The organism is Achromobacter sp. HNDS-1 (genome assembly GCF_040084795.1).
In the GTDB taxonomy this organism is placed as follows: Bacteria; Pseudomonadota; Gammaproteobacteria; order Burkholderiales; family Burkholderiaceae_B; genus Achromobacter; species Achromobacter ruhlandii.
Genome location: NZ_CP157584.1, coordinates 6,257,184 through 6,313,159 on the forward strand (window position 1 = coordinate 6,257,184; position 55,976 = coordinate 6,313,159).

General features: G+C 68.2%; 51 protein-coding genes and 1 pseudogene (2 of these 52 cut by a window edge). 28 read left to right on the forward strand and 24 right to left on the reverse strand.

What is annotated here, in order from left to right; all coding sequences use genetic code 11:
* Both ABFG95_RS28845 and ABFG95_RS28850 read right to left on the reverse strand, forming a co-directional pair.
* On the reverse strand, nt 1-1,198 hold the 5' portion of the coding sequence (locus tag ABFG95_RS28845) for a PAS domain S-box protein (protein ID WP_336729621.1). 1,814 nt of this gene lie to the left of the window's left edge; 1,198 of the gene's 3,012 nt are visible here — the first part of the coding sequence; it begins with the start codon at nt 1,196-1,198; its stop codon lies beyond the left edge, outside the window.
* Nucleotides 1,199-1,330: 132 nt separating this feature from the next.
* Nucleotides 1,331-2,047, reverse strand: a complete 717-nt coding sequence (locus ABFG95_RS28850) for a DUF2325 domain-containing protein (protein WP_175147041.1) — start codon at nt 2,045-2,047, stop codon at nt 1,331-1,333.
* 293 nt (nt 2,048-2,340) lie between these two features.
* Here ABFG95_RS28850 and ABFG95_RS28855 point away from each other — a divergent pair, with 293 nt between their 5' ends.
* Nucleotides 2,341-2,643, forward strand: coding sequence for a flagellar transcriptional regulator FlhD (locus tag ABFG95_RS28855; protein WP_348995243.1), 303 nt, complete (start codon nt 2,341-2,343; stop codon nt 2,641-2,643).
* On the opposite strand, the pseudogene ABFG95_RS28860 reads toward ABFG95_RS28855, so the two are convergent.
* Together ABFG95_RS28860 and ABFG95_RS28865 are read right to left on the reverse strand one after the other, a co-directional pair.
* Nucleotides 2,640-2,777, reverse strand: a pseudogene (locus ABFG95_RS28860) (VOC family protein); the annotation flags it as partial. The gene ABFG95_RS28855 and the pseudogene ABFG95_RS28860 overlap by 4 nt on opposite strands.
* Before the next feature lie 70 nt (nt 2,778-2,847).
* On the reverse strand, nt 2,848-4,134 hold the full coding sequence (locus tag ABFG95_RS28865) for an MFS transporter (RefSeq protein WP_175147038.1): 1,287 nt from the start codon (nt 4,132-4,134) through the stop codon (nt 2,848-2,850).
* Nucleotides 4,135-4,239: 105 nt separating this feature from the next.
* Here ABFG95_RS28865 and ABFG95_RS28870 point away from each other — a divergent pair, with 105 nt between their 5' ends.
* Nucleotides 4,240-5,142 carry a LysR family transcriptional regulator gene (locus ABFG95_RS28870; protein ID WP_049073583.1) on the forward strand — a complete coding sequence of 301 codons (903 nt, stop codon included), beginning with the start codon at nt 4,240-4,242 and terminating at the stop codon, nt 5,140-5,142.
* 169 nt (nt 5,143-5,311) lie between these two features.
* Complete coding sequence (locus ABFG95_RS28875) at nt 5,312-6,958, forward strand: mucoidy inhibitor MuiA family protein (RefSeq protein ID WP_336729626.1); 1,647 nt, start codon at nt 5,312-5,314, stop codon at nt 6,956-6,958.
* Nucleotides 6,959-6,983: 25 nt separating this feature from the next.
* Here ABFG95_RS28875 and ABFG95_RS28880 read toward each other — a convergent pair whose 3' ends face one another.
* Nucleotides 6,984-8,207 carry an EAL domain-containing response regulator gene (locus ABFG95_RS28880; RefSeq protein WP_348995244.1) on the reverse strand — a complete coding sequence of 408 codons (1,224 nt, stop codon included), beginning with the start codon at nt 8,205-8,207 and terminating at the stop codon, nt 6,984-6,986.
* Nucleotides 8,208-8,408: 201 nt separating this feature from the next.
* On the opposite strand from ABFG95_RS28880, the gene ABFG95_RS28885 reads away from it, so the two are divergent.
* Nucleotides 8,409-9,536 carry a 3-deoxy-7-phosphoheptulonate synthase gene (locus ABFG95_RS28885; protein WP_049073580.1) on the forward strand — a complete coding sequence of 376 codons (1,128 nt, stop codon included), beginning with the start codon at nt 8,409-8,411 and terminating at the stop codon, nt 9,534-9,536.
* 64 nt (nt 9,537-9,600) lie between these two features.
* On the opposite strand, the gene ABFG95_RS28890 is transcribed toward ABFG95_RS28885, so the two are convergent.
* Nucleotides 9,601-10,836, reverse strand: a complete 1,236-nt coding sequence (locus ABFG95_RS28890; protein WP_278990715.1) for an FAD-dependent oxidoreductase — start codon at nt 10,834-10,836, stop codon at nt 9,601-9,603.
* Between the two features lie 127 nt (nt 10,837-10,963).
* On the opposite strand from ABFG95_RS28890, the gene ABFG95_RS28895 reads away from it, so the two are divergent.
* The 7 genes from ABFG95_RS28895 to asd all read left to right on the forward strand — a co-directional run bounded on the left by ABFG95_RS28895 (nt 10,964) and on the right by asd (nt 18,197).
* A complete protein-coding gene (locus ABFG95_RS28895) occupies nt 10,964-11,566 on the forward strand; it encodes a GNAT family protein (RefSeq protein WP_049073578.1) in 603 nt (200 codons plus the stop codon).
* Nucleotides 11,567-11,694: 128 nt separating this feature from the next.
* Nucleotides 11,695-12,195, forward strand: a complete 501-nt coding sequence (locus ABFG95_RS28900) for a hypothetical protein (RefSeq protein WP_049073577.1) — start codon at nt 11,695-11,697, stop codon at nt 12,193-12,195.
* Nucleotides 12,196-12,573: 378 nt separating this feature from the next.
* Complete coding sequence (locus ABFG95_RS28905) at nt 12,574-13,293, forward strand: response regulator transcription factor (RefSeq protein WP_049073576.1); 720 nt, start codon at nt 12,574-12,576, stop codon at nt 13,291-13,293.
* Between the two features lie 10 nt (nt 13,294-13,303).
* On the forward strand, nt 13,304-14,188 hold the full coding sequence (locus ABFG95_RS28910) for a CoA ester lyase (protein ID WP_278990718.1): 885 nt from the start codon (nt 13,304-13,306) through the stop codon (nt 14,186-14,188).
* 260 nt (nt 14,189-14,448) lie between these two features.
* A complete protein-coding gene (locus tag ABFG95_RS28915) occupies nt 14,449-16,083 on the forward strand; it encodes an ATP-binding cassette domain-containing protein (RefSeq protein ID WP_054419566.1) in 1,635 nt (544 codons plus the stop codon).
* Between the two features lie 108 nt (nt 16,084-16,191).
* Nucleotides 16,192-17,160: an AraC family transcriptional regulator gene (locus tag ABFG95_RS28920; RefSeq protein WP_278990721.1), complete on the forward strand. Its 969-nt coding sequence runs from the start codon at nt 16,192-16,194 to the stop codon at nt 17,158-17,160.
* Nucleotides 17,161-17,330: 170 nt separating this feature from the next.
* Entirely contained in the window at nt 17,331-18,197 is an 867-nt protein-coding gene (asd, locus tag ABFG95_RS28925; RefSeq protein ID WP_049073572.1) for an archaetidylserine decarboxylase, read from the forward strand.
* Here the strand turns inward: asd and ABFG95_RS28930 are convergent.
* The 4 genes from ABFG95_RS28930 to ABFG95_RS28945 are packed head-to-tail and all read right to left on the reverse strand — an operon-like array spanning nt 18,194 to nt 24,663.
* Nucleotides 18,194-18,769 carry a DUF3304 domain-containing protein gene (locus tag ABFG95_RS28930; RefSeq protein WP_157810515.1) on the reverse strand — a complete coding sequence of 192 codons (576 nt, stop codon included), beginning with the start codon at nt 18,767-18,769 and terminating at the stop codon, nt 18,194-18,196. The genes asd and ABFG95_RS28930 overlap by 4 nt on opposite strands.
* Nucleotides 18,770-18,777: 8 nt before the next feature.
* The gene (locus ABFG95_RS28935) at nt 18,778-20,937 is read right to left on the reverse strand and encodes a DUF2235 domain-containing protein (RefSeq protein ID WP_175183362.1); all 2,160 of its coding nucleotides are present in this window, start codon (nt 20,935-20,937) and stop codon (nt 18,778-18,780) included.
* Entirely contained in the window at nt 20,934-21,800 is an 867-nt protein-coding gene (locus ABFG95_RS28940; RefSeq protein ID WP_049073569.1) for a DUF4123 domain-containing protein, read from the reverse strand. Before ABFG95_RS28940 ends, ABFG95_RS28935 begins: the two co-directional genes overlap by 4 nt.
* Entirely contained in the window at nt 21,793-24,663 is a 2,871-nt protein-coding gene (locus ABFG95_RS28945) for a type VI secretion system Vgr family protein (RefSeq protein ID WP_348995245.1), read from the reverse strand. The genes ABFG95_RS28940 and ABFG95_RS28945 overlap by 8 nt, the downstream gene beginning before the upstream one ends.
* Before the next feature lie 442 nt (nt 24,664-25,105).
* Between ABFG95_RS28945 and ABFG95_RS28950 the strand changes: the two genes are divergently transcribed.
* Both ABFG95_RS28950 and ABFG95_RS28955 read left to right on the forward strand, forming a co-directional pair.
* On the forward strand, nt 25,106-26,314 hold the full coding sequence (locus tag ABFG95_RS28950; RefSeq protein WP_278990731.1) for an alpha-hydroxy acid oxidase: 1,209 nt from the start codon (nt 25,106-25,108) through the stop codon (nt 26,312-26,314).
* Between the two features lie 102 nt (nt 26,315-26,416).
* On the forward strand, nt 26,417-27,580 hold the full coding sequence (locus ABFG95_RS28955) for a metallophosphoesterase (RefSeq protein ID WP_175146877.1): 1,164 nt from the start codon (nt 26,417-26,419) through the stop codon (nt 27,578-27,580).
* A gap of 31 nt (nt 27,581-27,611) precedes the next feature.
* Here ABFG95_RS28955 and ABFG95_RS28960 read toward each other — a convergent pair whose 3' ends face one another.
* Nucleotides 27,612-28,067, reverse strand: coding sequence for an Lrp/AsnC family transcriptional regulator (locus ABFG95_RS28960; RefSeq protein WP_049073566.1), 456 nt, complete (start codon nt 28,065-28,067; stop codon nt 27,612-27,614).
* Between the two features lie 92 nt (nt 28,068-28,159).
* On the opposite strand from ABFG95_RS28960, the gene ABFG95_RS28965 reads away from it, so the two are divergent.
* On the forward strand, nt 28,160-29,371 hold the full coding sequence (locus tag ABFG95_RS28965) for an MFS transporter (protein WP_278990733.1): 1,212 nt from the start codon (nt 28,160-28,162) through the stop codon (nt 29,369-29,371).
* A 7-nt stretch (nt 29,372-29,378) separates the two neighbouring features.
* Here the strand turns inward: ABFG95_RS28965 and ABFG95_RS28970 are convergent, their stop codons facing one another.
* Both ABFG95_RS28970 and ABFG95_RS28975 read right to left on the reverse strand, forming a co-directional pair.
* Complete coding sequence (locus ABFG95_RS28970; protein ID WP_049073565.1) at nt 29,379-30,350, reverse strand: sensor domain-containing diguanylate cyclase; 972 nt, start codon at nt 30,348-30,350, stop codon at nt 29,379-29,381.
* Between the two features lie 141 nt (nt 30,351-30,491).
* Nucleotides 30,492-31,313, reverse strand: coding sequence for a MetQ/NlpA family ABC transporter substrate-binding protein (locus tag ABFG95_RS28975; protein WP_100509592.1), 822 nt, complete (start codon nt 31,311-31,313; stop codon nt 30,492-30,494).
* A gap of 153 nt (nt 31,314-31,466) precedes the next feature.
* Here ABFG95_RS28975 and rocF point away from each other — a divergent pair, with 153 nt between their 5' ends.
* Nucleotides 31,467-32,405 (forward strand): arginase, encoded by a 939-nt coding sequence (rocF, locus tag ABFG95_RS28980; RefSeq protein ID WP_348995246.1) that lies wholly within the window; start codon nt 31,467-31,469, stop codon nt 32,403-32,405.
* A 4-nt stretch (nt 32,406-32,409) separates the two neighbouring features.
* On the opposite strand, the gene ABFG95_RS28985 is transcribed toward rocF, so the two are convergent.
* Nucleotides 32,410-33,150: an IclR family transcriptional regulator gene (locus ABFG95_RS28985; RefSeq protein WP_049073563.1), complete on the reverse strand. Its 741-nt coding sequence runs from the start codon at nt 33,148-33,150 to the stop codon at nt 32,410-32,412.
* A gap of 185 nt (nt 33,151-33,335) precedes the next feature.
* On the opposite strand from ABFG95_RS28985, the gene ABFG95_RS28990 reads away from it, so the two are divergent.
* The 4 genes from ABFG95_RS28990 to ABFG95_RS29005 all read left to right on the forward strand — a co-directional run bounded on the left by ABFG95_RS28990 (nt 33,336) and on the right by ABFG95_RS29005 (nt 37,088).
* Nucleotides 33,336-34,556 carry an ABC transporter substrate-binding protein gene (locus ABFG95_RS28990; RefSeq protein WP_175146874.1) on the forward strand — a complete coding sequence of 407 codons (1,221 nt, stop codon included), beginning with the start codon at nt 33,336-33,338 and terminating at the stop codon, nt 34,554-34,556.
* Between the two features lie 23 nt (nt 34,557-34,579).
* Nucleotides 34,580-35,641, forward strand: a complete 1,062-nt coding sequence (locus ABFG95_RS28995) for an alcohol dehydrogenase (protein ID WP_049073561.1) — start codon at nt 34,580-34,582, stop codon at nt 35,639-35,641.
* Between the two features lie 83 nt (nt 35,642-35,724).
* The gene (locus tag ABFG95_RS29000) at nt 35,725-36,102 is read left to right on the forward strand and encodes a DUF423 domain-containing protein (protein WP_049073560.1); all 378 of its coding nucleotides are present in this window, start codon (nt 35,725-35,727) and stop codon (nt 36,100-36,102) included.
* 77 nt (nt 36,103-36,179) lie between these two features.
* Nucleotides 36,180-37,088: a DMT family transporter gene (locus ABFG95_RS29005; RefSeq protein ID WP_348995247.1), complete on the forward strand. Its 909-nt coding sequence runs from the start codon at nt 36,180-36,182 to the stop codon at nt 37,086-37,088.
* 73 nt (nt 37,089-37,161) lie between these two features.
* On the opposite strand, the gene ABFG95_RS29010 is transcribed toward ABFG95_RS29005, so the two are convergent.
* Entirely contained in the window at nt 37,162-37,800 is a 639-nt protein-coding gene (locus tag ABFG95_RS29010; RefSeq protein ID WP_348995248.1) for a glutathione S-transferase, read from the reverse strand.
* A 5-nt stretch (nt 37,801-37,805) separates the two neighbouring features.
* Nucleotides 37,806-38,978 carry a PQQ-dependent sugar dehydrogenase gene (locus ABFG95_RS29015; protein WP_278990740.1) on the reverse strand — a complete coding sequence of 391 codons (1,173 nt, stop codon included), beginning with the start codon at nt 38,976-38,978 and terminating at the stop codon, nt 37,806-37,808.
* A gap of 117 nt (nt 38,979-39,095) precedes the next feature.
* Between ABFG95_RS29015 and ABFG95_RS29020 the strand changes: the two genes are divergently transcribed.
* Entirely contained in the window at nt 39,096-39,710 is a 615-nt protein-coding gene (locus ABFG95_RS29020; protein WP_049073557.1) for a glutathione binding-like protein, read from the forward strand.
* A 90-nt stretch (nt 39,711-39,800) separates the two neighbouring features.
* On the opposite strand, the gene ABFG95_RS29025 is transcribed toward ABFG95_RS29020, so the two are convergent.
* Complete coding sequence (locus ABFG95_RS29025) at nt 39,801-40,754, reverse strand: LysR substrate-binding domain-containing protein (protein WP_278990741.1); 954 nt, start codon at nt 40,752-40,754, stop codon at nt 39,801-39,803.
* 120 nt (nt 40,755-40,874) lie between these two features.
* Here ABFG95_RS29025 and ABFG95_RS29030 point away from each other — a divergent pair, with 120 nt between their 5' ends.
* The 4 genes from ABFG95_RS29030 (at nt 40,875) to ABFG95_RS29045 (ending at nt 44,641) form a co-directional block, all read left to right on the forward strand.
* Nucleotides 40,875-41,855, forward strand: coding sequence for a tripartite tricarboxylate transporter substrate binding protein (locus ABFG95_RS29030; protein WP_049073555.1), 981 nt, complete (start codon nt 40,875-40,877; stop codon nt 41,853-41,855).
* Nucleotides 41,856-41,863: 8 nt separating this feature from the next.
* Nucleotides 41,864-43,360 (forward strand): D-aminoacylase, encoded by a 1,497-nt coding sequence (locus ABFG95_RS29035; protein WP_278990742.1) that lies wholly within the window; start codon nt 41,864-41,866, stop codon nt 43,358-43,360.
* Nucleotides 43,353-44,096: an amino acid racemase gene (locus tag ABFG95_RS29040; protein WP_063583092.1), complete on the forward strand. Its 744-nt coding sequence runs from the start codon at nt 43,353-43,355 to the stop codon at nt 44,094-44,096. Before ABFG95_RS29035 ends, ABFG95_RS29040 begins: the two co-directional genes overlap by 8 nt.
* A gap of 95 nt (nt 44,097-44,191) precedes the next feature.
* Nucleotides 44,192-44,641 carry a lysozyme inhibitor LprI family protein gene (locus ABFG95_RS29045; protein ID WP_278990743.1) on the forward strand — a complete coding sequence of 150 codons (450 nt, stop codon included), beginning with the start codon at nt 44,192-44,194 and terminating at the stop codon, nt 44,639-44,641.
* Nucleotides 44,642-45,206: 565 nt separating this feature from the next.
* On the opposite strand, the gene ABFG95_RS29050 is transcribed toward ABFG95_RS29045, so the two are convergent.
* The 7 genes from ABFG95_RS29050 to proC form a co-directional block, all read right to left on the reverse strand.
* Nucleotides 45,207-45,908 carry an ABC transporter ATP-binding protein gene (locus ABFG95_RS29050; RefSeq protein ID WP_049073552.1) on the reverse strand — a complete coding sequence of 234 codons (702 nt, stop codon included), beginning with the start codon at nt 45,906-45,908 and terminating at the stop codon, nt 45,207-45,209.
* Nucleotides 45,909-46,676, reverse strand: a complete 768-nt coding sequence (livG, locus tag ABFG95_RS29055; protein ID WP_068949967.1) for a high-affinity branched-chain amino acid ABC transporter ATP-binding protein LivG — start codon at nt 46,674-46,676, stop codon at nt 45,909-45,911.
* The gene (locus ABFG95_RS29060) at nt 46,673-47,908 is read right to left on the reverse strand and encodes a high-affinity branched-chain amino acid ABC transporter permease LivM (protein WP_049073550.1); all 1,236 of its coding nucleotides are present in this window, start codon (nt 47,906-47,908) and stop codon (nt 46,673-46,675) included. The genes livG and ABFG95_RS29060 overlap by 4 nt, the downstream gene beginning before the upstream one ends.
* Nucleotides 47,908-48,834 carry a high-affinity branched-chain amino acid ABC transporter permease LivH gene (gene livH / locus ABFG95_RS29065; RefSeq protein ID WP_068949968.1) on the reverse strand — a complete coding sequence of 309 codons (927 nt, stop codon included), beginning with the start codon at nt 48,832-48,834 and terminating at the stop codon, nt 47,908-47,910. The genes ABFG95_RS29060 and livH overlap by 1 nt, the downstream gene beginning before the upstream one ends.
* Nucleotides 48,835-49,025: 191 nt before the next feature.
* Nucleotides 49,026-50,141 (reverse strand): branched-chain amino acid ABC transporter substrate-binding protein, encoded by a 1,116-nt coding sequence (locus ABFG95_RS29070; RefSeq protein WP_049073548.1) that lies wholly within the window; start codon nt 50,139-50,141, stop codon nt 49,026-49,028.
* 395 nt (nt 50,142-50,536) lie between these two features.
* Nucleotides 50,537-51,061 carry a queuosine precursor transporter gene (locus ABFG95_RS29075; protein WP_049077771.1) on the reverse strand — a complete coding sequence of 175 codons (525 nt, stop codon included), beginning with the start codon at nt 51,059-51,061 and terminating at the stop codon, nt 50,537-50,539.
* A 26-nt stretch (nt 51,062-51,087) separates the two neighbouring features.
* Nucleotides 51,088-51,921, reverse strand: a complete 834-nt coding sequence (proC, locus tag ABFG95_RS29080) for a pyrroline-5-carboxylate reductase (RefSeq protein WP_054502597.1) — start codon at nt 51,919-51,921, stop codon at nt 51,088-51,090.
* 193 nt (nt 51,922-52,114) lie between these two features.
* Between proC and ugpB the strand changes: the two genes are divergently transcribed.
* The 4 genes from ugpB to ABFG95_RS29100 form a co-directional block, all read left to right on the forward strand.
* A complete protein-coding gene (ugpB, locus tag ABFG95_RS29085) occupies nt 52,115-53,428 on the forward strand; it encodes a sn-glycerol-3-phosphate ABC transporter substrate-binding protein UgpB (RefSeq protein ID WP_054502598.1) in 1,314 nt (437 codons plus the stop codon).
* A 233-nt stretch (nt 53,429-53,661) separates the two neighbouring features.
* Nucleotides 53,662-54,543 carry a sn-glycerol-3-phosphate ABC transporter permease UgpA gene (gene ugpA, locus ABFG95_RS29090; protein WP_006386446.1) on the forward strand — a complete coding sequence of 294 codons (882 nt, stop codon included), beginning with the start codon at nt 53,662-53,664 and terminating at the stop codon, nt 54,541-54,543.
* A gap of 18 nt (nt 54,544-54,561) precedes the next feature.
* Nucleotides 54,562-55,413, forward strand: coding sequence for a sn-glycerol-3-phosphate ABC transporter permease UgpE (gene ugpE / locus ABFG95_RS29095; protein ID WP_006386445.1), 852 nt, complete (start codon nt 54,562-54,564; stop codon nt 55,411-55,413).
* A 62-nt stretch (nt 55,414-55,475) separates the two neighbouring features.
* Nucleotides 55,476-55,976: the start of a sn-glycerol-3-phosphate import ATP-binding protein UgpC gene (locus ABFG95_RS29100; RefSeq protein ID WP_006386444.1), read on the forward strand. Its footprint extends 588 nt past the window's final position; the window shows 501 of its 1,089 coding nt (coding positions 1-501); its start codon is at nt 55,476-55,478; its stop codon lies beyond the right edge, outside the window.

Consider the following 55,976-nt stretch of genomic DNA (forward strand, 5'->3'; position numbering starts at 1 on the left):
CTTCCGACAGCGTCTCGCGGATGCGGCCCAGCAAGTCGGCATCCAGATCTTCGCCGCCGCCATTGCCCTGCGCCTGCCAACACGAGGAAACCTGCGGCCCGCTGTCCCCGCCTGGCCAATCCACCACCGCGACCAGGCCCAGCGCCAGATGCTGGCCCAGGCTTTCGCATGCCAGTTGTTCGATCGCCGCCTGCTGCTGCAATTCGCGCATGCGGTCGCCCAGCGCCAGCACGAAGTTCTTGCGGTGCTGGCCTTCCCACAATTCCGCCTCGGCGGTCTTGCGCGCCGTGACATCGAGGAACAGCGCCATCATCTGGTTTTCGCCTTCGCGCCGCGCGCGCGCCTCGTACCAGGCCGGCTGCGGCGATGGCACCGCGAATTCGAACTGCGCCGGCTCGCCGGTTTCGACCACCTGCGCGAACGTGTCAAGGATCTGGTCGGGCACCCCGGGAATCATCTCGCGCAGGGTGTGGCCCAGCGTATCGCCCTCCTTCATGCCACTTTGCCGCTCGAACGCGGGATTGACCTCGATGAACCGGAAATCGACGATGCGGCCCCGCGCGTCACGCAGGGCTTCGCTCAGGAAGAAGGCTTCCTGCATGCCGTCGAACATGGCGCGCCAGCGTTCGCCGCTGCGGCGCAGCGCCACTTCGGTCAGGTGACGTTCGATCGCCAGCGCGGCGCTGCGCGTGACCACCGCGATGGCGTCGATATCGTCGGCCGACGGCGTGCGCGGCGCGCCGTAGTAATTCGAGAACACCCCAAGCAGGCGCCCATCGGGGGCCTTGATCGGCGTTGACCAGCAGGCCCGCAGGCCGTGCGACAGCGCCAGGTCGCGCCACGACGCCCAGGCCGGATGACTGGCAATGTCTTCGACGTAGACGGGACTGCCGGAATCCGCCGCCCTGCCCCACGAGGCCATGTCCGGGCCGATCGGCGCACGGTCGACAGCGCTATTGAAATCGTGCGGCAGGCTGGGCGCCGCGCCATGGCGCAGGACCTTGCCGCTGTCATCGACCAGCGCGATCGAGGCGCGCAGTTCGACGCTGGACTGGGCTTCTATGGCGTGCAGCATATGGCCCAGCACCTCGGCCAGCGGCACGCCGGCGGCAATGCGTTGCAACATCACGCGCTCGTCTTCGAGCCGCGCAAGCGTATCGGTCCAGGGGTGGGGCACACGGTCTCGCTGGGTCAGCATGGAATCTCCTGCAGGCTTCCCAGACTGTATTGCGGGCGCGGCGCGACAGCCGCAACCCTCGGTAACTCGGCATTACACCTTGCCGCCGGTTCCGAGGCCGTCCCGGGCTGACAGGCGTCGCCTGCCCGGAACTCAGCGCGGCACGTCGACGCTTTCGCGCGCCAGCCCCAACGCCGTCAGCGCCTCGGGCTTGTCCACCAGCACGCACTGCTTGCCGGTGCGGGTGCAGTGGTCCTTGACGCGCCAATAGGCGCCGTGACTGACGCAGCCGGTCTGGCAGATCACCAGGTCGGCCGCCACCAGGCTGGCTTCGAGCGTGTCGCCGTCGCTGCTTTCGCCGCCGCAATGGCCGAGGTAGCGTCCGCCAGCCATTTCCACCACCTTGCGCGTCAGCATCAGGGCCATGGCGTCCTCGCCCACGCACAACACCGATTTCTCGCGCAGCGTGGCCGCGGCGACGACGGCGGGCGCAACGGCCGGTTCGGCCGCGGAATCGAGCGGACGGTCGCGCGCCTGGACGGCGGCGCGGTCCTGCCACGCCAGGCGCTCGCGCATCAGGCCCTGCACCCGCTCCATCAACTGCGCCACGCGCCGCGCCAGCGCCACGCGCCTGGGCAGGCCGGGGATCGCGCCTTCGAGCGCGGCGCGGTCTTCACGCGCCCAGGCCAGCGCCGTATCGCGTTGGATCACCGCGGCGCGCAACTTGAATACCTCGGTTTCCAGGCACTGGATGCGTTGCGCCTGCGCGCTCAGGAGCCGGCTGCAGCGCGCCTGGGCCTGGCCGTAGGCGGCCAGCAGGGCCGCGTGCTCTCGGTGCAGTGAATTGGGGGCCTGGAAAGCTAGGGACATCGTGGGCCTCTCGGGATGGCGGGCAACGCGGCGCCCGCACGCGCGGGCACCGTTCGGCATGCGAGGCATTATAAATGAGAATGCGTCTGGTTACTTATATATCGATATGCCCCGCCGAGGCTCCGGGAAATCCATTACTGACGGCCCCGGATCGCTTAAATATGATCGACAGACCATACCGGCACACAAGCCCGCCCGGGCTTGATCAGACGCCCATTCAGGACGCTCGCGCCTTGCCTGTTCCTGGCCCGGCAGCCGCCTGGCCTCGGATTCAATGAAGTGAGGGGCACCCGATGCCGCAACCCACCGAACTTCTGCGCGATATCCACGAAACCAATCTCATGTATCTGCTGCTGCTGCAGCGGATGGCTCGCACCGGCAACCTGCCGGCGCTGGCCGGCATGCAGATATCGGCCCAGGCCTGCCGCTGGCTGGCCGACCTGAAACCCGACGACCTGGCACGGCTGTCCCGATGCAGCGTGGTGCTGGCCAAGTTGACGCTGGACCCGCGCCTGCTGCTGGCGGCGCTCAGCCAGGGCATCGATGCGACCCTGGCGGCCGAGGCGACGGCGCCGGCCTTCCGGGCCCCGGCCTAGCTTCCGATGGCGGCGTGGCCGGCCCGCTCTCGGGGCGCATGGCAGACCACGCACAGCTTGTTGCCGTCGGGGTCGCGGAAATACGCGCCGTAGTAATCGGCGTGATAGTGCGGCCGCAGCCCCGGGGGGCCTTGATCGACATCGCCGACGCCAAGGCAGACATGCGAGAACATCAGCGGCCTGCGCAGTGAATCACAGACCCGATTATGACGCGCCCCGCCCCACCGCCGACGCCTGCGGCGGGCGCGCGGTGCGCCAGTACAGCGCCGCGCTGATCGCCAGCGCCAAGGCCAGCAGGCTGCCGGCCATCGCCGCCACGCCGGGCCAGCCGCCACCAGTCCAGAACTGGCCGCCCAGCGCCCCCAGCACACTGGAGCCAACGTAGTACACCAGCAGGTAGAGCGAGGCCGCCAGCGCCTTGTAGCCGCGCGACATCTGGCCGACCCAGCCGCTGGCCACCGCGTGCGCGGCGAAAAAGCCGAAGGTGAACACCACGATGCCGCCGATCAGCACGGGCAAGGCCTCCGACAGCGTCAGCAACAGCCCCGCCAGCGCCAGGCCGGTGGCCGCCGCCAGCATCGCGCCGCGTCCGTGCCGGTCCGCCAGGCGGCCGAAATAGGTCGAGGCGAAGATGCCCACCAGATACACCACGAAGATGAAGCCGATGAAGGTCTGGCTCAGCGAGAACGGCGGCGCCAGCAGGCGGAAGCCGACGTAGTTGTAGACCGTGACGAATGCGCCCATCAGCAGGCCGCCCATGGCGAACAGGCCGCACAGCGGGCCGTTGCGCAAGTGGGCGCCGATGCCCGCGCGCACGTCGCCCGCCACCCCGGCCCAGCCACGCGAGCGCCGCGGCGTGAAACGGCGCGACGCCGGCAGCAGCCACACGAACAGCAGCGCCGCGGCGATGCCCAGCAGGCCCAGCGTGCCGAGCGCCGCGCGCCAGCCGAAATGATCCGACACCAGGCCGGTGATCACCCGTCCCGACAGCCCGCCGAAGGCACTGCCGCTGATGTAGAGCCCCATCACGAAGCCGAGCGTATCGGGCTCCACCTCTTCGGCCAGATAGGCCATGGCCACGGCCGGCACCCCGCCCATGGCCACGCCCTGCAAGGCCCGCAGCACCAGCAGGCTGTGCCAGTCGGGCGCCACCGCCGCTGCCGTGCCCAGCACGGCCGAGGCAAACAGCGATAGCGCCATGATGCGCTTGCGCGGGAGCGCCTGCGAGAACAGCCCCACCAGGAAGATCGCCACGGCCAGCAGGCCGGTACAGAGCGACAGCACCAGGCTGCTCTGCGCCGGCGACACGCCGAAGCCGTGTGTGAACAGCGGCATCAACGGCTGCACGCAGTACAGCAGCGAAAAGGTGGAAAAGCCCGCGGCGAACAAGGCCCATTGGGCGCGACGCAAGGCTGGCGTGCCGCGCGCCAGGTAGTCGGCCTGCGGCGCGGCGGTCGGGGCGGAGGGGGAAACGGCTGAGGCGGAAGACATCGGGATTCTCGAAAAAGCGGCGGGCAATGGCCCGTGCGATCAAGGTAGACTTTTCCCCTGCATATGTCCAATATATGAAACAGGCACTCGCTATATTTATTAACGATGGAACTGAGACACCTGCGCTATTTCACCGTGGTCGCCGACGAGCTGCATTTCACCCGCGCCGCCGCGCGGCTGGGCATCGGCCAGCCGCCGCTCAGCCAGCAGATCCAGCAGCTGGAGCGCGAGATCGGCACGCCGCTGTTCCTGCGCCTGCCGCGCGGCGTCGAATTGACCGAGGCCGGCGCCCAGTTCCTGGAGGACGCGCGCGCCATCCTGGCCAGCGCCGACCGCGCCATCGATACCGCGCGCCGTCTCGGGCGCGGCGAACATGGCGCCATCACCGTGGGATTCACCGCGTCGGCCGTGTTCCATCCGTATCTGCCGCGCGCCATCCGCGCTTTCCGCGACCGCTATCCCGACGTGCGCATCAGCCTGACCGAAAGCAATACCGTCAGCCTGCTGCGCGGGCTGCGCGAAAACCAGGTCGACGTGGCGTTCGTGCGGCCGCCCTACGTGCTGGACCCGGAGTTCGAAACCGAACGCGTGCTGGACGAGCCGATGCTTATCGCCCTGCCCCCCGACCATCCGCTCAGCCGCAAGCGCAGCGTGCCCATCGCGGCGCTGGCCGACCAGGATTTCGTGCTCTATCCCCGCCCCATCGGCGCCGGCCTGTACGATGCGATCCAGAACGCCTGCCTGCGCGCCGGTTTCTCGCCCCGCGTGATCCAGGAGGCGCCGCAGATGGCCTCCATCGTCAGCCTGGTGGCCGCCGGCGTCGGCATCTCGATCGTGCCGGCGGCCATGCGCCACATGGGCGCACAGGGCATCGAGTACCGGCCCATCAAGGGCGACGCGCCGCATGCCCTGCTGGATATGGCCTACCGCCGCCACGACCGGTCCATCGCCGCGCGCAACGCGGTCCAGATGCTGCGCGCGCTGGCCCATCCGGAAGCGGCGGGATGACAGGTGCAAGCCCCGGTCCCGAGCGGGAAAAGGGCCCGGTATCGGCCTGTCGCGTTTGTCACCTTCTGTAAACCCGACGGCTGCCGCCGCCTGTAAATTGTCGCGCTATCGCCTCGCCACTCCCCCGCGAAAGGGGGACGGCCGGCGCAACCCGCTCAAAGGTGCACACGTGCAACGTACTCTCCTGGCTGTGGCCATCGCCACGCTTCCCGGTCTGGCCGCGGCCGCCGGACTGGCCTCCTCCATCAACGCCGTCACGGTCTACCAGGATCGCGCCGTTGTCACCCGCGCCGCCAGCAGCGAACTGGCGGCCGGCGAGCACGAACTGGTGCTGGAAAAGCTGCCGGCCAGCCTGCAGGAGAACTCGCTGCAGGTCTCGGCCAAAAGCAGCGGCCAGGCCACCTTGCTGGACGTGCGGGTGCGCGACGCTTTCCAGGCCGATACGGCCAACGACCGCGTCAAGCAGCTGGAAGAACAGATCCGCAAGCTCCAAGGCCAGCAGTCCGCGCTCGAGGACGAGGCGGCGGTGCTGGACAACCAGCGCGAACTGGTGGCGATGATGCAGCGAGGCGCCACCGAACCGGCCAAGGACGGCCCGCGCCCGACGCTGGAAGAACTGAAGGCGATCCAGTCGCTCAGCGCCGACACGCTCAGCCGCGTGCTGGCCGGCCTGCGGCATGTCGCCGAGCAGCGCGAGGACCTGGAGCGCCAGTTGTCGGCCGCGCAGGGCGAATTGGACCGGTTGCAGGGCCAGATCAATCGCCGCACCAAGACCGTGACGCTGCGCGTCAACCTGGCGCGCGCCGGCAAGCTCGACCTGAACGTTTCGTACGCGGTGGCCGGGGCGCGCTGGACGCCCGCCTACGACGCGCGCCTGCGCCCCGCCGATCGCAGCGTCGACCTGGGCTACTTCGGCGTCATCCGCCAGAACAGCGGCGAGGACTGGAACAACGTCAAGCTGACGCTGTCGACCGCACGCCCGGCCCTGGGCGGCGGCGCGCCCAAGCTGACTCCGTGGATCATCGACGTGGCGGCCCCGCCGTCACCCATCATGCCGATGCCGGCAGCGGCGCCAGCGCCGGTCGCACGCAGCGATTCGCGTGTGCGCATGAGCCCGAAAGCCAGCGCCGAAATGGCAGCCGGCGACGCGGCGTATGCGCTGGAGGACGTGAAGGAATCGACCGCCGCCGTGCAGGCCGAGGCCACCAGCGCTTCGTTCCAGATCCGCGCGCCGGCCACGCTGCCGTCGGACAACAGCGCGCAGCGCGTCGCCATCACCACCGCCAAGCTGCCCGCCACGCTGCAGTACCAATCGACGCCGGCGCTGCGCGAGGCCGCTTTCCTGACCGCCCTGGCCAGCAACGGCACCGACTACCCGTTCCTGGCGGGCACGCTCAACACCTTCCTGGATGACGCCTTCGTCGCCGCCTCTTCCATGAAGACGGTGATGCCCGGCGAAAAACTCGAACTGGCGCTGGGCGCGGACGACGGCATCTCGATCAAGCGCCAGCTGGTCAATCGCTTTACCGAAAGCACCGGCTTCTCCGGCAACGGCAAGCGCGTGACCTACGAGTACAAGATCACCGTCAAGAACAACAAGACCACCAAGGAGCAGGTCACCTTCAAGGACCGCCTGCCGATCTCGCGCAACGAGAAGATCGAGGTCAAGCTGCTGTCGCCCGCCGAGCGCGACATCAAGCGCGAGGATGACGGCGTGCTGGTCTGGAATTGGGACATGGAACCCGGCAAGTCGCGCGACGTGGTGCTGAAGTTCTCGATCGACTATCCGGGCAATATCGACGTGTCCGGCATCTGACGCATCGCCCTGCCGCCGGCTGGCCTCACTGCCGGCGGCAGAAGGCGATGAACTCGTCCGGCGATAGCGGCGTCGAGATGCCGTAGCCTTGCGCCACGGTGCACCCCAGCTCGCGCAGCAGCTGGATATCGCGTTCCTGCTCGACCCCTTCGGCCACCACGCGCCGGCCCAGCGCGCGGCCCATTTCGATGGCCGCGGCCACCACCGCGCGCGACGCCGGCTCGCGATGCATGTGGACGATGAAATCGCGGTCGATCTTCAACTCGGTGAACGGCATCGCCGAGAACAGGCGCATCGAGGCGATGCCCGCGCCGAAGTCGTCCATGGCCAGCTCGAATCCCCGCACCCGCAACAGGTTCAGCGCCGACGACAAGGCCAGCCAGTCGGTCACCGGCTCGTCCTCGGTCAGCTCCACTTTGACCAGGCGCGCCGGCAGGCCGGCCCGGGCCACGCGCTGCTCCAGGTCGTCCGGCAGGCCGGGCGCGCACAGCGTCGAGGCCGACGCATTGATGGCGATCGGGACCGCGATGCCCTCCGCATGCATGCGCACCTGGACTTCGATCACACAATCCGCGACGCGGTTGAACAGAATCTGGTCCATGCCCAGCCGATGCGCCGCCGGGACGAAATCGACGGCGGGGATGGCGCCCAGCTTCGGATGATGCCAACGCGACAGCGCCTCGGCCGCCACCGCGCGCCGCGAGTCCAGGTCCACCTGCGGTTGCAGGACCACGCTCATGCCCTCGCCCGACGTCAGCGCATGGCCGAGTTCGGCCTCGATTTCGTCGCGCCGCACGACCGTCTGGCGCGGCGAGGCCGAATCGTCGTCCAGGCTGAGCAGGGCCGCCTTGATGGCATGCTGCATGGCCGAGCGCGACACCGGCTTGGACAGGGCCTGCGCCGACGGGCAGCCGCCCTGCAACGCCAGCCGCACGTGCGACTGCAGCAGTTCATCGGAAAGGCTGCTGATCCAGATGATGGGCGGCATGCGCTTGAGGCGGCCGGCGTCCACCATCTGGCGCAATTCGTTGGGCAGGCGGGTGCCGTCGCCCTCGCCCATGACAATGTCGCTGATCACCACGTCATAGGATTGACGCGCCAGCGCGCCCACCGCCTCGGTGCTGCTGCCCACGCCGGCCACCCGTCGGTAGCCCAGCGCCAGCAGCAGGTTCTGCAGGTAGGCCCGTTCCACGGGGTGGTCTTCCACGAGAAGGATCCGTCGACTGGCACCGGCATCGGTTTTGGGCATCGTGCGCGTCCTCGGGGTGTCGGCATGTAGCTCAATGCTAAGGCATGTTCCCCCGACTGTACGCCACCCAGGACGGGCTAGGCCCGATTTCGGCGGGGCTGCCGCCGATCGGCCTAGGGCCCGGGGGACATCGCCCGGACGGACGAGGCGCGCCGGTGCGATAATGGCGGTCTTTCCCGAATCCATGGCACGGAGCTTCCCTTGACCCGCATTGACGATCCCCTGCACGACCGCGAGGTCGGCGCGGCCGACGCCACCCAGGACAACACCCGCACGGACGATACCCGCATCAGCGCGGTGCGGCCCCTGATTTCGCCCGCCCTGCTGCAGGACGAACTGCCCGTCTCGGCCGAGATCCAGACGCTGGTCGAAGACAGCCGCGCCCGCATCGCCGACGTGCTGCATGGCCGCGACGACCGCCTGGTGCTGGTGGTCGGCCCCTGCTCCATCCACGACCATGGCCAGGCCATGGAATACGCGCGCCAGCTGCGCGCCGCCGCCGACCAGTACCGCGACGACCTGCTGATCGTGATGCGCGTGTATTTCGAGAAGCCGCGCACCACCGTGGGCTGGAAGGGCTACATCAACGACCCGCGCCTGGACGGCAGCTTCCGCATCAACGAAGGCCTGCGCCGCGCCCGCGAACTGCTGCTGGACATCAGCGGCCTGGGCCTGCCGATCGCCACCGAATTCCTCGACCTGCTCAGCCCGCAGTACATCGCCGACCTGATCGCCTGGGGCGCCATCGGCGCGCGCACCACCGAAAGCCCCAGCCACCGCCAGCTCAGCTCCGGCCTGAGCTGCCCGCTGGGTTTCAAGAACGGCACCGACGGCGGCGTGCAGATCGCGGCCGACGCCATCGTCGCCGCCAGCGCCAGGCACGCCTTCATGGGCATGACCAAGATGGGCATGGCCGCCATCTTCGAAACCCGCGGCAATGCGGACACCCACGTGATCCTGCGCGGCGGCAAGCAAGGCCCCAACTACGACGCGGCCAGCGTCGACGCCTGTTGCGCGGTGCTGCGCGCCGCCGGCCAGCGCGAGCAGGTCATGATCGACTGCTCGCACGCCAACTCCAACAAATCGCACCTGCGCCAGGTCGACGTGGCGCGCGACATCGCCGCCCAGTTGTCCCAGGGCGACACGCGCATCACCGGCGTGATGATCGAGAGCCATCTCGAAGAAGGCCGCCAGGACCTCAAACCCGGCCAGCCGCTGCGCCATGGCGTGTCGATCACCGACGCCTGCCTGGGCTGGGCCCAGACCCTGCCGGTGCTCGACATGCTGGCCCAGGCGGTGCGCCAGCGCCGCGCCAGGAACGGCGCCTGATGCCGTTCCCCGCCGCCGGCCGCCTGCCCGGGACGCCGGCGCGCACCGCTCCCCGGCGGTTCAGCTAGCGGTTCAGCGCATAAGGCGCCGGATCCATGTCCGGCGTCTCTCCCGTCACCAGGCAGGCCAGCAGCCTGCCCGTCACCGGCCCCAGCGTGAAGCCATGATGCGCGTGGCCAAAAGCCAGCCACAGGCCGGGATGGCGCGGCGCCGGGCCGATCACGGGACGCATGTCCGGCATGCATGGCCGGCAGCCCATCCACGGCGTTCTCTCGACCGCCGCGCCCAGTGGCAGCAACTGCCCGGCAAGCGCTCGCGTGCGCGCCACCTGCACCGGCGATGGCGGCGCGTCGCGCGCGGCGAACTCGGCGCCCGTGGTCAGGCGCAGACCCAGCGTCATGGGCGACACCACGAAACCGCTGTCGATATCGGCCACCGGCCGCGACAACGCCGCGCCGTCCTCCAGCGCGAAATGCTGGTGGTAGCCGCGCTTGACCGCCATCGGCACGCGGTAGCCCAGCGGCCGCAGCACGTCGGGCGACCACGGCCCCAGCGCCACCACCGCCTCGCGCGCCTCGATCGGCCCGGTCACGCCGCGCACGCGCCAGCCGCCGGCCACCGCCTCGAGGCTGCGCGCATCGCCCCGCGCCAGCGTGCCGCCACGCCGTTGGAACAGCGCCGCGTAGCCCCGCGCCACCGCGCCCGGATCCGATACGTTGACCGGATCGCGCCAGTGGATCGCGCCCACCAGGCGCGGCGACAGCGACGGCTCCAGGTCCGCCAGCGCCTGGCGGTCCAGCACCTGGTAGTCCAATCCATAATCCCCCAGCGCGGCGGCGTCGGCCGCGGCGCGGTCCAGGCTCTGCTGGCTGCGCATGCCGTCGATCCAGCCGTTGCGGCGGAACAGGTGGCCGATGCCGGCGGCGTCCTTGAGCGCGTCGTGTTCCGCCACGCTGCGCTCGATCAGCGGCAACATGGCGGCGGCCGCGCGCGCCAGGCGCGAAGGCGCCGAATGCCACCAATAGCGCAACAGCCACGGCGCGATGCGCGGCAGGAAGCGCGGGTGGTAGCGCACGTCCGGGGCGCGGTTGCCGGCGTAGCGCAACAGGCTGCGCCAATCGCGCGGAAAGGCATAGGGTATGACGCTGGCGCGTTCGATCAGCCCGGCGTTGCCGTAGCTGGTTTCCTCGCCTGGGCCGCGCCGGTCCAGCAGCGTCACCGAGCGCCCGCGCGCCTGCAGGTGCAGCGCCGCGCTCACCCCGATGATGCCCGCGCCCAGGACGACCACGTCTGTTTTCATGCGCCGCATTCTGCGCCCGCGGATCGGGTTCGGCAAGCACCCGAGGCGGGCGTAGAATCTGTCGGCGCCCAAGGCCGGCCGATGGCGGCCCGCGCCCGACCGCGGCGCACTCGCGGAGCCTCGTCCCATGCCTGCCCTCGCCCCCCTGCAACCCGTCACCCTGGAAGGCGCGATCGTACGCCTGGAACCCTTGTCGGCGGCCCACGCCGGCCCGCTGGCCGAGGTCGGCCTGCATCCCGAACTGTGGCGGCTGCAACCCGAGCCGGTCGACAGCGCCGACGACATGCGCCGCTATGTCGAGCGCGCGCTGGCCGGCCAGGCGGCGGGCGCCTGCCTGCCCTTTGCTATCGTGCGGCGCGATGACGGCCAGGTAATCGGCACCACGCGTTATATGGATATCGCGTTGGCACACAGGCGGCTGGAGATCGGCGCCACCTGGCTCACCCCCGCCAGCCAGCGCAGCGGCGCCAACACCGAGGCGAAATTCCTTTTATTGCAGCACGCCTTTGAAACAATTGGTATCATGCGAGTCGTGTTCAAGACGGAGGCGGCCAATCTGCAATCGCGCCAGGCCATTCTCCGCATCGGCGGCGTCGAGGAAGGCGTGTTCCGCAAACACTTGATCGCGCAGTCCGGACGCACCCGCGACATGGTCTATTTCGCCATCCTCGACGAGGATTGGCCCACCGCCAAGGCGCGCCTGCTGGCGCGGCTGCGGCGCGCGCCCTGATCCGGCGCGGCGTTCGTTCTTTTTGTTTTTCATCATGGCCGGCGCTCAAGTTCCCGCAACTGGAGGCCGTTAATGCGGTATCCGGGGCAAGCCCGCCATCGGCCCGCCCCGCTCATTTCAAGTCAGGTATGGATCGTTCTCCCCTCGCCCCGCCCGCGCCGGTCGGGCACAAGCGCCCCAGCATCTTCATCTACACCGAAGAACAACGGGGCAACCAACTGGTCGAATCGCCGGTCATCGGCATGCTGTCGGACGTGTCGGGCTCCGACAAGCTCGTCGTGGCGCAGGATCCCTTCAGCGGCATCAAGTTCATCTATCGCGTCGACCACGAAAGCAGCAACCTTGATGCCGCGGCGATCACCGAGCAGGACGAGTCCGCTTTCAATGGCAAGAACTCGGTCCAGATCAACGCCATCTCCTACAAGTTGGGAACCGCCGAGAACGCGATGAAGCTGCTGCGGGGCAAGAGCCAATGGATCCAGGACAAGGGCGCGGTGCTGTCGGTGCTGTTGCAGAACGCGGCGGCGCGCAAGACGCGCTTCGCCCCGCCCCGCATCGAGCGCGACCGCGTGCGCAAGGTGCCGCCGGGCGTGCCGGTGGAGTATTTGGAGACCGCGCCGGCGCCCTGATATCCGGCAAACGGTGCACAACTTTCGAAGGAATTTCTTATCCACAGTTTCTGTGGATAAGAAATCGGCAGACACACGATTGCTGGCCTTCGTGGCGCCATGACAGAGGCTGATCAATTTTTGATCAGGCCGCCATCCGTCACCCGCGGAGCGGCTGGCCGATTTCCTGGCATCACGCATTGCCGCGCCGCCGCAACGGCGATAATGATATTCTCCGCGAAAGCGCCGCGAGGGGATCACACTGCGGATGCAGCGTCCGGCCCCGCGCTTGCGCCAGGCGGACTCCTCCACACCAATAAGAAGCCTTAGCATGAAAGGAGCGGAAAGCGTGTTTGCCCTTGGAGCGCCTCGCGCGCAACCGCCAGCTCGTCCGGCCCCGTGACCATCATCATCGTCGACGATCACGGGGACTGGCGCGACACCATTGCCGAATTCATCCATGACCTCGGCCTGGGCGAGGCCATCCTCACAGCCGGCTCGCTGTCCGAACTGGATCAACTGCTGCTCAACGTCACGCCCGGCATCCTCGTGCTGGACGCCATGCTGCCCGATGGCGACGGCCTGGCGCGGGTCTCGCACCTACGCACCACCTATCCCTCGATGGGCATCATCATGCTCACCGGCCGCCTCTTGAGCGAAGACAAGGTATCCGGATTGAGCCTGGGCGCCGACCACTACCTGACCAAGCCAGTCAACCTGGCCGAACTGGGCGCGACCCTGGTGGCGCTGTCGCGGCGCCTGCGCGTCGTGCCGGCCGCCGATCCGGCCGCGCCGACGGCGGAAATCTGGCGCTTCGATCCCGCCCGCCGCCTGCTGGTGTCGCCCAAACGCATCCAGGTGGACATCACCGATACCGAAAGCCGCCTGATCGGCGCGCTGGTCCAGGCCGCGCCGCTGCCCTTGTCGCGCGGCCGGCTGGTCGAGGCCCTGGGGGCCAGCGCCGAGGCCTACGACACCCATCGGCTGGATGCCCACATGCACCGCCTGCGCCGCAAGCTGCGCGCGCAAGCCGGCGGCGACATGGGCATCCGCACCGTCTATGGTGTCGGCTACGTCTGCACCATGCCAGTGCAGATCGTCGGCAACACCAAGCATTGAACCGATTGCCATGGCCCTGACCGTTCCCCGTCCTCGCCGTTCCGTCCTCTACATGCCCGGCGCCAACGCGCGCGCGCTCGACAAGGCCCGTGGCCTCGATGCCGACACGCTGATCCTGGACCTGGAAGACGCCGTCGCGCCCGATGCCAAGGCGCTGGCGCGCGACCAGGTGGCGGCGGCGCTGCGCGCCGGCGGCTATGGCGGGCGCGAATGCGTGGTGCGCATCAACGCGCTGGACACTGCCTGGGGCCTGGACGACGTGCGCGCCATCGCGCGCGCGGGCGCCGACGCGGTGCTGCTGCCCAAGGTGCAGTCCGCGGCCGAGCTCGAATCGCTGGCGCGGGCGCTGGACGCGGCCGGCGCGCCCGCCGCGCTGCCCTTGTGGGCGATGGCCGAAACGCCGCTGGGCTTTCTGCGGCTGGACGCCATCGCCGGCGGTCATCCGCGGCTGGCCGCCATCGTGGTAGGCACCTCCGATCTGGTCAAGGACCTGCACGCGCGCCACACGCCCGAGCGCCACGAAACCCTGCTGGCGCGCTCGATGGCGGTGCTGGCGGCGCGCGCCCACGGCCTGGCGGTGCTGGACGGCGTACACCTGGACCTGGACGACGAGGCCGGCCTTGCCGCCGCCTGCCGCCAGGGACGCGACCAGGGCTTCGACGGCAAGACACTGATCCACCCCAGGCAGATCGCCGCCGCCAACGCGGCCTTCGCGCCCACCGAAAGCGAACTGGCCAGCGCGCGCAAGCGCCTGGACGCCTGGCGCGAGGCGCAGGCGGCCGGCCAGGGCGTGGCCGTGGTGGATGGCGCGCTGGTCGAAAACCTGCACGCGCGCGAGGCCGAGCGCCTGCTGGCGCTGGCCGCCGCCATCGCGGCGCGATCGGCCCCCGGCTGAACGTCGCCGCGCGCGGACGCCGGCCGGATCGCGGCGCGAGGCGGGCAGTGACGCGCGCGTCCAGCTACAATAGTGGCCGCGATCGGTTGGGCATCCGCCCCATCCGCCTGCCGCGCCCGGCGCGGTCCGCGTGTCGCGCCGCCGGCGCGTCGCCTCTCCGGTTCCTCTTTTTTGGCCGCAACCTGTGGCGGGAGCCTTGTCGCGCGTACGTCGCGCATCCCTTCGCGCGCCCCTGTCGCGCCACCCCAGCCACACGATTCATGATCCGCTTCCAACAAGTTTCACTCATGCGCGGCGTCAAGCCCTTGTTCGACAAGGTCGACCTGCTGCTGAACCCCGGCGACAAGATCGGCCTGATCGGCGCCAATGGCGCCGGCAAGTCGAGCCTGTTCGGCCTGCTGCGCGGCACCCTGCACGCCGACCAGGGCGACCTGGACTATCCCGCCAGCTGGCGCATGGCTTACGTGGCGCAGGAAACGCCGGCCCTGGACCGCCCCGCCATCGAGTACGCCATCGACGGCGATGTCACGCTGCGCAAGCTCGAAGCCGAACTGGCCGCGCTGGAAGCGGAGCCCGAGAGCGCCGAGAACGGCCTGCGCATGGCCGACATCTATGCCGCGCTGGCCGACGCCGACGCCTACACCGTGCATTCGCGCGCCGAACAGCTGCTGACCGGCCTGGGCTTCACGCAGGCGCAGATGCAGCTGCCGCTGACCAGTTTCTCGGGCGGCTGGCGCATGCGCCTGAACTTGGCCCAGGCCCTGATGTGCCCGTCCGACCTGCTGCTGCTGGACGAACCCACCAACCACCTGGATCTGGACGCCATCATCTGGCTGGAAGACTGGCTCAAGCGCTATCCGGGCACGCTCATCGTGATCTCGCACGACCGCGACTTCCTGGACGGCGTGGTCAACGTCATCGTCCACATCGACGAGCGCAAGCTCAAGCGCTACTCGGGCAACTACTCGTCGTTCGAGCGCCAGCGCGCCGCCCAGCTGGAACTGGCGCAGGGCATGATGGAAAAGCAGATGCGCCAGCGCGCGCACCTGCAGTCGTTCATCGACCGCTTCAAGGCCCAGGCCAGCAAGGCGCGCCAGGCGCAGAGCCGCATCAAGGCGCTGGCCCGCATGGAAGAAGTGGCGCCGCTGCGCGCCGCCGCCGAGTTCTCGTTCGAATTCCGCGAGCCGCTGCGCGCGCCCAATCCGCTCTTGACGATGGACAAGGTCAGCGCCGGCTACCGCAACACCGACGAGGATAGCGGCGTCACGTCCGACAAGATCATCGTGTCGGGCATCGACTTCTCGCTGCAGGCGGGCCAGCGCCTGGGCCTGCTGGGCATCAACGGCGCCGGCAAGTCGACCTTCATCAAGACCATCGCCGGCGAGCTGCAATCGCTGGCGGGCGAGACGCAGTTCAACAAAGGCCTGTCGATCGGCTACTTCGCCCAGCACCAGGTCGAGATGCTGCGCCATGACGAATCGCCGCTGTGGCACATGACCAAGATCGCGCCCACGGTGCGCGAGCAGGAACTGCGCAATTTCCTGGGCAGCTTCAATTTCAACGGCGCCATGGCCACCAGCTCGATCGCGCCGTTCTCGGGCGGCGAAAAAGCGCGCCTGGCGCTGGCGCTGATCGTCTGGCAGCGCCCCAACCTGCTGCTGCTGGACGAGCCCACCAACCACCTGGACCTGGAAACCCGCGAGGCGCTGACCACCGCGCTGGCGCAGTTCGAAGGCACGCTGGTGCTGGTGTCGCACGACCGCCACCTGCTGCGCGCCACCACCGACCAGTTCATCATCGTGGCCGACGGCCGCTTCAGTCCGTTCGACGGCGACCTGGACGACTACAAGGACTGGCTCTACAAGACCAAGCTGTCGGCCAAGGCCGCGGCCTGACCGCGCGCGCCGAACCGGCATAGAATCTCAGGCATGTCCCGCCGCGCCGGCGGCGGCGCTCAGTGGGGCGGCCCTTCCGGGCGGCCCGCCCTCCTTCCCAGGGAGCCCATGGACAGTCTCAGCCAGCTTCTGTCGGCCGTCGAACCCGCGGGCACGGTGGACCTGCTGTGCCGCTACGGCGGCCGTTGGCGCGCCGATCATCCGCAGGCGCCGGCCGGCCACGTGCCTTATCACGTCATTCTGCAAGGCGAAGGCGTGGCCCGCGTCGGCCGCGACGAACTGGCGCTGCGGACCGGCGACATCCTGCTGCTGCCGCACGGCGCCTCGCACCTGCTGCGCGGCATCGACGAGCGCGCGCCGACCGCCGCCGCGCCGCCCGACATCCGCCACAACGGCGTCCTGACCGAACTGACCCAGGAGGGCGCGGGTCCGGGCCTGGAAATGCTGTGCGGCGTGTTCACGCTGGGCCGCGCCGGCAGCCTGCTGCAAATGGCGCTGCCGCAGGCGATGGTGCTGCGCGCCGCCACCCTGGGCGACAACACCGCGCTGGCCGCGCTGCTGGCGCTGATGCGGGCCGAGGCCGGACAGCCCCGGCTGGGCGGCGCGGCCATCATCAACCAGCTATCGACCGCCCTCTTCACGCTGGTGCTGCGCGCGCTGGTGCACGACGGCCGGCAGACGCGCGGCCTGCTGGCGCTGATGGCCGATCCCAGGCTGGCGCCGGCCGTGCAATCCATGCTGCGGTCCCCCTGCGAACCGTGGACACTGGCGACGCTGGCCCAACGCTGCCATTTGTCGCGCGCGACCTTCGCCCGCCAGTTCGTGCGCGCCAGCGGCCTGACACCGCTGCGTCTGCTGACCGCGATCCGCATGGAGCATGCGGCGCGCCAGCTGGAGCGGCTAAAGGAATCCGTGGCGCGCGTTGCCGCCGGCATCGGCTACCAATCGGAGGCCGCCTTTGCCCGCGCCTTCAAGCAGCACTTCGGGGTTGGGCCTGGCACGTATCGGCGCCATGGCGCCGCGCCGGCAGGCGCGCCCGCCGCCATTGCCGACCCGCCGGCCCGGGCGCGCGCCTAGCGGGGCAAGATAGCGGTCGGCGCCGTGGTCCATTGGCGGCCGGACGCGTTACAATCCCGCGAATTGCACGTCCGGGCGCGATCTTCGACGCCACCTTCAACGGCACCCCGGGCGCGACAACCTCCAACCACGTCCCGCTGCAGGCGGGACGCGTTTTTTAGCGCTCCTAGATGCCGATCAAAGACCAACTTTTCCTCGCCAGCCAGTACCTTGCGCCGCATCACCTGGTGTCGCGTTTCTTCGGATACGCCTCGGACTGCCGGGAACCCGCGGTCAAGAACTGGATGATCTCGCGCTTCGTGCGCAAGTATGGCGTGGACATGCGCGAAGCCGAGCAGGAAGACGCGCTGGCCTATGATTGCTTCAACGATTTTTTCACCCGCGCCCTCAAGCCGGACGCCCGGCCGCTGGACGATGAACCCGGCGGCGTGCTGTGCCCGGCGGACGGCGCCATCAGCCAGATGGGCGCCATCGAGCATGGCCGCATCTTCCAGGCCAAGGGCCACAGCTATGGCCTGGCCGACCTGCTGGGCGGCGACAGCGAGCGCGCCGCGCCGTTCCAGGGCGGCGAATTCGCCACCATCTACCTGTCGCCCAAGGACTACCACCGCGTGCACATGCCGGTGGCCGGCACATTGCGCGAAATGATCCACGTGCCGGGCCGCCTGTTCTCGGTCAATCCGCTGACGGCGCGCAACGTGCCGCGCCTGTTCGCCCGCAACGAACGCGTGGTCTGCATTTTCGACACCGAGCACGGCCCCATGGCCCTGGTGCTGGTCGGCGCCATGATCGTCGCCTCGATCGAAACCGTCTGGGCCGGGCTGGTCACGCCGTACAAGCGGCGCGTCAAGGCCGTGCGCTACGACGACGCGGCGCGCGCGCCGATCCAGCTCGCCAAGGGCGCCGAGATGGGCCGCTTCAAGCTGGGCTCGACCGCCATCGTGCTGTTTGGCCCGGGCAAGGTGCGCTGGGCCGATACGCCGTCGGTGCGCGGCCCGGTGCGCATGGGCGAATTGCTGGCGTTGCCACGCGGCTAGCGCGGCGGCGCCACGGCCGGTTGCGGCGGGTTCTTTTCGACGAAGCGCCGCAGATCGGCCGCTGTCTCCTGGCCAGGCGGCGGCAACCCCTGCAGGAACCCTTCGGCGCCCGGGCGCGCCGCGGACGGTTGCAGATACACTTCGCCGCCGGGCAGGAACACCGCCCAGATGTAGCCGTCGTGGAATGGCTCGAAAGGCAGGATGGGCGCATCGCGGCTGATCATCTGCTTCTCACCGCGCTCAAACATGGTGTCCGTGCGCCATTCAACCCGCATCGTCATGCCCGGCTTCCACTGCGTAGGGATTGACACGCAGCAGGTGCCCGACGTGTAGGCGTGCCCCCGGACGCCGGCGGCCCAGCCTTGATTGATATACACGGGCGCCACGCCTTCACTCAGGTAATTGATGATACCGAGCCGCACACCCAGCGTCTCGGGAATGGGCTCGGCGTGGGCCCTTGCGCAAGTGGCCGCCAGCAACGGGGCCAGCAGAAAAAGACCCAGGATCAGGCGGCCGCCTGATCGAAGCCGGTCAGCAAGCATGAACAGGCCGGAGCGCGGATTCGTTGACATTCGCATGGCTAAAACCGGGGCAAGGCGTTGAAATTCATTGGCATGTTCTGCAAGGCCCGCTGCGTTTCCTCGCGTTCCTTCTGCGCTTCGCGTTGTGCCCGCACCTGGGGATTGGCGTAGACCGACCGCCAACGCAGATAGCCCCACTGCCAATAGAACTCCCGCCCGTCCGATTGCAGCACCAGATCATTCGCATTGGCACGGTAGCGCGCCAATTCGGCCTGTTCCTGTTTGTTGGGCCGCGCGATCAGGGCCAGGTCCGGCCGGCCGATGGCGACATATTCTTCCGCCTCTTTCTCGCGCTTTTCCAGCTGCTTGATACGGTCCTGTTGAATCGCGATCCAGACATCATCGTCCTTGCCCAGTGGCTTGAACCAGGCGCGAGAATCATGCACGAAGTTATCCAGCAAATCGATTACCGCGGCGGCGGGCCTGCCCGGCAGGTTCCAGACCGTGCGAAGCTGCTCGAGCCACATCTTCTCCTTGTTCCCCCGCAGCATCATCATGATGCCGTCATAAATGCGGGCCCCTTCGCCACCCGGAGCGGACATGGTCATCGGCGTCGTGGCGCGCTCCAAGGCATTGTCCATGGTCAGCTTGCGAACTTCCAGCAGGAGTTCATCATTGGCCCTTACCAGGTCTTCGTAGTCCTGCGGGTAGTTTGCCCTGGCCCGCAGCGCGCTGGGCGTGGCGCCGATCCACTCGGGACCGCGCTCGGCGCGCAGACGCCGCCAACGCAAATACTGCACATAGTGGTTGTACAGGATGCGCGTGGAAGATGTCTGCTTCAGTGAAATTTCGCGGGTTGCCTCCACGTAGGCATTAAAAGCCGCCCGCAGTTCGGCCGACACCTGGAATTGGCTTTGGAATTCGGCGGGGGCAAGGTGCAGCCGCAACGGAACACCCGCCTGCACCGCCTCTCGATACATATCGCACAATGGAATCTGAGACAGCTTGTCGCTGTCCTTGGTGCCGCGTCCTTGCTCCCCCGGCTTGTAGCCGCCGCCGACGTCCGAGTGCACGCCCGGGTAGACGATTTCCTCGTAGTTCGCCCCATCGATCAGATCCAGCGGAAAGGACCCGCGCACCTCGTGCGCGCCGACCATATGGACGCAGCGCGATACTGCGTTGGGGATCTCCATGTCCTTCTTGCGCGCCCAGGCGCCGTGTCCGTCCCACACCTGCTCGCTCACGCTCTGCGCGATGCCGGCGGACGCGACCGTGTCGAAAATTCCCATGAAATCAAGGTCCACCTTGATGCCCGCCAGGCGCAGCACGCCATCGCCGCGGGGGGAATAGAACGATATGCCCTCCGGCGGATCGCAGGCGTCCTTGAGCCAGTTGGCGAACACCCGCGCCTCGGCCGCGCCTCGCGAGAAACCGAAGATGGAGACGCGAATGCGCTCGATCTTCGGATTGGTGTCCAGGTAGCCGGCCAGCAGCATCCGCAGATCCCGGTTGCGCCTTGACAGCACCGTGTAGCGGGCCACGTCCTTCGGTTCGGTGTTGTTGACCTTGCGCACCCGCAAAAGGGTATCCACGAAACCTTGCGTGCGCCGGGCCAGCACATCGGCCGTATCGCCTGGCTTCATTCCGGTATACGCGGCCAGCGGGATCTTGGCCGCCTTCGCCAGCTCTTCGATCTGCAGGCCTGACAACGATATGTCCGCGCTCATTTCCCGCACCAGCGTCGTCGCGCGCTGGCCCAGCGCGTCGGTCAACGTCCTATTGGGTACGAAATGGCTATAGAGATTATTCTGGAACTCCAGCAAGGCCCAGTTGATGCGCGCTTCCCCTCCCCAGCCGGCGGCGGCGCCGGCCTGCGCATGGGCCCCCGTGCCCGGGTCGCCCACCTTTTCGACGCAAGGCGTGCCCACCCCTTCGACATAAGTACGGAAACGGTGTTGCCGCGCGCTGTAGCTGGGATCGATCGTGTCGTCGAACACGGAATACAGGCGCGCCACATTGGTCTGCGTGTGATTGCCGGCCTTCTCCGACATATACATGTTGTTGCGCGTGCCATCGAAGAAGAAGCCGAAAAACAATTCGATCGAACAATCGGTGCCAGCCTTTTCACCCATGCGCTGGCAGGCCTTGCGTTGTTCGCGGAAATCCAGCTCCGAGGGAATCGGACGACAAGGACCGGCGAAGCGGAATTTGAAGGTCATGAGGACAGCTCCGTACTGGAATCGGCAAGCGCCGGTAGCGTGCTGACCGGCGCCAGCATGCCGTGGCGCCGCAACCGGGCGAAACCATGGCGGTACGCCAGCGCTTCGTTGTCCAGCCCGCGGCGCGCCAGGCGCCGCACGCCCTCCAGGATGCATTGGTACGCCGCCGATGGCGGGCAGGTCAACGCGCCGAACAACGGCGCGCGCAGTTGCACAAAGCGCAAGATGGCGTCCGGCAGCGCCAGCCATTGCAGATGGCGCTGCTGGTCCGCGGCGATCACATAAGGCTCGGCGCCGGCCTCCGGATCGAAGCGTTGATCACCGTCGACCCCCCGCCAGGCGCCCGAGCGATCCACGTATGACCAGCGTTCGATGCCCGCCAGCAAGCGGTGGCGCTGCGCCGGGGCGAATACTTCCAGGAGTGCGGCGAAGGAGCGTGTGTCGGCCAGACGCAGCAGATATGCCTTGCCCTCGGCGTTCACCGCCTCGATCCGCCGACCCAGGTGATCCGCCAATTGGTCGAACGACGCCGACGTGGTCAGCAGGCTCAGCATCGGCTTGCCCCGCGTCAGCTGCAAGAGTTTGTCGCACAACGGCGCGCGCAACGCCGGCACCCAGGGCAGCCGCAACAGGTACGGCGCCACCTGGTCCAGGCCTTCGCCCTGGTAGCGGCCGGCGTAAAGCGAGCGGTAGTCATCCGCATCCAGCCAGCGCGCCAGCCGTTCGGGCAGGCGCGCGGAGAAGACCGCGTCGAGCAAGACATATCGCTGCGGCCCGTCCGGGTGGTTCCAGGCCGCGTCGTACAGGGCGTGCGCCACCTCGGGCGCGGCCGGATCGATCCAGGTATCGCGATCCTCAAGCATTCTTCACCGTCATGGCGGAACCGCCCGCGGCCGCTTCCACCGCGCAACTGACGCAGACGCTCTGCGGAAACTGCGGGAAAGGATAAGGCAACTGGTCCGGCCCGGCGAACTGCTTGTTGCCGGTCTTGACGTCGATGCGGCCCGGCGCGGTGACGGTGATGTTGCCGCCTTCGAGCACGATGCTGGCGCCGGCCGCCGTGGCGATGCGGATGCGCTTGGGCGCGGCGTATTCCACCGCCGTCTGGGCGCTGCCGATGGTGATGTCCTGCTGCGCCTGCACCCGCAGGATGTCGTGCTGCGCCTGCACGTCGACATTGCCCTTGGCCGAGATCAGATCCAGCCCCGACTGCGCTCCGCCCTGCTGCAAGCCCGCCACGATGCCCAGGCCCTGCCCCGCATGCAGGCGCAGCGCGCCCATCACCGCCAGGTTCTGGTCCTTGCCCGCCGACCAGTGCAGCGCCTCGCCGGCGGTGTACTGCAGGTGCTGGCCGGCCACCTGCGCCAGCCCGGCGCGCGCGGCCATCAGCACCACCGGATCGGTGGCGTGTGGCACCTTGCCTGGCGCCGCGTCGGTATGCTTGGCCGAGGCATCGCCGCGCGCGCCTTCCACGCTGTCGCCGGCCACCGTGCCCGAGACCGCGCGGTGCATGGCCGCCAGCGGCGCCTTCTCGCCATCGAGCACGCTGGACTGCGGGCCCCGGGTGCCCTGCACCGTCGCCAGCCGCAGGCCCTGGTGCGCGCCCGCCACCCCGTCCAGCGAACGCGCCATCTGGTCGGTCTGGCCCGCCAGCGCCTGCACCGCGGCCGCATCGCCGATGGCGCCGGCGTGGGCGCCGGCGGCCGTGTAGGTGCTCAGCAGCACGCCCGCGCCGCCCCGCACCGCGCCATAACCGTCGGTGCGCAGCTCGGCGCCCACGCCGCGCAGGCCGCCCCGGTAGTTGCCCGCCTGGTGGATCAGGTGGCCCAGGTTCAGCTCGCTGGCCTGCGCGCTGCTCTTGATCTGCAGGCGCAACTGGCTGTCGGTGTCGTCGAACACGATCTGGTTGTAGCCCGCGCCGCCAAACTCCTTGCTCTTGAAGCCGCTCAGGGCGGCCGCGTTGCGGTGGTTCTCCTCGCCCGCCGCCGCGCCGTGCCAGGCCGGCGCGTTGCCCGCGGCCAGGTTGGCCTGGGCGCTGGGCGCGTGGTCGCGCGCCGCCGCATAGACCTGCGTGTCGGCCTTGGCGCCCGCGCGCCCGCCCGGCGTGGCCGGCGTGCCGCCCTCGCCACGGCCGTTGTACAGCGCGCCCACCACGATGGGTTGGTCGATGTCGTCGTCCACAAAGCGCACCAGCACCTCCTGGCCGATGCGCGGCACGAAGCTGATGCCCATGCCCGCGCCCGACTGGCGCTGCGCCACCCGCGCCCAGCGGCTGGCCGCCAGGCCCTCGCCGCCCGCCTGCCAGTGAAACCGGATGCGCACGTCGCCGCGCTTGTTGCGCAGGATCTCGTCCTGCTCCCTGGGCTGGGTGCTGCCCTCGGCGTCGGTCACCACCGCCGTGTGCACGCCGTGCACCGACGGCGCTCCGCTCAGGCGCGCGCCGCGCGCCTCGGGCAAGCGCGGCCGCCAGGGGCGGTCGCAGCGCACCGCCTCGAAGCGGTTGGCGTAGCCGACCTCGCGCGCCTTGGCCAGCACGGCGGCATCGGCGGTCAGGCTGGCCGCCTCGTCCGGCCGGGCCCCCGGCGCGGGCAAGGCATCGATATCCAAGGCCAGGTGCGCGTCCAGGCCGCCCAGCCGCTGGGCCAGCGCGGCCCGCGTCTGCGGCGGCAGGTTGTTGATGCCGACGTGTTCGACCCGGTCCAGCGCGAACTCCGGTTCGAAGCCGGCCTCGTCCGCCGGCCCCAGCGCCGACAGGTCCTGCAAGGTGAAGCGCGTGCCCGAGCGGAAGGTGCGCACCACCCCCAGGCCGGCGAAGGTCTCGGCGCGCGCCCGCAGCGCTTCGGTCGCCAGCTCGGCCTGGCGACGCGCCTGGGCCGGGTCGGCAAAGCCGCCATGCCCGGCCACCTCGTACCAGTCCAGCGCCGCCGCTTCGTCCTGGCCGCTGGCCGGGTTCACCAGCGCCTGCGCCGCCACCGCCCGCTTGCCGCTGTCGTGCCAGCCCAGCAGCGTAATGCTGTCGGGCACCCGGCGGCGCTGGCGCGCCAGCCGCTGCACGGTGTCGCGCGATTCGGTGGCCGCCGCGCGCTGGAAGCGGATGCCGCCGCCGGCCGACTCGGCGTCCTCGGCCAGGTTGCGGCTGTCGGCGAACAGCTGCACCACGTGGCGCGCCGGCACGCTCTCGTCTTCCAGCACCGTCCAGCCCAGCCCGGCCTCGGCCAGCAGGCGCGCCACGAAGTCGTAGTCGGTCTCGCGATACTGGGTGGTGTAGGGGCGCGGCGCCAAACCGGCCAGCGCCGGCTCGACGTCGGCGGCAACGCGGTAGACAAAGCCTTCGTAGCCGTCCAGCACCTGGCGCACGATGTCCAGCACCGGCTTGCCCTCGAACACGCGGCTGGCGCGCCGCTGCGTGGCCAGCCACAGCCACGGCACCACCGTCAGGCGGTAGCGCGCCAGGCCCGCGTCGCCCGACAGCAGCTCGGCCTCGCGGATCACGCCGCTGCGCCCGGCCTGGCTGCCGTCGGCGCGCGTGGTCCACAGCGTCACCGGGCACGAGATCATGTCCTGCAACGCCAGGCCGGCATCGTCCGATAGCGCCACCACGCGCAACTGGCCCACGCCGGACAGCGCCTCGCGCGCGATCCAGCCTTCCACGTGCAGCGACGCCAATGCGCCCTCGCCTTGCAGCCGGTAGAGCCGGGTGTCGGAATTGAACAGGCCGGCGCTCATGGCTGCCGGGAACGCTGAAACGGGGTTGATGACGGCACAGTCATGGGGTCTCCAATGCACAGTCGTACAGCGAAGCCACCGACAAATAACACGCCGCCCCCCCCGGTCGGAAATTCAGCCAGCCGTAATATGCAACTAAACATTGGCGCACTCGGCTAGCGGTATCCCGGCAGAACGACACGCGGTTGCCACGGCCATTGCGGCTACGGATTGCACCAAAAGCATGAGAAAGCGCGCCGATGATGCGATTCATCACAATTCATCAGATTCGGATAAGGACAACGCCAGGAGGCAGACCGGTTGCCTGTGTTGCGCGAGGGGCGCGGCGGCCACCCCCAAGCGCCGCGACTCATTTCCATAAAGCGAACAAGGGTTTTCCTATTTATTCGCTTTTCGCGATGAAGCGAGGTGCGTAGATTGGAATTTTTTTTCGCGCCCGCCCATGTCCACGACCGCCCTGCCTACCGCCAACGCCGCCGCCCGCACGCCCACCCGCCCATCCCACGCCCTGGCGCGCATGCTGTCGCTGGACGACTTCGAAGCCGCTGCCCGCCGCCGACTGCCGCGGCCGATCTTCGGCTACGTGGCGGGCGCCGCCGAAGACAACCAGTCGCTGCGCGCCAATCGCGACGCCTTCGGCCGCTACGTCTTCCAGCCGCGCGTGCTGGTCGACGTGTCGCGCCGCAGCCAGCATGTGGAACTGTTCGGCCGGCGTTACGAATCGCCGTTCGGCATCGCCCCCATGGGCATCAGCGCCCTGTCCGCCTATCGCGGCGACATCGTGCTGGCGCGGGCCGCGCGCGAACAGGGCGTTCCCGCCATCCTCAGCGGCACCGCGCTGATCGCGCTCGAAGACGTCATCAAGGAAGCGCCGGGCACGTGGTTCCAGGCCTATCTGCCCGGCGACCCGGCGCGCATCGACGCGCTGGTGGCGCGCGCCGCGCGCGCCGGCTACGAAACCCTGGTGCTGACGGTGGACATCCCGGTGTCCGCCAACCGCGAAAACAATGTGCGAACCGGTTTCTCGACGCCGCTCAAGCCCAGCCTGCGGCTGGCATGGGACGGCCTGACGCGGCCACGCTGGCTGGCTGGCACGTTCCTGCGCACGCTGCTGGCCCACGGCATGCCGCACTTCGAAAACTCGTTCGCCACGCGCGGCGCGCCGATCGTGTCGGCGTCGGTGCTGCGCGACTTCAGCGCGCGCGACCACCTGAACTGGGAGCACGTGGCGCGCATCCGCCGCCAGTGGCCGGGCACGCTCATCATCAAGGGCATCCTGCATCCCCGGGACGCGCGGCTGGCGCGCGAGCACGGCGCCGACGGCATCATCGTGTCGAACCATGGCGGTCGCCAACTGGACGGCGCCATTTCGCCGCTGCGCGCCCTGCCGGGCGTGGTCGCCGCGGCCGGCGCCATGCCGGTGATGATGGACAGCGGCGTGCGCCGCGGCGGCGACGTGCTCAAGGCGCTGGCGCTGGGCGCGCGCTTCGTGTTCGTGGGCCGGCCCTTCAACTACGCCGCCGCCGTCGGCGGCCAGGCCGGGGTGGCGCACGCCATCGGCCTGCTGCGGGCCGAGGTCGACCGCAACATGGCCATGCTGGGCATCAACCGCCTGGACCAGTTGGACGCCGACCTGCTGGCGCCGGCCTGAGATCGCGCGCGTCGATCCGCCCCGCCCATGACGGCCGGATACGATCCGGCAGGGCATAGAATGGCGGTTCCTCCGCTCTCGCCGGCCCCCGCCCCACCGCCCGTGTCCCTGCGCCAATCCTCGTTCTTCCTGCGTTTCCTGACCCTGGGCGCGCTGGCCCACGTCTACGTCGGCGCCCGCCTGATCCCCGACGCCGGACTCTCCGATCCGGGCAGCGCCGGCGCCATCCTGCTACTGATCCTGTCTTGCATCCTGATTCCGCTGGGCATGCTGGCGCGCTCGTCCGTGCATCCGCCCTGGGGCGACCGCATCGCCTGGGTCGGCCTGATCGCGATGGGCCTGTTCTCGTCACTGTTCGTGCTGACGGTGCTGCGCGACGTGCTGCTGCTGGTTGCGTGGCTGGTCGACCTGGCCACGGGCCTGGCGCCGCCCTGGCTCGCGCTGCGGCGCGCCACCGCGCTGGCGGTGGCCGGGTTGGCGCTGGCGGCCACGCTGGTGGGTTTCCACAACGCCCGCCGGCGCGCCCGCGTGGTCACGGTGGACGTGCCCGTGCGCGGCCTGCCGGCCGATCTCGACGGTTTCACCATCGCGCAGATCAGCGACATCCATGTCGGCCCCACCATCAAGCGGCGCTACGTGCAGGCCATCGTCGACGCGGTCAACGAACTGGCGCCGGACATGATCGCCATCACCGGCGACGTGGTCGATGGCAGCGTCGAGCAACTGGCGGCCCAGGCCAGCCCGCTGGGCACCCTGCGCGCGCCCTTCGGCGTGTACCTGGTGACGGGCAACCATGAATACTATTCGGGCGCGGCGCCCTGGGTGGCGGAATTCCGCCGCATGGGCCTGCGGGTGCTGATGAACGAGCACGCGGTCGTCCATCCGGCCGGCCTGCCGCTGGTGGTGGCCGGCGTCACCGACTACAGCGCCGGCGCCTTCGATCCGCGCCAGCGCAGCAACCCGGCCGCAGCGCTGGCGGGCGCGCCGCCCGACGCGGTCGCGCGGATCCTGCTGGCGCACCAGCCGCGCAGCGCGGCCGCCGCCGCGCCGCTGGGTTACACCCTGCAGCTGTCCGGCCATACGCACGGCGGCCAGTTCTTTCCCTGGGGGTTTTTCGTGCGCTTCCAGCAACCCTACACTGCCGGCCTGCACCGGCTGGGCGACATGTGGATCTACATCAGCCGTGGCACCGGCTATTGGGGCCCGCCCAAGCGGCTGGGCGCGCCGTCGGAAATCACCCGCCTGCGGCTGCGCCCGGCGCGCTGACCGCCCGACGCGCCATGGCTGGCGGCGCCGTTCAGGCCGCTTCCGGCAACGGGCCGCGCTCCAGGTAGCTGGTCAACGCGATATCGCTGGTGGTGTTGGTGATGCCTTCGATCTGGTGGATGCGCGCCAGCAATGCCTCCAGCGCCTGGGTATCGCGGACACGCACCTTGAGCAGCATCGCGCTCTTGCCCGTGATGGTGTGGATCTCCTCCACCTCGGTCAGTTCGGCCAGCCCCAACACCTGCTGGGTGATGCTCCAGTTGTTGGTATCGACATGCACGAACGCCAGCAGCGGACGGCCGATGCGGGCGCCATCGAGCTTGGCGGCGATGCCTTTGATCAGGCCATCGCGCTTGAGGCGCTTGACCCGTTCATGCACGGCGGGCGCCGACAGGTTCAGCAACTTGCCCAGATCGGCATAGCTCGGCGAGGCGTCCTCGGCCAGCAGCGTTAATAGTTTTCGGTCACGGTCGTCGAGATCTGGCATCGGAATCAGGTTCTGCCTAACGGCATTCGAACTTTTACGGGATAAGGGAATATCGGTATTAACCCTTATTTTATTCCAATAAAATGCCCGCCATGCAGAACCGCGACACCGCGCAAGACACATCGCGCAATTCCCCCCTGCCGGCCGCCATCCCGGCCCTGATGTTCGCCGTCAGCGTCGTCGGCTCCAACGGCCTGGCCCTCAGCCCCATCCTGTCCGACGTGGCGCGCTCGTTCGCCAGCACGCCCCTGACCGTCAGCACCGCGATCTCCGCCTATGGCGCCGCCACCGCGGCCAGCGCCTTTCTGCTGGCGGCCCGCATCGACCGCTGGGGCATTCGCCGCGCGCTGCTGACCGCGATGACGGTGCTGATCGCCGCCCTGCTGCTGTCGGCCAGCGCGCCGCACTGGATCGTGCTGACGGTGGCCCAGGCCCTGGCCGGCGCCGCCGCCGGCGTGATCCTGCCGGCCGCCTATGGCTCGGCCACGCTGGCGGCGGCCGCCGGCCAGGAAACCCGGTCCCTGGGCCGCGTCATCTCGGGCTGGTCGGTGTCGCTGGTGGCCGGCGTGCCGCTGTCGGCGCTGATTTCCGACGCCATCGGCTGGCGCGCCACCTACGGCGTGCTGGCGCTGTGCGCCTCAGTGGCCCTGGCCGGCCTGCGCACGCTGCCCGAACGCCGCAACACCCATGCCGCGCCGCCGCGACTGTCGCGCCTGCTGGCGCCGCTGTCGTACCGCGACGTACCGGTGCTGCTGCTGGGCTGCCTGGCGTTTTCGAGCGCCTTCTACGGCGTCTATGCCTTCCTGGCCGACCATGTGCGCACGCTGCTCGGCCTGACGGCGGGCCAGGTGGGCTTCATCGCCTTCGCCTACGGCGCCGGCTTCCTGCTGGCCGGCCTGGCCGGCGCGCCCCTGATCGAGCGCCTCGGTCCGCGCCGCGCACTGCCGTTGGCGCTGGCGACAATCACCGCGGTCTACCTGGCGCTGCTGCCGGCCGCGCATGCGCTGGCGGCGGTGCTGGCGATTGCCGTGCTGTGGGGTGCCGCCTCGCAATTGAGCCTGAACCTGCTGGTGTTGCTGCTGTCGCGGGCCCGCCCCGACGAGCGCGGCGCGGTGCTGGGGCTCAATACCTGCACCACCTATCTGGGCGCCAGCCTCGGCACCGCGGTGGCCGGCACGCTGTACACCCACGCGGGCTTCGAGGTCCTGGGCCTGGCCGCGGCCGCCGCCGTGGCGCTGGCCGCGCTGACGCTGCATTGGCGCCTGAACGGCCGCCGCGCCGGCAAGCGCCGCGCCGCCGCCTGAGGCCGCCTCAGCCCGGCAGCACCACCGCGCAATCGCGCCCGGCGCGCTTGGCCTGATACAGCGCCTGGTCGGCGCGCCGCAGCACATCCGACATGCTGGCGTCGGTCTCCAGGAAACGCGTGATGCCGCCACTGGCCGACAATACCAGCGCGTGGCCGTCGATCTGCGCGGGATGCTGGCGCAGACCGCCGCGCAACCGGTCGCAGATCGCCAGGGCCACGTCCTTGTCGGCGTCGGCCAGCAACACCACGAATTCCTCGCCGCCCAGACGGCCCACTGCATCTTGCTCGCGCAGGCACGCGCGCAGCTGGTCGCAGAAATGGCGCAACGCGGCGTCGCCGCCCAGATGTCCATAGCGGTCATTGACTTGCTTGAAATGGTCCAGGTCGAGCATCAACGCCGTGTGACAGGCGCCGCGCTTGGCCGATTCCAGCAGGCCTTTCATGCGCTGCAGGATCTCGGCCCGGGTCCAGCAGCCGGTCAGGCCGTCGACCTTGGCCATGCGAGCGAGGGCGGCCTCGTTGCGGCGGTTTTCGGTCATGTCCATGCCGATGTTGATCACACTGCCGTCCGGCAGGCGCACGTTGGACCACATGACGGAAAGGCGCTCGCCGTCGCGCGCGAGCGGCTGCCATTCGCGGAACGACGGGTGCGGCGCGCGGCCCACGCTGTCGATGACGCGGGCGCGGACCTCGGGGTCGGGATAGAACAGGGCCAGCGGCTCCGCGTGGCGATTGATCTCGTCGCGGGTCCAGCCGAAGCGGCGCTCGCAGGCCTCGTTCCAGAGCAGGCACTTGCCTTGTTCGTCAAAGGCGTTGATCAGCACGGGCGCATTCTGGAACAACGCCTGATACTGCGCGACCATTTGGCGCAGGTGCGCGAGCTCGGCATCGCGCGGATCCGGCACGCCGGCGGGTTCGTGGCTGGCGCCTCGCTGCTGCGAGGCAATCAAAGCGTCATTCGAAGAGACGAGTCGCATGGGGTCGCAGGCGAAAAGGCGGCGCGGCCCGGGCCGCCGCTGCGGGCCGGGGCGTGAAAGGCGCGGCCAGTATACGTTCAAGCCCGCCCGGCAATTGCCAAGAAGCGTCAAGTCGCGCCCGCCTACGCGCGGGCAGGGTCGCTACCAGGGGAACGTGATCAGGTCGCCGTACAGGCTGCGCAGCTTGGCCTTGACCTCGGGCGACTGCTGATAGATGGAGATGAACTTCAGCAGCCGCGGGTCCTGCGCATGATCGGGCCGGGTGACCCAGCGAATGGCGTAGCGGCGCACGTTGGCCGGATCGGTGTTGTCGAATGCCAGGCCGTCCTTTTCGTCCAGGCCGGCCTGCTTGGCGAAGGTGGTGTAGGTGACCGAGGCCGTCACGTCGTCGAACACCCGCGCCGACTGCGAGCCTTCGATCTGCACGAATTTCAGGCGCTTGGGATTGTCGGTCACGTCCTCGAGCGTGGCCTGGTGCGCCACGCCGGGCTTGAGCTTGATCAGGCCGATGGATTCCAGCAGCAGCAAGGCGCGGCCGGTATTGACCGGATCGTTGGGCACCGCCACGGTGGCCCCTTCGGGCAGCGGCTGGCCCTTCTTGAGCTTCTTGGAGAACAGGCCGATGGTGGTGGAATAGCCGTAGGCGATGGGCGTCAGGTTGGCGCCGCGGCGGGCATTGAACAGTTGCAGGAACGGTTCGTGCTGGAAGAAATTGGCGTCAACCGAGCCATCGGCCACGGCGATGTTGGGCAGCACCCAGTCGTTGAATTCGACCAGTTGCACCTCCAGGCCGGCCTTGCGCGCCTCGGCGACCGCGATTTCGGTGGCGGCGTTGGCCACGGTCGGAATCAGGCCGATGCGCAGCGGCTTGTCGGCAGCCAGCGCCGCGGTGGCGCTGGCCAGGCCGAGGACGGCGACGGCCAAGGTGCGCGCCAGGGACGGAAACACGGAAAGCAAGGACATGGAATCATCCACTCGGAAAACGGTCGACATCGCGTATTGTGCCGCAGCAGGCTGCCGCCATGGCCAAAGGCCGCGCGCCCGCCGTGGCAATCGCGCGGCGCCACGGCGCTACACTGGCCCCCGGCACTGAAACCCTGCATCACGGAGCCCGCCTTGCAAAACACCGTTACCCTGCCCACCCATGTCACCCTGATCGGCGCCCCCACCGACATCGGCGCGGGCGCGCGCGGCGCGTCGATGGGCCCCGAGGCCCTGCGCGTGGCTGGCATCGGCCCGGTCATCGAAGCCCAGGGCTTCACCGTCACCGACCGTGGCAATCTCTACGGCCCGGCCAATCCGTGGCAGCCCCCGGTCGACGGTTACCGGCACCTGGACGAAGTGGCCGCCTGGAACCAGGCCGTGCACGACGCCATGTACGAGGCCCTCGCCCAAGGCACGCTGCCCATCCTGCTGGGCGGCGACCATTGCCTGGGCATCGGCTCGATCAGCGCGGTGGCCCGCCATTGCCGCGCCGTCGGCAAGAAACTGCGCGTGCTGTGGCTGGACGCGCACACCGACTTCAACACCAACACCCTGACGCCCACCGGCAATATCCACGGCATGCCGGTGGCCTGCCTGTGCGGCCACGGCCCGGCGCAGATCACCGGCATGTCGGGCCAGACGCCCGACATCGATCCGTCCTGGGTGCGCCAGATCGGCATCCGCAGCGTCGACGAGGGCGAGAAGCGCCTGGTGCACCAGGCCGGCCTGGAAGTCTTCGACATGCGCTACCTCGACGAAATGGGCATGCGCGCCACGATGGAAGCGGCGCTGGCCGGGCTGGACGAGGACACTCACCTGCACGTCAGCTTCGATGTCGATTTCCTCGATCCCGAGATCGCCCCCGGCGTCGGCACCACGGTAATGGGCGGGCCGACCTACCGCGAAGCGCAGCTGTGCATGGAGATGATCGCCGACACCGGCCTGATGCGCTCGCTGGACGTGGTGGAACTGAACCCCGCTTTCGACGTGCGCAACAAGACCGCCGACCTGGCGGTGGACCTGATCGAGAGCCTGTTCGGCAAGTCGACACTGGTGCGGCGCGGCGCCTGACGCGTCAGGCTTCGCCCTCGCGGCGGATCGCGCTGGCCGCCGCCGCCAGGCATCGGACATGCTCGTCGCGCCGCGCCCGCACCCGCGGCGTCGGCCCGGCCAGGCATAGCGCATACCATTCCCCCGCGCGGTCCAGCGCCACCGCCAGGCCGGTCAGGTCGGCCACGCTTTCGCCCGCGTTCTCGGCCCAGCCGCGCGCCTCGGCTTCGGCCACGTCGGCCAGCAGCGCCGCGCGCGTGGTGCGCGTATGGTCGGTGTAGCGGCGAAAGTCGGCCGCCGCCAGCACCGCGTCGCGCTCGCCGGGCGCCAGGCGCGCCAGGATCGCCTTGGCCACCGCGCTGGTATGCAGCGGCCGGCGCTCGCCCGGCCGGGTGGCGTAATGCACCGGCTGCGCGGATTGCGCCACCTCCAGGAACAGCACGCCGCCGTCCTGGATCTTGCCCAGCATCACCGTTTCGCCGGTATCGTCGCGCAGCGCCGCCAGTAACGGCCGCACCCGCTCCAGCCACGGATCGCCCGCCTGGATCAGGCCGCACAGCGCCTGCAGGCGCGGCGTGGGGTAGTACCCGCCGCGCCGTCGCACCTCGTACAGATAGCCGCGTCCCACCAGCGTGCGCACCAGCGCCAGGCAGCTCGACATGGGCGCGCCCAGGCCCTGCGCCAGCTCGGTGAGAGACAGCGGACGGCGCGCCTGCGCGTACAGCTCGATCAATTCCAGGGTGCGGACGACCAGTTTCACTTCCATCGTGGGGACCTCGTCAATGGACGTTGACTTTTCGTATCTGTGAACATAAATTCTTGCACAGGAATTTTTATTCACCAATAAGAATAAATTTTCAGCCGGATGGAGAACCGGCGCCCGGCCCCAGCATTCGCGTCATACCCAAAACTCGATATTCGGCTCGCCCGACGGGCCGTGGAGACAAACCGATGCGTATCAAACCCCTGTTGGCGGCCGCGGCCGCCACGCTGGCCGCCGTGAGCGCGCCGACCGCTTCCGCGCTGGCCCAGGATGTCGTGAGGCTGGGCGTATCCAATGACCGATCCGGCATCTATTCCGACCTGGGCGGCCTGGGATCGGAAATGGCCGTGCGCATGGCGGTGGAGGATTTCGGCGGCAAGGTCGCCGGCAAGACGGTCGAAGTGGTCGGCGCCGACAACCAGAACAAGGCCGACGTGGCCTCGGCCCTGGTGCGGCGCTGGTTCGATACGCAGCAGCTGGTGGCGGTGGTCGATGGCGGCGCCAGTTCCGCCGGCCTGGCGGCGCAGGGCGTGGCGCGCGAGAAAGGCGGCACCGCCCTCATCAGCGGCGGCTTCGCCGGCGATTTCAGCGGCAAGCAATGCAGCCCGCTCAGCACCCAATGGGCGCCCGACACCTACGCGCTGGCCAATGCGGTGGTCAAGAGCGTGGTCGAAAGCGGCGGCCAGTCCTGGTACTTCATCACTACCGATTACGTTTTCGGCAAGTCGCTGGAGGCCAACGCCAGCCGCTTCGTGCAGGCCGCCGGCGGCAAGGTGCTTGGGAGCACGCGACACCCGCTGGGCGCGATGGACTTCGCCTCGTTCCTGGTGCAGGCGCAGGCTTCCAAGGCCGACGTGGTGGGCCTGGCCAGCGCCGGCGGCGACCTGGTCAACCTGATCAAGCAGGCCCAGGAATTCGGGCTGACCGGCGGCAAGCAGCGCCTTCTCACCTTCCTGACCTTCATCAACGACGTGCAGGCCATGGGCCTGCCGGTGGCGCAGGGGCTGACCTTTCCCACCGGCTTCTACTGGGATGCCGACGACGATACGCGCGCCTGGACCCGCCGCTGGCAGCAGAAAATGGGCGTGACGCGGCCGCCGTCGATCGTGCAGGCCCTGAGCTACGTCGCCACCACGCATTACCTGCAGGCCGCGCAGGCCGCCGGCACCTTCGAGGGTGCGGCTGTCAACCAGAAGATGCGCGAGTTGCCCATCACCACCAAACTGATCAAGAATGCCCGCATACGCCCCGAAGACGGGCGAGTCATCATGGACCTGTATCTGGTGGAAGTGAAAAAGCCCGCCGAATCCAAGTACCCCGGCGACTTCTACCGCATCCTGTCCACGGTGCCTGGCGAGAAGGTGTTCGTCTCGCTGGCCGACAGCGAATGCCCCCTGATCAAGAAATAAGTCCATCCCGGAGGAGACATCCCATGAAGTGCTATTGCGTCGTCAATTTCCGCGAACCGCTGCAGGAAATGGAGCAGGCCACCCCCACGCCGCAAGGGTCGCAGGTGCTGCTGAAGGTACGCGCGGCGGGCGTCTGCCACAGCGACATTCACTTGTGGGAAGGCGGCTACGACCTGGGCCAGGGCCGCACCCTGTCGCTCAAGGAGCGCGGCGTGTCGTTGCCCCTGACGATGGGCCACGAGACGGTCGGCAGCGTGGTCGCGGCCGGCCCCGATGCGCAAGGGGTGCAGTCCGGCCGCAACTACCTGGTCTATCCGTGGATCGGTTGCGGCGCCTGCCCGACCTGCCTGTCGGGCCAGGAAAACCACTGCACCGCGCCCGCCTGCCTGGGCGTGCATCGGGCTGGCGGCTACGCCGACCACATCCTGGTGCCGCACCCGCGCTACCTGATCGACATCGGCGACCTGGACCCGGCCCGCATCGCGCCCTACGCCTGCTCGGGCCTGACCACCTATTCGGCGCTGCGCAAGATCGGCGAAGCCGTCTACCGCGAGCATCCGGTGGTCATCTTCGGGGCCGGCGGACTGGGCCTGATGAGTCTTACGCTGATCAAGGCGTTGGGCGGCAAGGGCGGCATCGTGGTCGACATCGACCCGGCCAAGCGCCAGGCCGCGCTGGAGGCCGGCGCCCTGGCCGCCATCGACGGCGCCGCGCCCGACGCCGCCCAGCAGGTCATCAAGGCCGCGGGCGGCAAGCCGCTGCAGGCCGCCATCGACCTGGTGGGCGCGCCGTCCACCACCGCCCTGGCCTTCGACTTCCTGACCAAGGGCGGCAAGCTCATCATCGTCGGGCTGTTCGGCGGCGCTTCGTCGTGGCCGATCGCGCTGATCCCGATGAAGGCCATGTCCATCATCGGCAGCTACGTCGGCAACCTGGCCGAGCTGCGCGAGCTGATGGACCTGGTGCGCGCCGGCAAGGTGCCGCCGATGCCGGTGCACCGCCATCCGCTGGCCGAGGCCGACAGCGTGCTGGCCTCGCTGCGCGCCGGCAAGGTGCTGGGCCGCGCGGTGCTGACGGTGGAGTGAGCCGTGTCGGCCGGCGGGGGATTTCGATTGGGCCTATCATAGACGCCAGTCTCCCCTTCCCCCGCCCGTACAAAGGACCTCGCATGACCGACCGCCAGCTCACCATTCTCGCGGCCATCAACCTGCTGATCGCGGTCGGCGCCGGTGCTTTCGGCGCCCACGGCCTCAAGCGCCTGGTGACGCCCGAGCTGCTGTCGGTCTGGCAGACCGGCGTCATGTACCATCTGGTCCATGGCCTGGGCCTGTTCGTCATCGCGCTGCTCGGCGCGCGCTACGGTTCGCCGCTGCTGTCGGCCGCCGGGTTGGTGATGTTCATCGGCATCGTCCTATTTTCAGGTAGCCTGTACGTCCTGACCCTGACCGGCACCCATTGGCTTGGCGCGATCACGCCCGTGGGCGGCGCGGCCTTCCTGGCCGCCTGGGCGATGGTGGCGCTGGCCGCCTACCGCGCCCAGGGCTGAGCCCTCGCCGGGCCGCCGCCCGGCAACCCCGCATTACCTTCCCTGGCGGCCTCGGCCGCCTTTCCCGCTGAACCCCGATGTCCTCCTCTACCGTTTTTCCCGCCGCGCGTGACCATTCCGCCTTCGCAGGCATCGCCTGTGTCGCCGGCGGCATCTTCTTCCTGACGCTCAGCGACGCCAACGCCAAGTGGCTCGGCACCACCTACAACCCGCTGCAGATCCTGTTCCTGCGCGCGCTGATCGCGCTGCCGTTCGTCACCGCGCTGGCCATCTGGCTGGGCGGGCGCCGGGTGCTGCGCACCGCCCATCCCGGCCTGCACCTGACGCGCGGCGCCATCAATGTGGTCTCGGCCTGTTGTTTCTACCTGGGGTTGCGCGCGCTGCCGCTGGCGGAGGCCACCGCCATCGCCTTCGCCGCGCCGTTGTTCGTGACGGCGCTGTCGGTGCTGATCCTGAAAGAGCGCGTCGATGGCCGCCGGTGGCTGGCGGTGCTGGCCGGGTTCGCGGGCGTGCTGATCATCGTGCGGCCCGGCACCGACGCGTTCCAGGCCGCGAGCCTGCTGCCGTTGACCACCGCCTTCCTGTACGCCGTGATGATGATCACGGCGCGCGGCATCGGCCGCGGCGAAGGCATGCTCACCACCACCTTCTACATCGTCGCGGGCCAACTGGTTTGCAGCGCGCTGGCGCTGCCCTGGGTCTGGCACGCGCCGGCTCTGGCCGACCTGCCCTATTTCGCGGCGGTGGCGCTGTTCAGCACGCTGGGGCTGGCGCTGATCACGCAGGGCTTTCGCATCGCGCCGGCCTCCGTGGTGGCGCCGTTCGACTACACCGGCCTGATCTGGGCCACGCTGCTGGGCTGGATCTTCTGGCGCGAGGCGCCCGATGCCTACGCCTACCTGGGCGCGCTGTTCATCGCCGGCAGCGGCGTCTACATCGCGCTGCGCGAGGCGCGCGGGTCGCAGAAACGGCGCGCCACAGCCTAGTGCGCCGTGGCGCGGTCAGCCACAAACCGGGTCAGCGATCGCGCCGCGCCCGTCGCCAGGCGCGGCGCGATGCCTACTCCGTCAGCGGCGGGAAATTGCGCTTGAGCACGCGCGCCACGTTCGGTTCCTGGGCGGCCTGGCGCGCCACTGCCGTCAGCGCCGGACAGTTGGCCTCGAACCAGGCCTGGCCCGGCCGCCAGTGCGTCATCACCGTCACGTACAGGTCCAGCGCGGAAAAACGGCGGCCCAGCATGTGCGGCGCACCGGCCTGGCGTTCCAGCTCCAGCCACAGCTCGGCGCGCCGCGTATGTATCCGCTCGCGCAGCAGCTCGGCCGGGGCGCCTGGGGAGGTCCATTGCGGCGGGTCGTCGCCATACGTGAAAGTGGGATAGATCGCCGCCACCAGGCGCACCAGCAGGTTCAGGAAGCGCGCCCGCTCAGGCCGCGCAGGCTCCGGCGCCAGGCCCGCCTGCGGCGCGACGTCGTGCAGGTGCAGCACCATGGCCGCGCTTTCCGTCATCACCTCGCCGTCCGGCGTGATCAGCGTCGGCACCTGCCCCAGCGGATTCAGGTGCAGCAGCCGGTCGCGTTCGGGACCGGGCTTCAGGTAAGGCACGTCGGTCAGCGTATGCGGCACGTTGGCCAGCGCCAGCGCCATTTCGACCACGGCCGAGCCGCAGCCCTGCGAGCCGATCAGTTCATACGTCTTCATGATTTTCACCCTCCCGTTTGCGCCGGCGCCAGCCGCAGCAACTCGCCCGGCGAAGCGTCGGTCAACACATAGACATAGCCGTCGAGCCCCTGCCGCACGTCGCGGATGCGGGCCTTGCGCTCGCCCAGCAGGCGTTCCTCGGCCACCACCTTGTCGCCATCCAGCGTCAGGCGGATCAGGTCCTGGTCGGCCAGCGCGCCGATGAAGAGCGAGTGGCGCCAGACCGGGAAGCGGTCGGCGTCATAGAACGCCATGCCGCTGATGGCGGGCGACTTGGCCCACCAGTACAGCGGCGGCTCCATGCCGGGCAGCGTCTCGCCCTTGGCCTCGGGTATCGGCTGGCCGGAGTAATTGATGCCATACGTCGCCAGCGGCCAGCCATAGTTCCTGCCGGGCTGCACCAGATTGATCTCGTCGCCGCCGCGCGGGCCGTGTTCGTTCTCCCACAACGCGCCAGTCCAGGGATTGCGCGCCATGCCCTGCGGGTTGCGATGCCCGTAGGACCAGATCTCGGGACGCGCGCCGGCCTTGCCGACGAAGGGATTGTCGGGCGGCACCGAGCCGTCGACCTTCAGCCGCACCACCTTGCCCTGCAGCTTGTCCAGGTCCTGCGCGGTGGGGCGCTGGTTGTTCTCGCCCAGCGAGATGAACAGGTAGCCCTTGCCGTCGAAGACCAGGCGCGAACCGAAGTGCAGTCCCTGCGACAGCTTGGGCGTCTGGCGGAACAGCACCTGGAAATCCTCCAGCGCGCTGGCATCGGCCGAGAGGCGGCCGCGGCCGACCGCGGTGCCGCTGCGCGAACCGTCGGATTCGGCATACGAAAGATAGACGTAGCGGTCCTGCGCGAAACCCGGCGACAGCGCCACGTCGAGCAGGCCGCCCTGCCCTTGCGCGGCCACCTTGGGCACGCCGGCCAGCGGCTTGGACAGGCCCCCCGGCGTGCGCAGCAGGCGCAGGTTGCCCGGCCGCTCGGTGATCAGCACGCCCCCTTCGGGCAGGAAGGCCATTGACCACGGATGATCCAGGCCGCCCACCACCACCGTCACCTGCGCGCGCGCGGCGGGCGGCTGCTCGGGGCTTTTCTGCGGCGTGGCCCAGGCCGCGGCCGCGCACAAGGCAGCGCCGGCGAAGGCGATCAGGGACGAGGCGCGACGGATCGCGGACGGGCGTGACGGCATGGACATCTCCGGCGGCTGGGTGGGCGCGGCGGCGCTCGGCGGCGCCGCGCGGGTGGCGTACCATAGGAGCCAGCGACGGGTGGCCTCCCGTCCATTTCTCTCAGGAGACTCCCTTACATGAAACTGTACTACATGCCCGGCGCGTGCTCGCTCGCTTCCCACATCGTGCTGGAATGGATCGGCAAGCCCTACGACGCGCACAAACTCAGCCGCGATGAACTCAAGGGCCCCGCGTTCCTCAAGGTCAATCCGCTGGGCGCCGTGCCCGCCCTGGACGACGACGGTTTCACGCTGACCCAGAACGTCGCGATCCTCGAATACCTGGCCGAACAGGCGCCGCAGGCCAAGCTGCTGGGCGACGGCTCGGCCCGCTCGCGCGCCGACGTGCGCCGCTGGCTCGGCTTCATCAACTCCGACATCCACAAAACCTTCTCGATGATCTTCGGCGCGGGTCGCTTGCTCGCCGAGGAAGCGCCGCAGCAGGAACTGGCCGCCTCCGCCTCCAAGCTGCTGACGCGCCTGTTCGCGCTGCTGGACGCCCAGCTGATCAACCAGCCCTACCTGGGCGGCGAAGCGCCGTCGGTCGCCGACGCCTACCTGTACGTGGTGCTGCGCTGGGCCCATGCCAAGCAGGTCGACCTGTCGGGTCAGGACCACCTGGCCGCGTTCTTCAAGCGCATGCAGGACAACGCCGGCGTCAAGGCCGCGCTCAAGGCCGAAGGCCTGGAGTAAGCCCGCCAGGCCGGCATGACCGGCCGCCCCGAACGCCCCGCCGCCCTTGCGCGCCGGGGCGTTTTCTCTTGCGCGCCGGCCTGATTGCCTTCAGCCGCCGGCCAGCGCCGGCGCCGCGCTTTCCAGGGTCTTCCTGACCGCCGCCAGGAAGCGCCGCGCCAGCAGCGGCGGCGCGCTCAGGTTCGAATGCGTGGCCCAGATTTCGACGCTGGCGCCCGGCGCGATCGGCCGCAGCACCATGCTGTCGGTCTGGTCGGGCGACACGCACCACGCGTCCACCAGCGCCGGCCCCAGGCCCTGCTGCACGAAGGAACAGGCCGTCACCGGCGAATGCACCTCCACCGCCGCCGCGCAGGCCGGCGCGCCGCCGAAGAACGATTGCAGCGCGCGGCCCAGCGGCGTGTCGTGCGGATAGCCGATCCACGCCGCCGAAGCGAAATCCTCCGGATGCACCACCTCGTGCGCGGCCAGCGGATGGCCCTTGGGCAGCACGCACACCACCGGCACCGTCGCCAGCCGGACCGACGTCAGGTTGGGATGGTCGGGCGGCCGCATCGAGATGCCGATATCGGCCTGCCCCGACAGGAAATAGGCCGCCAGTTCGTCGAACGTGACGCTGCGGTAGTCGACCCGCGCCGCGCCGTTGCGATCGCGAAAGCGCCGCAGCGCCATCGGCACCAGCCGCTGGCCATAGCTGGCGCTGGCCACGATCCTGAGCATGCCCGCGCCCGATTGCCCGAGGCTGGCCGCGAGATCGTTGACGCGCTGGATGCCGCCATAGACCTGCTCGACCTCGGCGTACAGGCGCCGCGCCTCGGCGGTGGGCGAGAGCCGGCTCCTGACCCGCTCGAACAGGCGGTAGCCCAGGCGCGTCTCCGTCAGCGCCAGCACCCGGCTCACCGCCGGTTGCGACACATGCAGCATGCGGCCGGCGCCGCTGATCGAGCCGGCCATCATGATGGCGCGGAACACCTCGATCTGGCGCAGGTTCAGCGGCCGGCCGGCGCTGGGCCCGACCTCGTCGGCGTAGGCCTGCTCATCCATGTTGGTTCCCCTTGATCAATAACGGCGGATTATAGGTTTTCGACATTTTTCGATGACGCAGTGCCGCAATCCCGGTGCTAATCTGCCCGCCTCCACACAACAAAACAAGGGGAATCCAGCATGCAACGCACCTTTTTCCGCAGCCTCGCCGCCCTGGCGCTGGCCGCCACCTTCAGCGCGGGCGCGCAGGCCGCCGGGGCCTATCCCGACAAACCGATCACCTTCATCGTCCCCTCGGCCGCCGGCGGCTCGCCCGACGTGCTGTCGCGCCTGATCACCACGCAACTGGCCAAGGACACTGGCGCCACCCTGGTGGTGGAGAACCGCCCCGGCGCCGCCGGCAACATCGGCATCGCGCTGGTCAAGCGCGCCGCGCCCGACGGCTACACCGTGGGCTACGGCAACATCAACACGCTGGCCGTCAACCGCTCGCTGTTCAAGCGCCTGCCCTATGACGTCGACCAGGACCTGACGCCCGTGGCGCACATGTTCGACCTGTACAACGCGTTGATCGTGCCGGCGGATTCGCCCATCAAGAGCGTGCAGGACCTGATCGACCGCGCCCGCAAGGAGCCCGGCCGCCTGTCGTATGGCGCCTCGGGCGTCGGCACCACTGGCCACATGGGCGGCGAGCTGTTCAAGAGCATGGCCAAGGTCGACGTCATGTTCATCCCGTACAACGGCGGCCCGGCCGCCATCCAGGATCTGCTGGGCGGCCGCCTGGACTACCTGTTCGTCAACACCTCCGAGGCCACCCCGCTGGTCAAGAGCGGCAAGGTGCGCGCCATCGGCGTCAGCAGCCTCAAGCGCCTGGCGCTGATGCCCGACGTGCCGACGCTGGACGAAGCCGGCCTGAAGGGTTACGAAACCGTGGCCTGGGGCGGCGTGGTCGCGCCCAAGGGCACCCCGGCCGAGGTCGTGGCCAAGCTCAATGCCGACATCCAGAAGGCGCTGCGGGCGCCCGAAGTGCGCACCGGCCTGGAAACGCTGGGCGCCGTGCCCGCCAGCGGCACGCCGGATGAATTCAAGCAGTTGATCGATCGCGAAACCGCCAAATGGAAGCAGATCATCGACACCGCCGGCATCGAGAAACTGGACTGAGCCCCGCCATGACGGACCGCAGCACCCGGATGACCCCCGCTCGGCAAGCCGACTTCATCGTGGCCGGCGCCACGCTCATCGACGGCAGCGGCGGGCCGTCGCGCCAGGGCGACCTGGCGGTGCGCGATGGGCGCATCGTGGCGCTGGGCGATTTCGCCCACGCGCCGGACGTGCCGGTGATCGATGCCCGCGGCCTGGCGCTGGCGCCCGGCTTCATCGACTCGCACACCCACGACGACGGCTACCTGCTGGCGCATCCAGACATGCTGCCCAAGGTGTCGCAAGGCATCACCACGGTGGTCACCGGCAACTGCGGCATCAGCCTGGCGCCGCTGTCGCGCCAGGAGATCCCGCAGCCGCTGGACCTGCTCGGCCCGCCGGATCTGTTCCGCTTCGGCACTTTCCGCGCCTGGCTCCAGGCCCTGGCCGACACGCCCGCCGCGGTCAACGTCATCCCGCTGGTCGGCCACACCACGCTGCGCGTGGCCGTCATGGAAGACACCGGCCGCGCCGCCACCGACGCCGAACGCCAGGCCATGCGCGTCCTGCTCGACGAAGCGCTGGCGGCCGGCGCCTTCGGCGTCTCCACCGGCACCTTCTACCCGCCCGCCAGCGCCGCGCCCACCGACGAGATCATCGACGTCTGCCAGCCGCTGCGCGGCCGCGCCGGCGCGATCTACGCCACCCACCTGCGCGACGAGGCCGACCACATCGTGCCGGCCATGGAAGAGGCGCTGCTGATCGGCCGCGAACTGGACTGCCGCGTGGTGTTCTCGCACCACAAGCTGGCCGGCGAACGCAACCACGGCCGCAGCCGCGAAACGCTCGACATGATCAGCCGCGCCGCCGCCACGCAGCGCGTCTGCCTCGACTGCCATCCGTATCCGGCCACCTCGACCATGCTGCGGCTGGACCGCGCCCGCCTGGCCAGCCGCACCCTGATCACCTGGTCCAAGGGCTACCCCGAGGCCACCGGCCGCGACTTCAGCGAAGTCATGGCCGAACTGGGCCTGGACGACGAAGCCGCCATCGCCCGCCTGGCGCCGGCCGGCGCCATCTACTTCCTGATGGACCCGGCCGACGTCAACCGCATCTTCAGCCATCCGTTGACCATGGTCGGCTCGGACGGCCTGCCGTTCGACCCGCACCCGCACCCGCGCCAATGGGGCACCTTCACCAACGTGCTGCGCACCCTGGTGCGCGAACAACGGCTGCTGTCGCTCGAAACCGCCATCCACAAGATGACCGGCCTGGCGGCGACCCAATACGGCCTGACCGAGCGCGGCCTGCTGCGCGAGGGGTATCATGCTGATCTGGTGCTGTTCGATCCCGCCAACGTCACAGACACGGCCACTTTTTCAGCTCCCATTCAGGTCAGCCAGGGCATCCACACCGTGTGGGTCAATGGCAGGCAGGTGTGGGATGGGGAACGGACCGGCGCCGAACGCCCGGGCCAGGTACTGGCACCCGGTGATGCAATACCTTGGAGTCAACAAAGTGAATAGCTATTCCCAGGGCTGTTACCTGGGTGTTTTGGGCGGCATGGGCCCCATGGCCGGCGCCGCCTTCGCGCTCCGCCTCGCGGCGCTCACGCCCGCCGACGCGGACCAGCAGCACATCCCCACCCTGCTTCGCAACGATCCGCGCATCCCCGATCGTTCCAGCGCCTACATGGCCGGCGGCGAGAATCCCCTGCCCTACATGGTCGAAGGCGTGCGCTTCCTGGAACGCGCCGGCGCCCAGCTCATCGCCATCCCCTGCAACACCGCGCACCTCTGGTACGACGACATCGCCGCCGCCACCCGCCTGCCGGTGCTGCACATCATCCAGGCCGTCATCGACGACCTGCGCCGCCTGGGCCTGCAGCAAGGCCGCATCGGCCTGATGGGCACCGCCGCCACGCTCAAGCTCGGCCTCTACCAGCGCCACCTCGAAGCCCAGGGCTACGAATGCATCGTCCCCGACGACGATGAAGTCGAACGCTACTGCATGGCCTCGATCCGCGCCGTCAAGGGCAACCAGCTCGAAGCCGCCTTCGCCCCCGCCGCCGACTGCATCGCCCGCCTCAAGGCCCGCGGCGCCGACGCCGTCGTCCTGGGCTGCACCGAACTGCCCCTGGCCGTGCCCCACGCCCTACGTCCCAGCCTCGGCATCACCCTGACCGACTCCATCGACGCCCTGGCCCGCGCCGCCATCGCCCACTACCTGGCCGACCAGCCCGAGCAACGCATCGCGGCATAGGCAAGGCCCGCGAGTTGCGCGACCGCGCGACAACCGGGAGAATCGATCCGTGGGCCACCCTGTCGGTGGCCCCGGACTATCCAGGAGTGAAGGACGTGCGCAACCCCGTTCTCGCGGCAATGCCGACCGGCATCATGAAAGGCCGGCGCCGGCAAAGCGCTCAAGGCAAACATGCGATCCTGCACGCGGCAATCTGCGCCGTCCTCGCCAGCGCCCCGTTCCTGCCAGTCAAAGCCGCCCACGCCGCCGGCTTCGACTGCAAGGCCGCGAAAACCCATGTCGAACATCTGATCTGCGCCGACCCATCGCTGTCCAGGCTGGACGATCAGGTGAAGGATCTCTACGACAAGATCCAGTCCGAAACCGCAGGCCGTGACGGCGAAACCGGTGAATGGCGCGATCCCGTGGCAAAGGAGCAGACGCAATGGCGCACCACCGTGCGCGACCATTGCCCCGACGCCGCCTGCCTGAAATCCGCCTACGAGGCCCGCATCGCCGCCATGAAAAAGAACTGGGCAGAAGCGCTAGGCCCCGCGGACAAGTAATACGCGACGCGCTCCGGGGTGGTCTAGTTTTGCCATTTGAAGACTCGATGCCCCTGTTCCCAATGCCAGGGATTAGAGGCTTCCAATCTTGCGAAATCGCCACCGCCCGGGTTTCATGCCTGGCGCAGTTCGTTCCCCTCTCTCCCTCCCCAGCGGGTCACCCCCTCCCCCAGCGCACAGCGTCATCCTCCCGACGCAGCCCCACCGCGTATGCAAAGATCGGCCGCCCGCGCGGCCGATCTTTGCGGGCCCCGCAAAACCCGCCCCTTACCCCACGCTCCAGCAGCGCGACAAGCCTCGCAATCCGCAGCCCGAGGCGGGTGGTGCCCTGGCGAGGCGCGCCGTCGATGCGCCCGAGGGAATCTGAAGGGAGCCGAAGGCGGACGAAGATGACGACGGGGCAGTCCGGAGCGAACGCTCCGGACCGCAATCGTTGGCGCGCCTCGCCAGGGCGCCGCCCGCCTCGGGCGACCTACGAAGACACGCCACTCCCAACGAAAAAAAAGGGCGCCCCTTTCAGTAGCGCCCAAATTTCCCTTCGCGGGGAATAAAACCTTCAAGCGAATCACCCGCCCAGATAAGCCTTCCGCACCTGATCATTGACCAGCAGATTCGCCCCCGTATCCTGGAGCACCACCCGCCCGTTCTCCAGCACGTACCCGCGATCCGCCACCTGCAGCGCCTTGTTGGCATTCTGCTCGACCAGGAACACCGTCACGCCCTGCTCGCGGATCTCGCGGATGATGTCGAAGATCTGCGCGATCACCAGCGGCGCCAGCCCCAGCGTCGGCTCGTCCAGCAGCAGCAGGCGCGGCCGCGTCATCAACGCCCGCCCGATCGCCAGCATCTGCTGCTCGCCGCCCGACATCAGGCCGGCGCGCTGGCTGGCCCGTTCCTTCAGGCGCGGGAACAAGCCATAGACGTGGTCGATGCCCGCCTGGATCTCCTCGCGCTTGGAGAAAAAGCCGCCCATCATCAGGTTCTCGGCCACCGTCAGGTCCTTGAACACGCGCCGCCCTTCCGGCGAAATGGCGATGCCATTGCGCATGATGTGGTGCGTGTCCTTGTTGGTGATGTCCTCGCCCTCGAAGGTGATCTTGCCTTCCTTGGCGCGCGGATTGCCGCAGACCGTCATCAGCAGCGTGGTCTTGCCGGCGCCGTTGGCGCCGATCAGGGTCACGATTTCGCCCTTGTTGACGTCCACCGACACGCCATTGAGCGCCTGGATGGCGCCGTAGAACGTGTGAATGTTTTCCAGCTTCAGCATTTATTCCTCCCCCAGGTACGCCTTGATGACGCGCTCGTCGTTGCGCACCTGCTCGGGGGTGCCGGTAGTGATGGGCTTGCCGTGCTCCATGACCAGGATGCGGTCGGAAATGCCCATGATCAGGCTCATGTCGTGCTCGATCAGCAGCACCGCCACGCCGAACTCGCGGCGCAACTGGTCGATCAGCGACTGCAGATCGCGCTTTTCCTGCGGGTTCAGGCCGGCGGCCGGCTCGTCCAGCATCAACAGGCGCGGCTTGGTGATCATGCAGCGCGCGATCTCCAGGCGGCGCTGGTGGCCATAGGCCAGGTTGCCGGCCTCGCGGTTGGCATACTCGCGCAGCCCCATGAAATCCAGCCACTGCGCCGCGCGCGACAGCGCGTCGGCCTCCGACTGGCGGTAGGACTTGAGCTTGAGCAGGCCAGGCAGCAGGCGCGATTCGACCTGCGTGTGCTGGGCCACCAGCAGGTTCTCCAGCACCGTCAGCTGCTTGAACAGCCGCACGTTCTGGAACGTGCGCACCAGCCCGTGGCGCGCCACCTTGTGGCTGGGCAGGCCGGTGATGGACTTGCCGTCCATCAGGATATCGCCCGCCGTCGGCGCGTAGAAACCGCCCACGCAGTTGAACACGGTGGTCTTGCCGGCCCCGTTCGGGCCGATGATGGCGAACACCTCGTCGGATTTGACTTCGAACGCCACGCTATCGACGGCCAGCAGGCCGCCGAAGCGCATGGTCAGTCCGGATACTTTCAGCAATGCCTCGCTCATTTAGCCAGCTCCACGTGGGGACGCTTCATGGGCAACAACCCCTGCGGACGCCACATCATCATCAATACCATCACCAGACCGAACATCAGCATCCGGTACTCGGCGAACTCGCGCGCCAGCTCGGGCAGCACCGTCAGCAGGACCGCCGCCAGGATCACCCCGACCTGCGAGCCCATGCCGCCCAGCACCACGATGGCCAGGATCAGCGCCGACTCGATGAAGGTGAAGGATTCCGGGTTGACCATGCCCTGGCGCGCCGCGAAGAAGGCGCCGCCGAAACCGGCGAAGGTCGCGCCCAGCGTGAAGGCCGACAGCTTGATGCGGGTCGGGTTCAGGCCCAGCGAACGGCAGGCGATCTCGTCCTCGCGCAGCGCCTCCCAGGCGCGGCCGACCGGCATGCGGATCAGGCGCGTGGAGACAAACAGCGTGATCAGCGCCAGCAGCAGCGCCATCATGTACAGATAGATCACCATGTGCTGGTTCTGGAACGTCAGGCCGAAGAAGTCATGGAACGTGGTCGCGCCCTCCTCGCTGGCGCGGCGCGTCATTTCCAGGCCGAACACCGACGGCTTGGGAATGCCCGAGATGCCGTCCGGACCGCCCGTGAGCGTGTTCAGGTTGATCAGCAGCAGGCGGATCATTTCGCCGAAGCCCAGCGTCACGATGGCCAGGTAGTCGCCGCGCAGGCGCAGCACCGGGAAGCCCAGGATGAAGCCGAACAGCGCGGCCATGGCGCCCGAGAACGGCAGCGCCTCCCAGAAGCTCCAGCCGCCCCAGTGGTACAGCAAGGCGTAGGTGTAGGCGCCGACGGCATAGAAGCCGACGAAGCCCAGATCCAGCAGCCCGGCGAAACCGACCACGATGTTCAGGCCCAGGCCCAGCATCACGTAGATCAGCACCAGCGTGGCGATGTCGACCGAACTGCGGCCGGCGAAGAACGGCCAGGTCACGGCCACCGCCAGGATCAGCAGCATCAACAGCTTGTGGTTCTTGGCCGGCGCCGACGGCAGCGTCGGCAGGTCTTTCTTGAGCTTCTGGAACGGCTTGGCGATCCAGGGCCGCAGCAGCTGGAACACGAACACGACCGCGGCGGCGATGGCCACCAGCGACCAGTGCGACTCCATCGAGGTGCGCGCGCCCTGGCGGATCAGTTGCAGGCCGAAGACGGGGGTGACGATGACGGCGGTCAGCACCGCCGCCATGGTGGCGTTTTTGAGATTGTTGTTCGACATCAGACTTTTTCCACCTCAGGTTTGCCCAACAGCCCGGTGGGACGGAACAGCAGGATCAGGACCAGCAGCGAGAACGCCACGATGTCCTTGTACTGCGACGAGATATAGGCTGCCGCGAACGTTTCGGCCAGGCCCAGCAGCACGCCGCCCAGCATGGCGCCGGGGATGCTGCCGATGCCGCCCAGCACCGCCGCCGTGAAGGCCTTGATGCCGGCCAGGAAGCCGATGAAGGGATTGAGCTTGCCGATGGTGATGGCGATCAGCACGCCGCCCACCGCCGCCAGGATCGCGCCCATCACGAAGGTGAACGAGATCACCCGGTTGGTGTCGATGCCCAGCAGGTTGGCCATGTGCATGTCCTGCGAGCAGGCGCGCGAGGCGCGGCCCATGCGGGAATACTTGATGAACAGCGTCAGGCCGATCATCAGCACCACGGTCACCACGATGATCATGATGCGCGAATACGGCACCGTCACGTCGAAGTCGGATCCCATGTGGAACTGCACCGCGCCGGACACCAGCGAAGGCACCGCCATGTCGCGCGCGCCCTGGCCCAGGGCGACCCAGTTCTGCAGGAAGATCGACATGCCGATGGCCGAGATCAGCGCCACCAGGCGGGGACTGCCCCGCACCGGGCGGTACGCGACCCGCTCGACGCTGAAACCGTAGATGCCGGTGACGACGATGGCCACCAACAGCATGGCGGCGATGATGAACGGAACCGGCAGGCCGCTGCCCGTGCCGATGGCCGTCAGGGTGACCAGGCCGACATAGGCGCCGATCATGTAGATTTCGCCGTGAGCGAAGTTGATCATACCGATGATGCCGTAGACCATTGTGTAGCCGATGGCAATCAACGCGTAGATCGCGCCCAGAGACAATCCGTTGAAGAATTGCTGGGTAAGTTGGGGTATGAGGTCGGACATTATTTCTCTTGCTCCAAATAGTTCCGGCTCCGGTAGAGAGACCCGGAGCCGGAAACCTGGGCGTATTTTAAGGGCCTGTGGTCACCGCATGCCGGCCGCACAGCGCTTTTGGCGCATCGCTACGCGGATTACGACACAACGACGACGACAGGCCCTGCGCGCCGGCAACACGCCGGCGGAATCGCGGGAGTTTACAGCTGGGTCTTCTTGCCGTTCTTGTCCCATTTGTAAACGGCGAACTCGAAGTTCTTCAGGTCGCCCTTGGCGTCGTACTCGACCTTGCCGATGCCGGTGTTGAAGGTGGTCTTGTGCATGTAGTCGGCGACCTTGGCGGGGTCTTCGCCCACGGCGTTGATGCTGTCGGCCAGGATCTGCACCGCGGCGTAGGCCGGCATCTGGAAGGCGCCGTCCGGATCGCGCTTGGCGTCCTTGAAGGCCTTGACGATGCTTTCGTTGCCCGGCAGCTTGGTGAAGTCGGCGGGCAGCGTGACCAGCAGGCCGTCGATGGCCGGACCGGCGATCGCCACCAGATCCTGGTTGGCGGTGCCTTCCGGACCCATGAACTGGACCTTCAGGCCCTGTTCACGCGACTGGCGCAGCAGCAGGCCGAGTTCGGGGTGGTAGCCGCCGAAGTAGACCAGGTCGACGCCGGCCGACTTGAGCTTGGTGATGATGGCCGAGTAATCGCTGTCGCCGACGTTGATGCCTTCGAACAACGCCACGTTCACGCCTTCCTTGGCCAGGGTGTCCTTGACCTGGGTGGCCACGCCCGAGCCGTAGGTCTGCTTGTCGTGCAGCACGGCGACCTTCTTGGGCTTGAGGGTGTTGGCGATGTAGCGCGCGGCGTACGGACCCTGCTGGTCGTCGCGGCCGATGGTGCGGAAGAAGAAGTGCGGCTTGATCGTGTCGGTGACCAGCGGCGACGTCGCGCCCGGGGTGATGCCGACGATGCCTTCCTGTTCGTAGACGTTGACGGCGGCCACGGTCACGCCCGAGCACGCATGGGCCACGGCGAACTTGGCGCCGGAATTGACCACGCGGTTGGCGGCCGGCACGGCCTGCTTCGGTTCGCAGCCGTCGTCGATGAGAATCGGTTCGAGCTTCTTGCCCTTCACGCCGCCCTTGGCGTTGATGGTCTCGATGGCAGTCAGCGCGCCAGCCTGGATCTGGTCGCCATACTGGGTGTTGGGGCCCGTCATGGGCTGCGGGATGCCGATCTTGATCGTATCGGCGGCGTGCACGGAACCTGCCAGGGCAAGCGCCCCGAATGCCATAGCTACCGGGGTAAGGCGATGCAGAAACTTCATGCGGAGTTCTCCAGCGAGGTTTTGAGCGGCTCTGTTCGATCCGGCCTGTCGGGTGGATACCCCGCAACCCGTATCGCGCGTCGCCGGCTTCTTGGGCAAAAACACGGTGTGGGCGGTATTCTGGAAGCAAGCCGACATACTGTCACTGCGTGTAATCCCCAATATTTCACGACAAACCTTTAATCGTGACGGATTACTGCGACAAGTGCGTGAAAACGCAGGAGAAATCCGCGCGGCGCCTGCGATAGCGCATGGCGCCGCGGGCAAAAACATGGCAGGTGATTTATATGAATAATCATTAATACATCGTTTGACTTCGCATTTTCATACAGTGCTTACGCGAGTCTTACGGATAATGATTATCCCGTTAATAATAATCGCCGTTTTTTCGAAAATCAGGCGTTGGCCGGTTTGGCCAGGTTCCACATCAGGGCGCGGAACGGCGCCAGCATGCTGATATTGACGGCCAGCTTGATCGCCAGGTCGCCCATCATCCAGGTCACCCAGGGCGTGCCGGTGGCGGCGAAGGCCACGCTGAAGAACACCGCGGTGTCCAGGATCGCGCCCAGCACGCCCGAGACCAGCGGCGCGCGCCACCAGCGCTGGTCACGCAGGCGGTCGAACACCTGGATGTCGACCAGTTGCGCGCAAATGTAGGCCAGGCCCGAGGCCAGCGCGATGCGCGGCGACGCCACCCACACCGACACCGCCAGCGCGGCGGCGAAACCGAACCACACCACCCGCCGCGCGGCCGCGGGGCCGAAACGGCGGTTGAGCACGTCGGTCACCAGGAAGGCCACCGGATACGACAGGCCGCCCCAGGTCAGCCAGTCGTTCAGCGGCACCTGCACCAGGATGTTCGAGCCCACCACCACCAGCAGCATGCACAGCACGGCGATGCCGAACTGCGCCCGGCTCATGGGGGCAAAGCGCGCCTTGGCCACGCTCACTTGCCGAACTCCTCGGCCAGCTCGCGTGAACGCCGCGCGGCCGCGGCCATGGCGTCCTCGACGATGCCGGCGAAGCCGGCGGCATTGAACGCGGCCAGCGCCGCGGCGGTGGTGCCGCCCTTGGAAGTGACGCGCTCGCGCAGCACCGACGGCGGCTCGGACGATTCGGCCGCCAGCTTGGTGGCGCCCGCGAAAGTGCCCAGCGCCAACTGGCGCGCCTGCTCGGCCGTCAGGCCGACCTTCTGGCCGCCGGCGATCAGGGCTTCGAGGAACAGGAAGACATAAGCCGGACCGCTGCCCGACAGCGCCGTCACGGCGTCGAGCGCCGCGTCATCGGCCACCCAGACCACCTCGCCGACGCTGGCCAGCATGGTGGCGGCCAGGTCGCGGTCGGCCTGCCCCACGCCATCCAGCGCCGCCAGGCCGGTGATGCCGGCGCCGACCAGCGCGGGAGTATTGGGCATGCATCGCACCAGGCGGCGCCACGGCGCCTCGGGCGTGCCCAGCCAGCCGGCCAGCGTATCGGCGCGGATGCCGGCCGCCACGCTTACCACCAAAGTGTCGTCGCGCAACCACTGACGCGTGGAAGCCACAACGTCTTTCATGTTCTGTGGCTTGACCGCGAACACCCACACGCGGCAGCGCGCCAGGGCCTCGTCCGGGACGGTCGCGGTGGTCATGCCGCGGGCCTGCCAGGCGGCGTGCGAATCCTGGTTAATGTCAATGACATGAATGCTGCCGGCGGGGCATACTTTGCCCGCAAGACCGGAAGCCAGCGCGGCGGCCATGTTGCCGCCGCCGATGAACGCAATCGAAAGTTCGTTTTTCATAGCATGCGATTGTAAACCGGCCTGTTCCGGCGGAAAAAAAAAGAAAATGTTCGTTCGCGCCTAAAACGCGCAATTTGACAGGCGTTTTAAGTGATGTGAAAGTCACGGTTTTGTCACAAACAATTCATAAGGTGACGTGTTTTCCGCGCCCGGACAACCCGGTCGCGACACGCCCAACTGGAGGAAACCTCTCATGCGATCCCACCGAATTGCCCTCACCTTTGCCGCCGTCATGGCGGCCTTCGCCGGCGCTTCCGCGCACGCGGCCACCGAAATCACGTTCTGGCACTCGATGGAAGGCGCGCTGGGCGACCGCGTGAACGGCCTGGTCGACGAGTTCAACAAGAAGAACCCCGACTACCAGGTCAAGGCCGTCTACAAGGGCAACTACGGTGAATCGATGAACGCCGGCATCGCCGCGTTCCGCGCCGGCAACGCCCCGGACATCCTCCAGGTGTTCGAAGTCGGCACCGCCACCATGATGTACGCCAAGGGCGCCATCAAGCCGGTGCAGCAGATGTCGGAAGAAGCCGGCAACCCGATCGACCCGAAGGAATTCATCGGCGCCGTGGCCGGCTACTACTCGTCGGCCGAAGGCAAGCTGGTGTCGATGCCCTTCAACAGCTCGACCGTGGTGTTCTACTACAACAAGGACGCCTTCAAGAAGGCCGGCCTGGACGCCGACAAGCCGCCCAAGACCTGGGAAGAGCTGGCCGCCGCCGGCCAGAAGCTCAAGGCCGCGGGCCAGGAATGCGGCTACACCACCTCGTGGCCGTCGTGGGTCCAGCTGGAAACGTTCTCGGCCTGGCACAACGTGCCGTACGCCACCAAGGACAACGGTTTCGGCGGCCTGGACGCCCGCATCGCCATCAACACCCCGCTGCACGTGCGCCACCTGGAAAACCTGGCCAAGCTGGGCAAGGAAGGCATCTTCATGTACGGCGGCCGCGGCGACGAGCCGAACTCGCTGTTCATCAGCGGCAAGTGCGCCATGATCACCGGCTCGTCGGGCCTGCGCGCCAACATCGCCAAGAACGCCAAGTTCGAATTCGGCACCTCGACCCTGCCCTACTACGCCGACGTCCAGGGCGCGCCGCAGAACACCATCATCGGCGGCGCCTCGCTGTGGGTCTTCGCCAACAAGAAGCCGGAAACCTACAAGGGCGTGACCGCGTTCTTCAAGTTCCTGGCCAGCCCGGAAATCGCCGCCCGCTGGCACCAGCAGACCGGCTACGTGCCTGTCACCAAGGCCGCCTACGAGCTGACCAAGAAGGAAGGCTTCTACGACAAGAACCCGGGCACCGAAGTCGGCGTCAAGCAGCTGAACGTCGAAACCACCGCGCAATCGCGCGGCCTGCGCCTGGGCTTCCTGCCGCAGATCCGTGAAATCGAGGACGCTGAAATCGAACGTATCGTATCGGGCAAGGTCTCGGCCAAGGACGGCGCCGAGAACATCGTCAAGCGCGGCAACGAGCTGCTGGAAAAGTTCGAGAAGAGTGTAAAGTAACGCCCGTTGCAGGGCTTGCCGGCGAGTCCCGCGCCGCACAATTCCCGTTGTGCGACAAGGACTTGCCCAAGGCGAACAAGGCTTAAAGCCCTGGTTTTTTTGGGGCTTTAAGCCTATCGTGTTTTTATGAGTTCCGGCGCATTCGCGCCGCAGGCCGGCCGGCCCACCCCGGCGGCTGTTTCACCAGGCGGCGGTTAATCCAACCGCCGCTTTTCGTACCTTGGGTCCCCCCTATGGAAAAACGTGTTGTCTTCGGGCATAAGACGCTGCCCTATCTGCTGCTCCTGCCGCAGATCGTCATTACCGTGGTCTTCTTCTTCCTTCCCGCCGGCCAGGCCATGTGGCAGTCGATGCGGCTGGAAGATGCGTTCGGCCTGTCCTCCGAGTTCGTCGGTCTCGACAACTTCATGGAGCTGTTCTCGCAACAGGCCTACCTCGATTCCTTCCGTGTCACGGCGGTGTTCTCGATCCTGGTCGCGGTGGTCGGCCTGGGCGTGTCGCTGCTGCTGGCCGTCATGGCCGACCGCGTGATCCGCGGCGCCGGGCTCTACAAGACCCTGCTGATCTGGCCCTACGCCGTCGCGCCCGCCGTGGTCGGCGTGCTGTGGCTGTTCCTGTTCTCGCCCTCGGTCGGCATCCTGGCCGTGGCCCTGCGCCAGGCCGGCGTCGACTGGAACCCGCGCCTGGACGGCAACCAGGCCATGATCCTGGTGCTGATCGCCGCCGTCTGGAAGCAGGTCTCGTACAACTTCCTGTTCTTCCTGGCCGGCCTGCAGTCGATTCCGCGCTCGCTCATCGAGGCCGCCGCGATCGACGGCGCCAGCCCGTCGCGCCGCTTCTGGAGCATCGTGTTCCCGCTGCTCTCGCCCACCACCTTCTTCCTGCTGGTGGTCAACATCATCTACGCCTTCTTCGACACCTTCGCGGTGGTGGACACCACCACGCAGGGCGGTCCCGGCACGTCGACCTCGATCCTGGTCTACAAGGTGTACAGCGACGGCTTCCGCGGCCTGGACCTCGGCTCGTCCGCGGCCCAGTCGGTGGTGCTGATGTTCATTGTGATTGCCTTGACGGTCGTGCAGTTCCGCTACGTCGACCGCAAAGTGCAGTATTGATTTTCGAGGCAGATAACAATGGTTGAACGCCGTCCCTGGCTGGATATCCTGGCCCACGTCATCCTGCTGTGCGGGGTGGCCATGGTGGCCTTTCCACTCTACGTCACCTTCGTCGCGTCGACCCAGACCGCGCAGGAAGTGGCCTCCGCGCCGATGTCGCTGATCCCCGGTCCGCACTTCGTCGACAACTACATGCAGGCGCTGTTCGGCGGCTCTTCCGGCGGCTCGTCCGGCGCGCCGGTCGGCCGCATGATGTACGTCAGCCTGATCATGGCGCTGGCGATTTCCATCGGCAAGATCGCCATCTCGCTGCTGTCGGCCTTCGCGGTGGTGTATTTCCGCTTCCCCGGCCGCATGTTCTTTTTCTGGATGATCTTCGTCACGCTGATGCTGCCGGTCGAAGTGCGGATCGCGCCCACCTACAAGGTGGTGGCGGACCTCGGCCTGCTCAACAGCTACGCCGGCCTGACCCTGCCGCTGATCGCCTCGGCCACGGCCACGTTCCTGTTCCGCCAGTTCTTCCTGACGGTGCCGGACGAGCTGATCGAGGCCGCCCGCATCGACGGCGCCGGCCCGGTGCGTTTCTTCCGCGACGTGCTGCTGCCGCTGTCCAAGACCAGCATCGCCGCGCTGTTCGTGATCCAGTTCATCTACGGCTGGAACCAATACCTGTGGCCGCTGCTGGTGACCACGCAGGAAGACATGTACCCCGTCGTCATCGGCATCAAGCGGATGATCAGCGGCGGCGACAGCGTGACCGAATGGAACATCACCATGGCCACCGCCATGCTGGCGATGATCCCGCCGGCGCTGGTCGTCATCCTGATGCAGAAATGGTTCGTCAAGGGGCTGGTCGACACTGAAAAATGAGGCCCCCACGCTGCGCCTTCGGCCTGCCGCCCCCACGACAACGACTCCGATACGAATAACTCATGGCTACTCTCAGCTTTCGCAACGTAAAGAAAACCTACGCCGGCAACGTGCCGGTCATCCATGGCATCGACATGGATGTGAAGGACGGTGAATTCATCGTCATCGTCGGCCCCTCGGGCTGCGGCAAGTCCACGCTGATGCGCATGGTCGCGGGCCTGGAAACCGTGACCAGCGGCGAGATCGTGATCGACGACAAGGTCGTCAACAACCTCGAGCCGGCCGAACGCGACATCGCGATGGTGTTCCAGAACTACGCGCTCTACCCGCACATGACCGTGTTCGAGAACATGGCGTACGGTCTGAAGATCCGCAAGTTCTCCAAGGACGAGATCAAGAAGCGCGTCGACGCCGCCGCCCAGATCCTGGAACTGACCCACCTGCTGGACCGCCGCCCGCGCGCCCTCTCGGGCGGCCAGCGCCAGCGCGTGGCCATGGGCCGCGCCATCGTGCGCGAACCCAAGGTGTTCCTGTTCGACGAACCGCTGTCGAACCTGGATGCC

What these genes read in the sequence shown, in the direction of transcription:
- ABFG95_RS28850 (WP_175147041.1), bottom strand. Translation starts at nt 2,047, where the DNA reads ATGTCCCTAGCTTTCCAGGCCCCCAATTCACTGCACCGAGAGCACGCG.
- ABFG95_RS28855 (WP_348995243.1), top strand. Translation starts at nt 2,341, where the DNA reads ATGCCGCAACCCACCGAACTTCTGCGCGATATCCACGAAACCAATCTC.
- ABFG95_RS28865 (WP_175147038.1), bottom strand. Translation starts at nt 4,134, where the DNA reads ATGTCTTCCGCCTCAGCCGTTTCCCCCTCCGCCCCGACCGCCGCGCCG.
- ABFG95_RS28870 (WP_049073583.1), top strand. Translation starts at nt 4,240, where the DNA reads ATGGAACTGAGACACCTGCGCTATTTCACCGTGGTCGCCGACGAGCTG.
- ABFG95_RS28880 (WP_348995244.1), bottom strand. Translation starts at nt 8,207, where the DNA reads ATGCCCAAAACCGATGCCGGTGCCAGTCGACGGATCCTTCTCGTGGAA.
- ABFG95_RS28890 (WP_278990715.1), bottom strand. Translation starts at nt 10,836, where the DNA reads ATGAAAACAGACGTGGTCGTCCTGGGCGCGGGCATCATCGGGGTGAGC.
- ABFG95_RS28895 (WP_049073578.1), top strand. Translation starts at nt 10,964, where the DNA reads ATGCCTGCCCTCGCCCCCCTGCAACCCGTCACCCTGGAAGGCGCGATC.
- ABFG95_RS28900 (WP_049073577.1), top strand. Translation starts at nt 11,695, where the DNA reads ATGGATCGTTCTCCCCTCGCCCCGCCCGCGCCGGTCGGGCACAAGCGC.
- ABFG95_RS28910 (WP_278990718.1), top strand. Translation starts at nt 13,304, where the DNA reads ATGGCCCTGACCGTTCCCCGTCCTCGCCGTTCCGTCCTCTACATGCCC.
- ABFG95_RS28915 (WP_054419566.1), top strand. Translation starts at nt 14,449, where the DNA reads ATGATCCGCTTCCAACAAGTTTCACTCATGCGCGGCGTCAAGCCCTTG.
- ABFG95_RS28920 (WP_278990721.1), top strand. Translation starts at nt 16,192, where the DNA reads ATGGACAGTCTCAGCCAGCTTCTGTCGGCCGTCGAACCCGCGGGCACG.
- asd (WP_049073572.1), top strand. Translation starts at nt 17,331, where the DNA reads ATGCCGATCAAAGACCAACTTTTCCTCGCCAGCCAGTACCTTGCGCCG.
- ABFG95_RS28930 (WP_157810515.1), bottom strand. Translation starts at nt 18,769, where the DNA reads ATGTCAACGAATCCGCGCTCCGGCCTGTTCATGCTTGCTGACCGGCTT.
- ABFG95_RS28935 (WP_175183362.1), bottom strand. Translation starts at nt 20,937, where the DNA reads ATGACCTTCAAATTCCGCTTCGCCGGTCCTTGTCGTCCGATTCCCTCG.
- ABFG95_RS28940 (WP_049073569.1), bottom strand. Translation starts at nt 21,800, where the DNA reads ATGCTTGAGGATCGCGATACCTGGATCGATCCGGCCGCGCCCGAGGTG.
- ABFG95_RS28945 (WP_348995245.1), bottom strand. Translation starts at nt 24,663, where the DNA reads ATGAGCGCCGGCCTGTTCAATTCCGACACCCGGCTCTACCGGCTGCAA.
- ABFG95_RS28950 (WP_278990731.1), top strand. Translation starts at nt 25,106, where the DNA reads ATGTCCACGACCGCCCTGCCTACCGCCAACGCCGCCGCCCGCACGCCC.
- ABFG95_RS28960 (WP_049073566.1), bottom strand. Translation starts at nt 28,067, where the DNA reads ATGCCAGATCTCGACGACCGTGACCGAAAACTATTAACGCTGCTGGCC.
- ABFG95_RS28965 (WP_278990733.1), top strand. Translation starts at nt 28,160, where the DNA reads ATGCAGAACCGCGACACCGCGCAAGACACATCGCGCAATTCCCCCCTG.
- ABFG95_RS28970 (WP_049073565.1), bottom strand. Translation starts at nt 30,350, where the DNA reads ATGCGACTCGTCTCTTCGAATGACGCTTTGATTGCCTCGCAGCAGCGA.
- ABFG95_RS28975 (WP_100509592.1), bottom strand. Translation starts at nt 31,313, where the DNA reads ATGTCCTTGCTTTCCGTGTTTCCGTCCCTGGCGCGCACCTTGGCCGTC.
- ABFG95_RS28985 (WP_049073563.1), bottom strand. Translation starts at nt 33,150, where the DNA reads ATGGAAGTGAAACTGGTCGTCCGCACCCTGGAATTGATCGAGCTGTAC.
- ABFG95_RS28990 (WP_175146874.1), top strand. Translation starts at nt 33,336, where the DNA reads ATGCGTATCAAACCCCTGTTGGCGGCCGCGGCCGCCACGCTGGCCGCC.
- ABFG95_RS28995 (WP_049073561.1), top strand. Translation starts at nt 34,580, where the DNA reads ATGAAGTGCTATTGCGTCGTCAATTTCCGCGAACCGCTGCAGGAAATG.
- ABFG95_RS29000 (WP_049073560.1), top strand. Translation starts at nt 35,725, where the DNA reads ATGACCGACCGCCAGCTCACCATTCTCGCGGCCATCAACCTGCTGATC.
- ABFG95_RS29005 (WP_348995247.1), top strand. Translation starts at nt 36,180, where the DNA reads ATGTCCTCCTCTACCGTTTTTCCCGCCGCGCGTGACCATTCCGCCTTC.
- ABFG95_RS29010 (WP_348995248.1), bottom strand. Translation starts at nt 37,800, where the DNA reads ATGAAGACGTATGAACTGATCGGCTCGCAGGGCTGCGGCTCGGCCGTG.
- ABFG95_RS29015 (WP_278990740.1), bottom strand. Translation starts at nt 38,978, where the DNA reads ATGCCGTCACGCCCGTCCGCGATCCGTCGCGCCTCGTCCCTGATCGCC.
- ABFG95_RS29020 (WP_049073557.1), top strand. Translation starts at nt 39,096, where the DNA reads ATGAAACTGTACTACATGCCCGGCGCGTGCTCGCTCGCTTCCCACATC.
- ABFG95_RS29025 (WP_278990741.1), bottom strand. Translation starts at nt 40,754, where the DNA reads ATGGATGAGCAGGCCTACGCCGACGAGGTCGGGCCCAGCGCCGGCCGG.
- ABFG95_RS29030 (WP_049073555.1), top strand. Translation starts at nt 40,875, where the DNA reads ATGCAACGCACCTTTTTCCGCAGCCTCGCCGCCCTGGCGCTGGCCGCC.
- ABFG95_RS29035 (WP_278990742.1), top strand. Translation starts at nt 41,864, where the DNA reads ATGACGGACCGCAGCACCCGGATGACCCCCGCTCGGCAAGCCGACTTC.
- ABFG95_RS29050 (WP_049073552.1), bottom strand. Translation starts at nt 45,908, where the DNA reads ATGCTGAAGCTGGAAAACATTCACACGTTCTACGGCGCCATCCAGGCG.
- livG (WP_068949967.1), bottom strand. Translation starts at nt 46,676, where the DNA reads ATGAGCGAGGCATTGCTGAAAGTATCCGGACTGACCATGCGCTTCGGC.
- ABFG95_RS29060 (WP_049073550.1), bottom strand. Translation starts at nt 47,908, where the DNA reads ATGTCGAACAACAATCTCAAAAACGCCACCATGGCGGCGGTGCTGACC.
- livH (WP_068949968.1), bottom strand. Translation starts at nt 48,834, where the DNA reads ATGTCCGACCTCATACCCCAACTTACCCAGCAATTCTTCAACGGATTG.
- ABFG95_RS29070 (WP_049073548.1), bottom strand. Translation starts at nt 50,141, where the DNA reads ATGAAGTTTCTGCATCGCCTTACCCCGGTAGCTATGGCATTCGGGGCG.
- ABFG95_RS29075 (WP_049077771.1), bottom strand. Translation starts at nt 51,061, where the DNA reads ATGAGCCGGGCGCAGTTCGGCATCGCCGTGCTGTGCATGCTGCTGGTG.
- proC (WP_054502597.1), bottom strand. Translation starts at nt 51,921, where the DNA reads ATGAAAAACGAACTTTCGATTGCGTTCATCGGCGGCGGCAACATGGCC.
- ugpB (WP_054502598.1), top strand. Translation starts at nt 52,115, where the DNA reads ATGCGATCCCACCGAATTGCCCTCACCTTTGCCGCCGTCATGGCGGCC.
- ugpA (WP_006386446.1), top strand. Translation starts at nt 53,662, where the DNA reads ATGGAAAAACGTGTTGTCTTCGGGCATAAGACGCTGCCCTATCTGCTG.
- ugpE (WP_006386445.1), top strand. Translation starts at nt 54,562, where the DNA reads ATGGTTGAACGCCGTCCCTGGCTGGATATCCTGGCCCACGTCATCCTG.